Origin of the sequence: Kitasatospora sp. NPDC091207 (genome assembly GCF_044768625.1) — a bacterium.
Lineage (GTDB): Bacteria > Actinomycetota > Actinomycetes > Streptomycetales > Streptomycetaceae > Kitasatospora.
Genome location: NZ_JBIVVS010000020.1, coordinates 1 through 54,540, shown reverse-complemented (window position 1 = coordinate 54,540; position 54,540 = coordinate 1). Strand labels below are relative to the sequence as shown.

The following is a 54,540-nucleotide window of genomic DNA, read 5'->3' as shown; positions in this document are numbered from 1 at the left end:
GGTCGCCTGCCGGGCGCGCCGCGCGCCGCTCATCCGCCCGGCAGCACGTTCGACAGCGGCAGGCCCGCGAAGAAGGCCACCGCCTCCTCCCGCCAGTGCGGGCGCCAGCCGGCGGCCTCGGCCCCGGCTGCCTCGGCGCAGCGACGCATGTCGGAGCGGAGCCTCCCGTCCACGCCCAGCGACCGGGCCAGCTCGCGGACGCGCCCGACCGCCCCGGCGGAGCAGTGCGGATCGCCGAGCACGGACTCGACCTCGGCCCGCTGCGGTTCGCTCGCGGCGGCGAGCAGGGCGCTCACGGCGTAGCTGCGGCGGCCCGCGCGGAGGTCGGCGCCGGTTGATTTGCCGGTGGTGTCCTCGTCGCCGAACAGGTCGAGGTAGTCGTCGCGCAGCTGGCCGCCGATGCCGACCAGGGTCGCGTACCGGCGCAGGCGCGCGTCGTGCGCGGCCACGTCCTCGCCGGCGGCCAGCAGCCCCAGCCGCAGCGGGGCGAGCACGGAGTACCGGGTGGACTTGTACTCGCAGACGGTGTGCAGGAACTCCTCGTCCGGGAGTGCCAGGAAGTCGCGTTCGAGGTCGACGATCTGGCCGGTGACCGTCTCGGCGGCGGCGTCCAGCTGCACCTCCAGCATGGCCTGGCGCAGCTCGGCGGGGACGTCCGCCTCCAGCAGGACCCGCATCGAGAGGAAGGCGGCGAGGTCCCCGGCCAGGACGGCCAGGCCCAGGGCGGTGCGGTCCGCCTGCGGGAACTCGCGGCGGTAGGCGTAGTAGGTGGACGGGCCGCCGCGGCGTACCGGCGCGTCGTCGATGATGTCGTCGTGGACGAGCCCGTGCGTCTGGAGCAGTTCGATGCTCAGCGCGGCCTCCGCCAGGCCGGGTGCCGGGTCGGTGGTCACCAGCCGGGCCGCCTCGTACAGCAGGGCGACCCGCAGCCGTTTGCCGCCGCGCAGTGAGAGGTCCCGCAGCAGCTCCAGGCAGCGCGGGGTGAAGCGGCTGAGCGGCGGCGTGTCGAGGCGCTCCGGCAGGGCGGCGAAGTAGGCCTCGAAGCGGAGGTCGAACCGGCGCCGGTGTCCGGCGGCTCGTTCGCGGGCGGCGGCCATGATCGTCTCGTTCACGGGGCCCACCCTCGCATCCGCGCGGGCGCGCCCGCCGCCGGGGTCGGGTTGGGGGGCGGGGGCGGGGCGGCGTCGGGGTGGGCTGTTCGATCCGCCGGCCGAGCCACTCCAGGAGGATCTCGGCCTCACGGTCCTCCGCCCCCGACCGTTGCGGCGGCGCATCGTCGCGTCGAAGGAGACCTCGCTCGGGCTCGCGCCGGTCCGATGAGCCACGAGCGCCACCGGCGGCCGCCGGTCGGTCTACCATCGCCGGATGGTGACCGTCTTGGTGAACGGACTTCCGGGCGCGGGGAAGACCACCCTCGCCCGTGCTCTGGCAAGGGAGTTGAGACTGCCGCTGTTCAGCAAGGACTCGGTCAAGGAGACCCTGGCTGACGCCCTCGGAGCGGAACCCGCGGTCGGCACCACCGCCCGCGAGTGGAGCAACGCCTTGGGCCGCGCCGCGGCGGAGACGCTGTGGACGCTGCTGACGTACGCGCCCGACGGCGCTGTGCTGGAGAGCCCCTGGCTGGGCCATGCGCGCCAGTTCGTGGTGGCGGGACTCGCCCGGGCAGGTGTGGACGAGGTCCAGGAGGTCTGGTGCGACGTGCCGTTGGAGGTCGTGCGACACCGTTTCGCCGAACGGGCGGCGAGCAGGCACCCCGTGCACCTCGATGACCAGCCGGATTCCGACGAGCGGTGGGAGGTGTGGAGCCGGACGGCCGTACCGCTGGGCCTCGGGCCGGTGCATCACGTCGACACGACCCGTCCGGTGGACATCCCGCTGCTCGCGAAGGAAATCCGGGAGACAAGCCGCGAAGGGCACGTGATCGTCCCGTAGGCGTAGGCGTAGGCGAAGGCGCGGGCACGGCCGCCCTGCGTGATCACTGAGCGTGGAGAACTCCGTGGTCAGGTGGACCCGTGCCCGCACCGCGACCGCCCCGCCTCCCGGAGCCGCGCAAGCCGCCTACTGCCGGTCGATCCAGTCGGCCACGGCCGCGGCGACGTCGGCAGGACTCCGGCCGGTGGTGGTGAACTCCTGGTTCACCAGGCACCGGAGTTCTTCGGCGTCCTTGATCGCGTCCTCGATCCGGTCCGGATCCCACCCGCGGGCGGCAAGGCGGGCACGTCGGTCCGCGTCGCCGCAGTCGAGGCGTGCCCAGCTGACGCGTGGCGGGTCCACGACGTCTCCGGCCGCGTCCGCCCATTCGCTCGGCGTCAAGGGACAGAGGATCACCACGGGTCGGCCGGCCCGGAGCATCATGGTCGCGATCTTTACCCAGAGTCTGTTGTAGGCGGGCCAGACGGGACCCGCCGAGGGAGAGATGATGTCGACACCCAGCAGCCTGCCGTCCAGCTCCGGCAGCTCGTCGAAGTCGGCGCTGCCGAACGGGTACTCTCCCAGGTGCCGCAGGAGCGTGGACTTTCCCGCTCCCGGCGCGCCGGTGATGACGTGAAGCCTGGGCAACCGGCCTTCCTCCCCGAATTCGCCGTGCTCTCCCAACAGACGCTCGTCACCCTACCGTCGCGGGACTTGCCGGTCACAGCCCCTCGTTGACGGCCGCGACGGGAACGGCCGCCTCGTGGCGGACCGAGAGCTCGTCGTGTCTCGTGGCCACCGCGCGGCGGTGTTCGAGGCGGTTGACGCCGCACCCGACCGCGTGCTGGTGGGCCCGCACGATCGTGGTTCGTCCGACAGATCTCCACGTGCCACGACCCGAGATCACCTCACGGTCGAGATCCCACGGTCGGACCATGTCCTGGTGCTCCGACCGACGTTCGCCGGGGCCGGACGAGCGGAAGGCCGGACGGACGCCGCCGGGTAGCGTCACCTTCACCGTTCGAGGAGGGAGGGTCATGGGCACGGCCGAACGTGAGGTTCCGCCGCGTGTGGCAGCCGCGGAGAGGGCCGCCGCCGAAGCCGGGTTCAAGAAGAGCTGCATCCCTCGAGTGGGCAGGCTGCTCAGCCTGGCCGCGGCTGCGAAGCCCGGCGGGATCCTGGATGACTTCACGCCCTCGTCCCACTGGCCGCCCCGCTACGGCGGCGAGGTGGACGAGCTGCGGCTCTTCTACCTCACCCATCCCGCCCTGTGCGGCGCCGAGGTACTCACCACCCCCTTCAGCTCGGCGGTCGTCGCGACACGACGCCCCTAGGCGAGAACCTTCGCGGGGTGGACCGATCAGGAGGCGAGGGCTGGTCCGTCGCCCCGACGGAGGCCTGTCCCGCCGCGGACGCGGGCTCGTTCGCGGCGTTGTGCGGCGAGGACATCGGGCCGGTAGGCGTCGGCACTGTGTCGGCTCGGGCAGGCGTGCGGCGCGCAGGCCGAGGAGCCGGCCGGCACGCCGCGCCACCCGGCTGCCGCCCGCCTCGTCGATGCGCTGACGTCGCGTCCGTGTCGACGGCCGGCCGGCCCCGAGGTGTCCGGCGCCGTCCGTCCACTCCCGTCGCCGGCGGTGGCCGACGGCGTCATGTCCCGTTCTCGGTGGCGGTGATCTCGCGGACCGCCTGGTCGAAGCGGTGGAAGAGCCGGGGCCCGGGGGCTTCGTCGGCCTCCTCGGCCCGCAGCAGCAGCCGCCAGCAGTCGGCGGTCAGGGCCCGCGCCTCGGCGCCCGGCCAGGGCCGGGGCAGTAGTTCGGGCGGCAGCAGCGGGTCGGGCGTGGTCGCGCGGGTGAACGCGGCGGCCAGCTCGACGGTGACCGCGAGGCGCTCGGTCCGGCTCGGCGCGGGGGCGGTGGTGAGCCGGGCCGGCCGGTCGCGGGCGACGGCCGCCAGCCGGTGGTACCCGTCGGCGACCTCGTCGAGCGGCCAGAGCCGGCGGGCCAGCGCGAGCGGGTCCGCCTCGCCGCCGATCCGCAGGTCGGTGCTGGTCAGCAGGGTGACGCAGTCCGCCACGCCGAGCCGGTCGGCCGACTCCTCGACGTACGGCTCCCAGACGTTGGCGCAGGCGTAGACGCCGCCCTGCACGGCCGCGCCGCCGAGCCGGACCAGCGCTTCGCGCAGCGCGTCCCGGGCCGGCCGGGCGGCTTCGGGCACGGCGAAGGCGGCGAGGTGCCAGGTGCCGTCCCAGGGGGCCAGCCCGGCGTCCTGGGCGTACATGTGGCGGACGAAGTCGACCTCGGGCTCGGCGGCCCGCCGGGCCTCGGCGGTCTCCCGCAGGACGGCGCGTCGGCCCCGGCCCTCCTGGACGAGCAGCCCGTCGGCGGCCATCCGCTTGATGCAGAGGCGGACCTGCTGGTCGCTCATCCCCAGTGCGCCCGCCACGTCGTAGAGCTCGCCCGCGTCGACCGTGCCGTCCGCCCGGACCATGCCCTCCACCAAGGTCCGGGTGGCGACCTCGGCGCGTGGTTCCTCCGTCATCGGGGTTCCTCCGTCATCGTGCCCGGTCCCTTCCGGTGGTCCGTCCTCGTCCAGCAGGGATTGTAGTACGCTCGAAACTATCGAAAGTGAAACGATAGTTCTTGATTCGATAGATTGGATGCCCGATGGCGCGACGGACACCCCGCATCCGGCTCAGGTGGCTGCTCGGCTCCCTGCTCGCGGTCGCCCTGCTGGTCGGCGCGGCGGGCGGCTGGGTGCTCTACGGCAACAGCTACGACCTGCGGGAGCAGCGGGTCACCATCACCGGCGGGGTGCAGCCGCTGGACGGCGTGCTGGCCCGGCCCGAGGGGGGCGACGGACCCTACGGCGTGGTGGTCTTCATCCACGGCGACGGGCCGGTCGACGCCACCCACGACACCTTCTACCGCCCGATCTGGGAGTCCCTCGCCAAGGCCGGCTACGCCTCGCTGTCCTGGAACAAGCCCGGCGTCGACGGCGCTCCCGGCGACTGGCTCGACCAGAGCATGGACGACCGGGCCGCCGAGGCCTCCGCCGCCATCGCCTGGGCCAGGGCGCAACCCGGCATCGACCCCGACCGGGTCGGCCTCTGGGGCGCCAGCCAGGCCGGCTGGGTGCTGCCCAAGGTCGCCGACCGGGTGCTCGGCGTCCGGTTCGTGATCGCCGTCTCCCCGGCCGTGAACTGGTCGCAGCAGGGCCGCTACAACCTGCTCGCCGAACTCGCCGACGAGCACGCCCCGCAGAGCCGGATCGACGCCGAACTCGCCCGGCGGGAGCGTGTCAACGACCAGCTGCGCAAGGGGGCGACGTACGAGCAGGCACGGGCCGCCGTCGGCGCCGACCTGGGAGACCTGACGGCCGCGCGCTGGCGGTTCGTCCTCAAGAACCACACCGCCGACGCCACCGCCGACCTGGCCGCGCTCAAGGTGCCGGTCCTGCTGGTGCTCGGCGGCCGGGACCGCAACGTCGACGTCGCCGACTCCGAGGCGGGCTACCGCCGACTCCTTACCGGGCCAGGCCAGTTGACCGTCCGCACGTACCCGTCGGCCACCCACGGGCTGGCCCGGCCGGAGGTCGAGGACGGCTCACTGTACGGACTGCTCGTCGCGGTGGCCGCACCGCGCTCGGTCTTCGCCGACGGCTACCTGGACGACCAGCGCCACTTCGTGGAGGCCGTGGCGCCGGTCGGGGGCCGGCGGTGAGGGTCCTCGCCCTCGGCGGCGCCGGGACCATGGGCGCGGCCGCCGTCCGGGCCGCCGCTGCCCTGCCCGGGGTCGGCGAACTCGTCGTCGCCGACCTGGACTTCGCCGCGGCGCGCCGTCTGGTGGCCGAACTCGGCTCTTCTCGATCGAAGCTGACGGCCCGTCGGATCGACATCACGGACGCGGCCCCGCTCGACGAGCTGCTCGCGGCAGCCGATGTCGTGCTCAACCTGGTGGGCCCCTACTACCGGTTCGGCCCGGCGGTGCTGGCGGCCGCGATCCGCGCCGGCACCCACTATCTGGACCTCTGCGACGACTGGGAGCCGACGCTCCGGATGCTCGAACTCGACGGGGCCGCCCGTCGGTCCGGCGTCACGGCGGTGCTGGGGATGGGCGCGAGCCCCGGCATCTCCAACCTGCTCGCCGGGCTCGCCGCCGGGCGGCTCGACACCGTGCGCGACGTGTACACCGCCTGGCCGGTCGACGTCCCCGACACCGGCGAGGGCATCACCGGGCCGGACGGCGCACCGGGCGCCGCCGCCGTCCACTGGATGGAGCAGATCAGCGGCACCGTCGCCGTCGTCGAGCGCGGGGAGCCGGTCCGCCGGCCACCGCTGCGGCCGGTCGCGCTGACCCTGCCGGGCGGCCGCCGCGGCACCGCGTACACCGTCGGCCACCCCGAGCCGGTCACCCTGCGCCGCAGCCTCGCGCCCGGCGGGAACGCGGCCTGCCTGATGGTGGTCACCCGGGGCACCGTCGCCTTCCTGGACGGCCTGCGGCGCGACCTCGACCGGGGGCGGTTGGTCAACGAGACGGCCGCCGCGCTGCTGGCCGACCCGCCGCTCGGGCGCGCGCTGGCGGCCGGTGCGCGCGCCGTCCGGTTCCGCGGGCCGGGCACGCTGCCGCCGTTCTTCGCCGCCGCCACCGGCCTGCGCGACGGTCGGCCGCTCACCGTCCTGGCCCGCCCCGCCGAGGACCCGCCGGGCCTGCTCGCCGACATGGCCCGGGCCACCGGAATCCCGCTCGCCCTCGGCCTGGCCCAGCTGCTGGACGGTACCGCCCGCCGGCCGGGCGTCCACCCGCCGGAGTCCGTCATCGACGCGCGCCGGTTCTTCCGGGACCTGGCGCCGTACTCGCCGGGGGTGGCGGTGGAGGAGGGTCCGGCGGGGCGCTGATCCCGGGTGGTGTCGTGAACTCCGCTTCCCTCCCGCCCGGCCGACGGCCCTGACCGGCCGGGCAGGCCCTGGCCTCCTGCCGTGCTCGCCCCCTGCTCAAGGCCCGCCTCAGCCCGCTCTGATGCTCATCGGTCACGCCTCGACGCCAGGACCCGGGGCCCGCTTCGGAGATGGCGCCGCGCACGGATCCCGTCAGCGTCACGACGACATCGCCGCGCGGTCGGCCGCGCTGCGGAGAACGCAGAACTCATTGCCCTCGGGGTCCGCGAGGACAGCCCAGCCGGCACCGTCGGGTTCCCGGCGATCGTCGACAAGGGTGGCTCCGAGGGCCAGCAGTCGCTCGACCTCCTCCTCCCGCGTGGTCGTCGGACGCAGGCAGAGGTGAATCCTGTTCTTGATCGTCTTCGGTTCCGGCACCTGGTTGAAGTGCAGCAGCGGGCCCTCCGGCAGCATCACCTCGGTCTCCGGATCACCTGGTCTGTCCTCCCGGTGCAGGGGACGACCGAGCACCTCACTCCAGAAGCGAGCCAGTTCATAGGCATCCGCGCAGTCGATCGCCACATTCTGCATCACTGAGACCATGCACAGGAGCCTGCCCGAAGTACGGCTCGGTGCGCCACCTGATCGCGGCCGGCGCCATCGGGCCGGTGCCCTCCTCGCAGAGCGTCCGCGTCGCCGATGGTCCTCGCGGGTGGGTCCTCGGGGACTTCGCGGTCTTGCGGGTGGCGGAGCGGGAGAAGTGGCGAGGCACTGGCTGGGTGACCCTCGGGCCGCCACGCGATGTCACGTGGCGGCCCGGTACTTGTGCGATGAGTATGCGCCGGGTCGCAGGACGGCCGGCCCCGGTGCTCCAGCCGTAGATCATGATCCCGCAGGTGGGGAGGGGCGTCGGTCGGGGAGGGCCGCTACTCCAGCCACGTGCCGTCGCGCATGATGACCCTGCCGCGCAGTTCCGGTTCGCCGCGCCAGGCGCGCACGGTCTCGGGTGTCACGCGCACGTACAGAAAGGAACCCTCCTCCGTCCGCGGGTCCCACCCGAACTTGGCGGTGAACGTCTCCGCCGCGTCTCCGGGCACGTCCTGGTCCAGGAACCAGGCCGCCTCACCCTGGAGGAGCACCACGTCGACGGTGTCGGGCAGCGCCAGGCGCACGCGTGGGTCCGCACGGACGTTGCGCGCGGTCGCGGACGTGGCGGTGGTGCACATCCACACGGCTCGCCCGTCCCAGAGGAACCACAGCGGCACCTGGTGCGGCCCGTGATCGGGATGTGCGGTCGACACCCACACATCCCGCTCGCTGACGAGCCGTTCCAGTGTGTCGCGCTTGCGCTCCGCCGCCTGACGGCGGACAACTCCCGTGGTCTGCATGAGTGCCGACCCTAACCAGCGGGCTCACAGTACGCATGGGGCGAGGGACCTACTCCCGGCGACCGACGAAGCCCTCAGCCTCCGACCCGGAGACCCCGGGGATCCCGGAGACCCCGGGGATCCCCAGGGTCTCCGGGGTCTCCGGGGACGGCTGACGGGGAGTGTGCGTGGGAAGGCGGCGGGGCCGACTTCCCACGCACAGGGCATCGGTGACGTGGGCTCGGTCGAGGACGGCGACGGCCCCGGTCTCGACCAAGTGCTCGGGGACGTCGAGGGCCGCCACACCGAGCAGGCCGCGAAGGACGGCGCCCGCGTCGTCGTCGCCTCGCGCAGTCAGGAGCGCGTCGACGCGGCCGCGAACACGTTGCCCGGCGACGCCGAGGGCCGCCGGATCGATGTGACGGACGAGTCCTCGATCGCCGCGTTCTTCGCCGACCTCGACCGTCGGGATCTGTCCGAGGCCCTGGGGATGGTCGACAGCCGTAGCGGCAACTTCCTGGTGATCAGCCGGGAGGACGAGCCCGAGGTCTTCATTCAGGCCTTCCGGCATGGGCAGGACGACTGGCAGGTGGAGTACCGCGAGGGCTCCTCCGATCGGCACTTCCGAGCGGAGGAGAACCAATCACGGGATCGGACCGAGAGACTTCTCCGGGAGTGGATGTCCGCCGACCCGGCATGGCGGGAGTCGACTTCCTGGATCAAGCTCGACTTCTCGGACGAGCCCGACGACGAGCCCGACGACGAGCCCGAGGGGGAGCCCGACGACGAGCCCGAGGGAGAGCCCGACGACGAGCCTGAGGGAGAGCCCAACGACGAGCCCGAGGGGGAGCCGGACCGGCCTGCGGACACGCCACGGCTGGTCAGGATCGCTCGTGAAGCAAACAACCGGACCAGCACGATCGGTACCTACCGGGGCGGCCAGGTCTTCGCCGACGTCGTGTCGCGGCCGGAGCCCTAGCGTCGCGGTGTGACGAAGACGTCGTTCACGACGTACCCGTCCAGTCCGTGCAGCTCGCCGTAGGCGATCAGGTCGCTGCTCCGGTTGATGAACCCGCGTCCCGAATAGTTGAGCGAAGTGTTGCAGAGGACGCTGAATCCGGTGAGTTCGCCGAAGGCGGTCAGCAGTGCGCCCATGGCCGGGTTCGCGGTCGGGTCGACGGTCTGGGTGCGGGCCGTTCCGTCGACGTGGGTCACCGCGCGCAGGTCGGCGGATTCGACCCGGCTGAAGTACAGCATGTAGGGGTCGGGGAGGCCACCGCCGAACCAGCGGCCCGCTTCCTGCTCCAGGCAGATCGGGGCGATGGGGCGGTAGCTCTCGCGCTGTTTGATCCTGTTGAGCCTGGCCGTGGTCTCCTCGGTGAAGGGAGCGGCCAGGATCGACCGGTTCCCGAGGGCGCGGGGGCCGATCTCCCAGCGGCCCCGCGCCCAGCCGATGATCTTCCCGTCGCGGAGGTGGCGGGCGACCTCGCCGTGGTCCAGTGGGCGGATCTCGTAGCGCTGCGGGTCGAACTCGATGTCCTCCACGAATTCGCCGCCCGCGTAGACATCCCACTCCAGGTCGGCCGACCCGGTGTAGAAGTGCTGGGCGTCGATGGCGGTGCCGATCGCGGAGCCGCTGTCGTTGGGACACGGCGGAACGAAGACCGCGGGGAAGAGCCCGCACTCGCGCCAGCGCCGGTTCCACTCGCAGTTGAGCCCGCAGCCCCCGGAGATGAGCAGCGGGAGTCCCTCGGTCAGGTACTCCCGGGCGTACGCGTGGAAGCGGTCGAAGATGGCGTCCGAGAGCCGGGCCGCCAGGTTCTTGTAAGCGCTCGATTCCACACCGACGTTGTGGAAGGGGGAATCGGTCATCCGGTCCTTCAGGCTTCCGGTGATGACCTCCTTCTGGCCGAGGACGAAGTCGATCACGTCCTGTTCCGCCCGGGTCGCCGGCCGGTTCTCGGCGAATCCGGCCAGGGCCATCTGCTTCCCCGCGTCCTGGAACCGGACGAACTCCTGGTGCGGACTGAACTTCGGGTCGGCGAGCGCGAAGCCGTAGGAGTACTTGTTGCCGGGGTAGTTGAGCACCTCCTTGAGATGGGTCACCTTCCCGTGCTGGTCGATCCGGTAGAACGAGCCGATGTTCCCCTCCCACACCAGGCTGTAGAAGGGCTGGTCCCGGCGGAGTGCCGACATGCCGTAGGACGTCATGATGTGGGAGCGCTCATGGGTGGACGAGAAGACGCGCACGGCCTTGCCGAAGAACCGGCCGGCCTCGTCCGTGATCGCGGATGCGCCCACACCGAAGTACCCGGCGCGCGAAGCCTGGTCGGTGCACTGGGTGCCCTTGATCCAGCCGCTCACGGCGACGACGTCGGGCTGCCTGTCCAGCCGGTCCGCCGCCGTCGCGAACAGTTCGGCCGTCGGATTGCTGTAGCGGAGGAACGAGTCCTTCTCCGCTTCCAGGGAGAAGAGCAGCCTGCCGTCGTCGACGGCCGCGATCGCCCCGTCATGGCCTTCCTTGAGGGAAAGAATCAGCATGATGGTCCGTTTCTCGGTGGGTTCCGCGTCCGACGGTTCGGGGCGGGCTCAGGGTCCGGGCGGCCCGGGTGCTGCGGGCGGCGCGGAGAGGGCCTTCAGGGCGAGCCGGTGCAACCGAGGGTTGGCGGACAGGGCGCCGGTGCCGTTCCGGGGCGAGGCGCCCAGGAGGTCGGTGCAGAGGCCGCCGGCCTCCTCCACGAGAACCTGTACCGCGGCGATGTCCCAGGGGTTGACGACCGGTTCGGCCGCGATGTCGAGCGTTCCCTCGGCGACCATGCAGTGCTGGAGGAAGTCGCCGAAGGCACGGTCCTCCCAGCAGGCTTCGGCCAGGCGCAGATAGGCCGCACGTGAGTGGAAGACGTCCCAGGTCCGGGTGCTGGTGGTGGAGAGGTATGCCTGGTCGAGGCGGGTGCGGCCGGAGACCCCCAAGCGCACGGGGGTGGTGCCGGCCGGTCCCCGGCGCAGCCAGGCGCCCCGGTCCGCCGCCGCCCACCAGCGGCTGTGCAGGGCGGGGGCGCTGATCACGCCGACGGTGGGGCGATCGTCCTCCAGCAGGGCGATCAACGTGGCCCAGACCGGTACGCCGCGCAGGAAGTTCTTGGTGCCGTCGATGGGGTCGACCAGCCAGGTGCGCCCGGAGGAGACGGAGCCGCCGGTCTCCTCCCCGGCGAACGCGTCATCGGGGCGGGCGGACCGCAGTTCCGCGCGGACGGCCGTCTCGACGGCGGTGTCCGCGTCGGTCACGGGTGTACGGTCCGGCTTCTCCCGGACCCGCAGGTCGAGGGCGTGGAAGCGGCGGACGGTGAGCCCGTCGGCGAGGTCGCCCAGACGGAGGGCCAGTTCGAGGTCGTCCTCCGGTGGCACGGGCGGCGTCACCGGATCACCTCGTTCGCAGTTCGAGCAGGTGGTACTCCATGACGCCCACTTCCTCGATCCGGCGGACCTTGCGCAGCATGTCGATCCGCAGACCGGCCTCACCGGCGAGCACGTCGAGCCGTTCACGGTCTCCGAGGTGGGCGGTGCCCAGCAGCAGCCGGCCGCCGTCGGTCAGGTACTCGTGCGCCCCGGCGAGGTAGCGGGCCTGGCCCCGGTAGCCCGGGTCGAAGACGGCGGTGTGGATGTCGCTGGAGAGGGCGAAGCCGTCCTCCACATAGGTCCAGGGCACGTTCCAGAAGATCGTGTCGAAGCGGCTCAGGGGATCGAGCGCCGTGTACATGTCGCTGTGGAGGGCGCGGACCCGGTCGCCCACACCGTGCCGCTCGGCGTTGGCGACGGTATTGGCCACGGCCTTCTCGTTGATGTCCAGTGCGGTGACGGAGGCACAGCCGCTGAGTGCGGCGGTGACGGCGATGACGCCCGTACCGCAGCCGACCTCCAGGAACGAGCCGTCCCGGGGATAGGGCACCACCGAGGCCATCACCTCGGTGGCCGCGCTCAGCGTGCTGGGCCAGACACCCCGGTGCAGGCTCCACTCCCGTCCCAGCAGGGTGAAGGTGTCCGGCAGGTCGTCACCGGCGAGAGCGTGCTGCAGGGCCCTCGCCACGTCCTCCGGCGACTCCTCGACAGTCATGCCCACTCCCTCCTCGGCGGTGCGGTTTCGGTCATCGGGGCAGCTCGGCGGCGTACCGGACCAGCGCTTCGCGGTGACGGCCGATCTTGCGGAATGCCTCGGCGTACTGGTCGATGAGCACCGTGTCGTCGGGCCAGGCGGTGAAGGTCGGCAAGGAGAGCGCGTGCTGCTCGACGTACTCGGCCTGCGAGTCGGCCCCCGGCGTGGTGGCCTTCTTCGGGACTCCGGGGAAGAGAGGGTTCTCGGTGCGGGCGTAGAGCGGCAGGGTGGACAGCCGGGGGCCGGAGGGGGCGCCGACCTCCATGCCCTCGGCGCGCAGCGCCCGGATGAGCACCGAACGTGGAACGCCACCCAGCGCCTGGGGCCGGTAGAGCGGCTTGTAGCCGTACCAGGCGCCCATGTCGACGTGGTCGGCGACATGGACCTGCTGCAGGTACTCCACGTCGGCGAGCTGCTCGCCGAGGTGCCGCAGGCACCGGTGCCGGGCCTCCTTGCGTGCGGGGAAGGCGGCGAGGGCATGCCGGGCGACGATGGCGTTGAACGGTGACATGCGCAGCTTGAGTCCGAAGCCCGTGACCCAGTGGGCCCGCAGGTCCTCGTCGAGGACGGAGTCCCGGGAGCGGTCCCGGTAGTGCCCGAGGAGGGTGGCGCGGTCCTGGATCCCGGGGTCGCTGGTGACGAGGATGCCGCCTTCTCCGGCGTAGACGGCCTTGTTGGCCTGGAGGGAGAAGACGGCGGCGTCGCCGAAGGTGCCGACCGGCCGGCCCTTGTAGCGGCTGCCGTGGGCGTGGGAGCAGTCCTCCAGGACGCGCAGCCCGTGCCGTTCGGCGATCGACAGGATCGCGTCCATGTCGCAGGGGTGGCCCCACTGGTGGACGACGGTGACGACCTTGGTGCGCTCGGTCAGCGCGGCCTGGAGTGCCTTGGGGTCCAGGCCGCGGGTGTCGGGGTCGATGTCGGCGAGGACCACGTCACCGCGCAGCGCGAAGACGGGGCTCAGCGCGGCGTGGTAGGTGAGCGCCGGTCCCACGACATCCACCCCCTCGCGTACGCCGAGGGCGAAGTAGGCGGCGAGGAGCGCACTGGTGCCGGAGTTGAACGTGACCGCGTAGCGGGCGCCGCCGTTCAGGAAGGCGAGGAAGTCGGCTTCGAGCCGGCCGATGGGGCCGCTGTTGCCCTTGATGGAGATGTCGGTGTTCCGCTGCGCGGCCAGCTCGGACAGCTCCGCCTCGTCCGCGGGGGGCGGCCACACCTCGTGGGGCAGTGGCCGCGAGATGGCGGGTGCGCCCCCGAGAAGGGCGAGCCGTTCGTCGGTACTCATGTGCTCTCTTCCTGTCCTTGCGGGGTGGGTCAGGCGCATCGGTCGGTGAGTCCGCTCGTCCCGCCCGATCGGGCCCGGTAGATTCCGTCGATCGTGCGAACGGTGGCGAGTTGACGCAGGAGGTGGCCCCGGCGGTAGTCGCGGTCCTCCAGGCGGTCCAGATAGTGGATGAACATGGAGCGCGTGATGTCGGTCCTGGATCCTTCCGGGGCGTAGCGTTCCAACTGGGCCCCTCCGACGGCATGCAGGGTGGCCGCCCCGGGGGCGACGGTCAACGCGCCTTCCGAACCGAGCACGCAGAGCTGTTCGGTCTTCGCGAGGCTGTGGCGCGAGATGCGCAGCGAGCCCGCCAGCCCCCTCGACGGGTAGCTGCACAGGAGGGCGACCAGATCCTCCAGTCGGCGATCCCGCGTCTCCTGGTACTGGTGCACGAAGGCCGAGTGCACCCGGGGGGTTTCGGGGAACATCCCGTTGAGCACATCGACAAGGTGGTAGCCCATGTCGAGGAGCACACCACCCCTTGCCTGCTCCCGGGACGCGCGCCAACCCGTGGTCGGACGAGCCAGGTTGAAGTGGTAGTCGTAGGAGAACCAGTAGGGCCTCCCGATCCGCGCGAGGTTGTCCCGGGCGAACCGGAACACCGGGTCGAAGTTCCGTTGCAGCAGTGTGAAGACGCTGCGGTCGGCCTGCTGCGCGAGATGTATCAGCTGGCGCGCTTCAGGTTCGGTGACCGCGAACGGCTTCTCCTTGATGACGTGCCGGCCGTGCGCCAGCAGCCGCGTACAGACCGGGAGATGCTCGCCGTGAGGCACGGTGACCACTGCGGCGTCGAAGTCGACGGCTTTCAGTGCGTCGTCGAGGCTCCCGTAGTACGGGAATCCCCATTCGTCGGCGAGTGGCACGGCGGGCGGGGCGGAGTCGACGCCGCCGACGATATCGGCAATCTCCTGTACGATCGGCAGGTACTCCTTTCCTTGATGCCCGGCAAATCCGATCATCAGCACTCGTGGTCGCGGACGGATGTCCTTCAGCCTGTCGCCGGGCATGCAGAATATTCCCCTCGCAGAACACCGCTCGACGATGACGTGGGAAGTCGGGAAAGGGTTGTTCAGCCCGGATCGGACTTACGTGTCCGCAGACGGTTCAGAGAGCCGTGCGGCTCCCCGAAGGGTCGGCGCGCCAAGCGTGTGCCGCGGTCACGACGTCCTTGATGAAGGTGCTGCCGCTGCGCAGTGTGTTCTCGTCGAGCAGCGTGACGTCCTCGGCGGCCAGCCAGGCGAACTCGGTGTGCTTGTTCCGTTCGAGTGCGGGCGAGGAGAGGTCTCCGTCCACCTCGACGAGGTAGTCCGACTCGATGTGTCGTATGCCGTCCCCCGTCCACTCCGTGTGTGCCACCCGGGCGAGAACGCGGCGCAACCGCCACCCCGTCTCTTCCGATATCTCCCTGCAGAGCGCGTCCAGGAGGGACTCCCCCGGTTCCACGGCTCCACCGACCACGTCCCAGCAACCGGGGAAGAGGGAGCGGTCGGCCGAGCGGCGTTGGACGAAGATCCGGCCGGCCGGATCACGGATCAGTGCGCCCACCACCGGTCGGGGCTGGGCTGCCCCGGTCATGAGGGTCCCCCGTCGCGCTCGGACGGGCACGGGGGTTCGGAATCAGTATTCCCGTACGAACGGTCGAACGGGCGGGGGGTCGAGCGGTCCGAACGGCGGGGTCGGGGCGGGACGAAGCGGTCTGGATTCGAACTGGAGAATGAACGACCTGAAGCTTGCATCTCCACTCCGCGAGGTTAGCCGAATTCCGGAGAACAGGTGCGAGGACGAACTTCTTCAGGGCGCCTTGAGTCCCACTTGACACGGCGAACGGTCGCGTGCTGAGGGATTGCCTCCCGGTGTATGCCGCGGATCCGCCCCGGCGGAATCGCCGGGGCGGGGCCTTGTCCGCGCACGATCCGGTATCGGCCCGGTCCGCCCGCCCCATGGCGACGGGGCTCCGGCAGCGGATTCTTGAGCGATTCTTTCCTGCCACCGCTGACGGATCGTGACGGAACTCTATTGGCCGGATCGGCCGCCCTTCGCGTCCTGGCGATGCCGTCCTCCGGCCCCGCCGACCCGGCCGGCGCCTCCGTTCACCGGCGGCGCGCGACCACGAAGGCGTAGCCGATCTCCGCGAGGGCACCGAACCGGGGAAGGGAACGGGCGAAGTCGAAGAACTCGTAGTGCGGGTCGTCCACGGAGGGGGTGACACTCGCGAAGGCATCGGCGAACGCCTGGTAGGTGCGCCGGACGTGCTCCCCGATGTCCTGGAACTCCAGAACCTCCAGACCGGCGCGGTCGAGGGCCGTGCGGAGCTCCGCCGGCTCGGGGAGCGCAGGAGACCCGAACGCCCGGCAGGTCCGGCGGACCGTCTCCGCGGCCTCACCGGTCACCGGCGACCGGAGCAGCACGTCGGTGACGACCAGCGTGCTGCCGGGCCGCAGGGTCCGGGCGATCTCGGTGAGGGCGGCGGTCCGGTCGGGAATGTGCATCATGGACTCGATCGCCCAGGCACCGTCGAAGGACGCGGACTCGAAAGGCAGTGCGCAGGCGTCCGCGTACCGGAAATCCACCCGGTCGGCGAGCCCGGCGGCATCCGCCCGGGTCCGTGCGAGGGCGATGTCCTCGGCGCTGACCGAGATTCCTGACACCTGGCCACCGGTGGCCCGGGCGATGCGCAGCGCGGGCCGTCCCGTTCCGCAGCCGACATCCAGCAGACTGCGGCCGGGTGCGGCGGCCAGCCGCCCCGCCACGAGGTCGGTGAGCCGGTCGGTGGCCTGGTCGAGCGACCGTCCGTCCGCCGGGCTGTCCCAGTAGCCGACATGAATGTTCCCGTCGACGGCCGCGCCGTCCACGATCTCGGGGTGCTCGTCACGGAGCGGGTCAGGGTCGAGTGAGGACGGGACGCCGTGCTGCGCGGACGGGTTGTCGGTCATCGCGATCTCCCGGGTGCGAGGGGTGAGTCGGCGGGTGACGAGGGCCGGCGGCGTTCGCCGGGAGCGGGCAAAGGTGTTCCCGGACGAAGGCGACGCCGTTCCGCTGTTCCTGAAGGACTTCCCGTGCGACCGGTGGTGGGAACCGCTTCTCGGTGACCGGCTACCGCAGGACGGTGATGGCGGTGGCGAGGTGGCCGTCGTGGACGTGCCAGTGGCCGTCCAGGGTGGGGAGCGGGGAGGGGACGAGGAGGACGGCGGTGAAATCTCTCATCACTTGATCAGATGTGAAGACGGACCCTAGCCGGCCCGGCCGCCGAGCCAGTCCTGGAGGAGGTGCACGGCGACCCGCTCCTCCTCTGCCGACTGACGTGTGTCCTCCTCCCACCTCACGGTTCGGAAGAGTCCGGTCTGCCGCCACTCGTCCAGCGGCTGGTCGAGGTCCAAGCCGTCGGCCTCGTCGAGGTACCGGCTCTCGGCGCTGTAGACCAGGCGGAGCTCGGCGCCCACGACGTGGTACTGGTCGTGCTCCGGAAGGAGCCGCTCCTGCATCGGCAGGGTCCTGTCCAGCTCCACGCCACCGAGATAGCTCGGGACCTCCGCCCGCATCAGCTCGTCGAGGTCCTCGATCTGCTCCGTGGCGAGCCCGGTGACGGTGGACACCGCGATGTTGCGCGAACTGATCAGCGCGGTGAGGCCCGGGACCGTCACGGACTTCCAGAGCGAAGGCGCCCGGGCGAGCAGGTGTGCGGTGATGTCGGCCGCGGTGGCCCCGGCTTCGACAGCTGGACCGACGACCAGGCTCGCGACTGCCACACCGAGGTCGCGACGGTATTCCGGGGCGATCCGCGTCGACTGGGTCAACACGGAGCGGTCGATCTGGCCGGAGATCACCTGGTCTTCGTCGAAGAACAGAGCGACGCCTGTACGACTCATGGCCGTTCCTTCTCGGGGTCGGGGTCGGGGTCGGGGTCGGGGGAGCGGTTGCGCGGTGTGCGTGGAGTGTTCGTTCTGGAAGTCGGCGGTGGTGAGCCCGGCCGGCGGTCGCAGTCTGGCCGTGCCCGTGTGCTTCAGCTGGGACTGGAACGGGGTCTCGGGCTGACCGAAGACGAGCGCGGAGACTCGGACCGTGCCGTCCTCCAGGACCGCTGTCACGACGCCCAGCCCTGAGTAGACCAGCGGGTTCCGAGCGGCGGTGTGGAGGGTGCCCGAGGCCGTGGACGTCGTGAGCCACCGCGGGTCGAAGGTGATGATCACCCGGCGCTCGCCGATGTCGAACAGGAGGTGCGGGTCCTTCGCGAGGACTCCGGTGGGTTCCGTCGGGGGCATCCTCGGCGCGTTGCGGCAGCGCATCCTGCCTTCGAAGGAGACCAGGAGGCCGCGGTACACATCGTCGACCGTGCTGTCGCCGAGCTTCCTGGCCTCCTCCGCGTGCCAGGTCTCGAACAGCGGCCTGACGTTCTGGACGAAGAGTCCGGGGGCCAGCCCCTGGCCGCCGAACGGCTTGGTGCCGTCGAGTCCTGCCTTCGCTGCCGCGCTGAGCACGGCCTTCCCGTCCGCGAGCATCGCGATCCGTGGCAGGTTGACCAGATCGACGCTGGAGAAACGCGCCCGCCAGGTCTGGGACGACTTGCGCAGCCTTTCGGCGACGACCTCATCGTGAAGGCCGGGCTCTCGGACCGCGTTCACCATCACGACGTTCACGTCGCCGTGGATGCTTCCCGCCTGAATGGCCGTTCCGGACACCTGGCCGGAGAGGTCGTTGTGAACGTCCGTCGGAGCCGGATGACCCGTGCTGCCGTCCCCCGTCGGTTCCACGTCTTGACCTCACTCGGGCTCACAACGGTCTGATGAGCCACGAACATTACCCCGGCCCTCGGACGGCGGTCACTCGGCGGGGATGCCGCGGAGGAGGAAGGGGAGGTGGGCGCCGCGGGCGAGGGCGGTGAGGGCCTGGGCGACGCGGCGGTGCTGGTCGGTGGCCATGGTGTCGGCGAGGTCGGCGGGGTGGACCCAGTGCAGGGCGACGATCCGCTCCGGGGGGCGGTGGCGGGTGACGGTGGTTTCCTGGGCGCGGGTGAGGCGGCCGCCCCAGTAGACGAAGTTGACGCCTTCGGGGAGCAGTTGGGCGTCGACGTAGTCGGTGGCGAGGATGCTGCGCAGGGGGAGGACGAGGCCGGTCTCGGTCTCGGTGTGACGGCGGGCGGCGAGGTGGGGGAGTTCGTTGCGTTCGGCGCTGCCGCCGGGGAGGGTGCAGCCGTTCTTGTAGGTGGTCTCGACGAGCAGGACGGCGCCGTCGGTGTTGAGGACGAGGGCCTGGTGGCCGAGACGGCGGCGGGGCGGGTTGGTGAGGATCTCGGGCAGCGGGTACAGCATCGCGGGCTCCTTGGAGGGGAGTTGGGGTGAGTGTCCGGCCCGGCTCGCGGCTGGGGTCGCGAGCCGGGCCGGGCGTCCCGCGTGGCGCACCACACCGGCACGCGGGAGTTCGGGGGTCACCGGCGGGGCGTGGTGGCCGACAGCCGGGTGAAGCAGGCGGGCAGTCCGGCGACGACGCCGGTGGTGAGGATCACTCCGGAGATGAGGAGTTGGGGCCCGAGGGGGCCGTTCCGGATCGGCCAGCAGACGAGCGCGGCGGCGCAGGCGCTGATGGCCGGTACAGAGAGGGCGGCGGTGAGGAGCTTGAAGTCCTGGCTCACGCCGCGTCGTTGGCGCGGGGCGGGCTGGGGTGCTGGACGGCCAGGTAGCGGGGGCTGTCGAGCGGCCGGACGCGGTCGGGGCCGGTGGTCCACTCGCACCCGCCGGCTTCGGGTCTGAGGTAGACCAGTCCGCCGAGGGTGTCCATGTAGACGCCCTCGGCGGGCTGCCCGCTGGGCGAGCGGTGGGCGAGGTCGCGGACGACCTCGCCCACCGTGGGGGTGTAGGCGGGCATGCGGGGGCGACTGGGCATGGGGGCTCCCTTGGTTGCTCTGAGCGTTTGGATCGTTACGACCCGTATCCATGGTGGGGTGATCGGAGCTACGATCGGAAGGGTTCGCACTGGACACTTTGCCCATGTGGGATTCAGGATCCGAAAAGGTGATCGATCATGCGGCGTACCGATCTTGACCCGACGTCATCTCCCGCTGCTGCGTTCGGGGTTCAACTTCGCAGGTCGCGGGAGGCAAAGAGGCTGACGCAGGTGGGGCTGGCGGAGCTCATCGGGTACAGCGACACGCTCGTGTCGAGCATCGAAAGAGCTACACGCAATCCCACTCAGCCGTTCGCCATCCAGGCTGACAATGTGCTTGAGACCGGCGGGACGCTGGAGCTGATGTTCTGGAACCTCAGCAACACCTCGCTCCTCGAAGGATTCCCCGAATACGCAGCTCAGGAGGCCAAAGCGGTCGAGATCCGGCACTTCGAACTCGGCGTCGTCCCCGGGCTGCTGCAAACTCAGGAGTATGCGGCGGCGTTCGCGGCCGCCGCTGTACGACGTGGAAGGATCACGCAAGAGCAGGCGGACGATCGACTCAACTTCCTGCTGACCCGGCAGAAGTTGCTCGACCGCAAGCCGCTGCCATGGCTCCACTTCGTCCTGGACGAAGGCTGTCTACGGCGTCCAGTGGGCGGGCAGAGGGTGATGAGCCGCCAACTCCGGCACCTGGAGGAACTGGCGGCCCGGCCCAACGTCACCGTCCAGATCGCTCCCTACAGTCTCGCCGAGGAGCTTCCGTTCACCATGATGGTCACGTTGCTGACCATGGCTGATCGCTCTCTGCTCGCTTACTCGGAGTGCCAGCTGCGCGGCTTCCTGGTGCGGCAGAGCGAAGCCGCCAGGGAGCTGGAGAGGGACTACCATCAGCTAGCAGTGGAGGCGCTGCCGAAAGCTGCGTCTCTGGAGATGGTCCGCCAGGTGTGAAAGGAACGTCATGAACGGCCTCGTAGACCTGTCCAACGCATTGTGGTTCAAGGCCTCCTACAGCAACAACGGGGGATCTTGTGTGGAGGTGGCAGCCGACTTTCCCGGCTTCGTCCCCGTCCGTGACTCCAAGGACCCCGAGGGTCGCGCGCTCGTCTTCCCGTCCGAGGCCTGGCGGTCGTTCGTCGCCGGTGTCCGGGCCGGCGAGTTCGGCGCCGTCTGATCGGCTGTCGTCTGCGGCCCCCGACCGGTGTGCCGGTCGGGGGCCGCTTCGCGTGGTCGTTCGTGGGGATATCGACGCCTTCGGCGTGGGTAGCCTCAGCTGAGGGGTGCTGATTCCGTTCATGGGGAAGGGGCTTGGTGGGCATGTCCGTAGATCTGACTGACGCCTGGTGGCGCAAGAGCTCGCACAGCAATGGCGGAGGTGGCTGCGTGGAGGTAGCGGACGGGCACGAGGGGGTCATGCCCGTCCGTGACTCCAAGGACCCCGAGGGTCCCGCGCTCGTCTTCCCGTCCGAGGCCTGGCGGTCGTTCGTCGCCGGTGTCCGGGCCGGCGAGTTCGGCGCCGTCTGACTGACGGTCATCTGTGGCCCCGACCGGCAATGCCGGCCGGGGGCCGTTATGCGCGGTCCGCTCGGCCCCACGGCTCGGGCACGCCGACCCTTACGTCCAGGTCCCAGAGAACGCACTCCTCGCCGGGGCGGGCCACGAACTCCCAGGCCACGGCGGTGCGGTGCAGCTGTTCGTGCATCGATCCCGCACGGCTCGCGTTCCCGGGCAGCTCGCCGCCCTGCGGGTGGTGGTGCAGGAACCGCCCGTAGGCCGCGCGGCAGAAGGCCGCGTAGCGCTCGGTGCACAGGATCAGTCCGTGCCACGCCTCGTCGACGGCGAACGAGGGCATGCCGATGATCTGCCCGTCCAGGATCGCCGCTCCGCAGCAGCGCAACCACTGCCGTAGCCCTGTCTCGACCAGCTCGCGCGGCTGGAACGGGCACGTCCGGTAGACGGCCGGCGGGAGTTCGAGCGCGTCGACCGCCGCCTGTACGCGGTCGAGGCGCCGGGTGAACGTTCGCGCAAGCACGCTGGCTCCTCTCCGGCCGGCCGGGCCGGCCCTGTCGACCGCTCAGTCGCCGCCGCCGCACCCTCCGCCACAGCCACCACCTCCGCAGCCGCCCCCGCCGCACCCTCCGCCGGAGTCGCCGCTGCCGCCTCCGTCGCCGCCCCGGTAGCGGGACTTCCTGCGCTTGTCGTCCCGGCCCAGCAGGCTCTGGATTCCGAATCCGACGACTGCCACCACGATGAAGAAGATCAGCCAGCCCATCTCTCCCCAACTCCCCCAGTAGCGCCGGGAGAGGGCCTCTCGGCGCGCCCGCGACCCGCGACCCGGCGGCCTCCTCGGGCCGATCACGACGATCACGACGATCGCGCGAGAGGGCGGGATTCGACGCCTCCGGAGCCGCGCCGCGCGGTGCGCCAAGACGGCCCCTCGCCGGCGGTTATACCTCATTGTTCCAGCAGGGACTGACAGTGAAACGCCGTCAGGCCCCCGGGGCGACGCCTCCGGGCGGGTTGTCGTCAGAATGACGAATAGTCGCTACGCTGGCCCCATGCGAGTCAATCTCACGCGTGCCAGCGTCGCCATGGGCGACGACGTGGACGCACCCCACCGGGGCGTCGCACAGGTCGACGGCTCCACCACGCTCGGCGAGTTCGTGCGCGAGGTCGCGGTCTCGGGCTACTTCCCCCAGATGGCCTGCTGGGTCGTGTACATCGGCCCGCCCCATGGGACGGAGACGGACCCGGTCGCGATGCTGACGGCCCCGTGGGACCGGCCGCGTTTCCTGGACGACGCCGCGCGGAACCGCCCCCTCGACTCGTTCGCCGGCGATGACGGCGATGACGGCCAGGACGGCCAGGACGGCGATCTGAGCCTCTACTTCGACTACCGGACCCGCGTCGCGCCGGAGACCCTGTGGCTACGCCTGCTCGGCGCCGAGCCGACCGCCTGAGCCGGGCTCGCCCTCACCCCGTGCCGAAGGTGCGCCGCAGGCAGGTGGCCAGGCCCTCCGGGGTGGGCGGGTGGAACCGTCCGGCCAGGTGGCCGTCGGGGCGGATCAGGAACGCCTCGCCGGGGCGGGCCGCGTAGGCGGCGCGGAACTCGCCGTCGGAGTCCCGCGCGGTCGGCAGTCGCCACCGCGGTGCGGGCGCGTCCGGGGCGAGCAGCGCGTAGACGTCCAGCAGTCCGTGCGCGGTGGAGAGGGCGGCCACCGCGCAGGTGGTGACCAGGTCGCCGGGGGTGGCGGCGTCGACGTGGAACAGCAGGGTGTGGCGCGGGCCGCGCAGGAGGTCGAACAGCCGGACGGGGTAGCTCGCGAGGTCGCGGGTCAGCCCCCGGCAGTCCGGAGCGCGTCCGCCCGGTTCGGGGCCGCCCGGCCCGCCGTCCGTACCGGGGTCGACCAGTGGGCTGTCCGGGTAGCCGACCAGCAGTTGGGCCTCCCGTCGCAGCACCGTGTCGAGGTCCTCGGCGGAGCCGGGGGAGGCCTGGGCCCCGCTCCGGGCGTTCCGCACCGTCCGACCGACGACTTCCTCGCCCACCGGGTGCCGTTCGGCGTGGTAGCTGTCGAGCAGCCCGTCGGCGCCGACGCCCCGGACGGCGAGTGCGAGCTTCCAGGCCAGGTTGTAGGCGTCCTGGATGCCGGTGTTCATGCCCTGGGCCCCGGTGGGCGGGTGGATGTGGGCGGCGTCGCCGGCCAGGAAGAGCCGCCCGGCCCGGTAGCGGTCCACCAGGCGGTGGCTGATCCGGAAGGTGGAGGACCAGCGCAGTGCCGAGGCGTGCGCCGGTCGGGGCGAGAGCCGGTCGAGTACGGCCTGGATGTGCCGCAGTTCGGGGGCCGCGCCGTCCTCCAGCCCGTGTGCGACGCCGTCCGCCGCGCCCGGGCCGGCCAGTTCGTCGGGCACCATCATCGACATCCGGTAGCGGCCCCGGCCGGGGAGCGGGATGCAGACCAGCAGGTCGTCCACCCGGCCGTCGGCGTCGTGGTGGGTGGCGCGGACGCCGTAGCCGGTGGGGAGGTCCCACTCGACCTCGACGTCGCCCAGCATGTACTGCTCGGGGAAGGCGTCGCCCTCGAACCGCAGGCCGGCGGCCTTGCGGACCAGGCTGTGCGCGCCGTCGCAGCCGATCACGTAGCGGGCCCGGAGCTCCCGCGGTCCGGAGGCGGTGCGGAGCACGGCCCGCACGCTGTCCGGGTCCTGCTCGACGGAGACCAGTTCCGTGCCGCGCTCGACGGGCGTGCCGTACCCGGCGAGGTGCTCGGTGAGCAGCCGCTCCGTCGTGTACTGGGGCAGCGCGGCGAAGCCGTACGGGATGTCGGGCGGCAGCGCGAGTTCGATCCGGGGGCCGGGCCGCCCGTCGACGAAGAGCAGCTGGCCGTGCATCGGGACCGCCTCGTCCAGGGCTGCCCGGACCATGCCCATGGCGTCCCAGACCTCCATGGTGCGCGGCTGGACGCCGACGGCCTTGGCGTAGTGCTGCGGGGTGGCCAGCCGGTCCACGATCCGGCCGCCGACCCCGTGGCGGCGCAGCTCGGCCGCGGCCGTGAGCCCGACCGGACCCGCGCCCACCACCAGTACGTCGATCTCGTCGATGCCCGCTCCCGGGGACGTGCTGACCGCCTCCCTCCAGGCTGCTCCCGACTGGCGCCCGCCCGCCACCGGTACCGCGGGGGCGTCCCGGGAGCGGTTTCGGACGGCGACCATTTCTAAACACTTGGCGACAATCCCGGTCAACTCATGACGGTCCGTCACGTCGCCTTCTACGCTTCGTGCGGCCTCGGTGGCCGGCGGACCCGTCCGCCACCGTGCCGAGCGTTTCCCCGATGCTCTCTGACGAATCTGGAGAAATCCCCCGTGAGAATAAGCCGTTCCCCGAGCCGCGTCTGGACGGCCGTGGTCGCCACCGGGGCGGCCACGGCCGCGCTGTTGGTGCAGCCCGGCGCCGCCTGGGCCGTCGCACCCGCGCCCGTCGTGACGTCCACCGTCGCCGTGGCGCCCTACCCGGCGGGCGTCGCGCTCGCGCCGGACGGCAGCCGGGCGTACGTGACCAGCCAGAGCAGCGGCACCGTCACCGTGCTCGACGCCGCCACCGGCGCGGTCTCCGGCACCTTCACGGCCGGCAGCGGCTCGTACGCGGCCGCCTGGGCCCCCGACGGGCGGCACGCCTATCTGACCCACCACCTCGACGGCACCGTCAGCGTGCTGGACACCGCGAGCGACACCGTGACGGCCACCGTCCCGGTCGGCGCCGAGCCGTTCGGGGTGGCGGTCGCGCCCGACGGGGCCCACGTGTACGTCAGCAGCGCCGGCGCCAACACGGTGAGCGTGCTGGACACCGCGAGCAACACCGTCACCGCGACCGTCCCGGTCGGCGCCGAGCCGCACGGCGTGGCCGTCTCCCCGGACGGCACACACGTGTACGTGGCCGCCTCGGGTGCCCAGGCGGTGGACGTCATCGACACCGCGAGCAACACGGTGAGCGCCGACGTCCCCGTCGGCCACGGCGTCTTCGGCGTGGCCCTGAGCTCCGACGGCGCCCGCCTCTGGACGGCCAACGGGGGCGACGACACCGTCAGCGTGCTGGACACGGCGGGCAACACCGTCGTGGGCACGGTGGCGGTGGGGGCCAACCCGTTCTCGGTCGCGCTGTCGCCCGACGGGAAGTCCGCGTACGCCTCGAACTACACGGACGGCACGCTGAGCGTGATCGCCACCGCGGACCGCACGGTCACCGCGACGGTGCCGGTCGGCACGAACCCGTACGCGCTCGCCGTCACCCCCGACGGGCGGCGCGGCTACCTGGCCGACTTCGCCTCGGGCGCCGTGACGGTGCTCGGCTTCCCGCTGCCGGTACCGGTGGTCACCGCCGTCAGCCCGGCCTCCGGTCCGCAGGCGGGCGGGACGACGGTCACCGTCACCGGGACCGACCTCGCCGGGGCGACCGCGGTGAGCTTCGGCGCCGCCGGGAACGCCGCCACCTTCTCGTGCACCGAGACCAGCTGCACCGCGAACGCGCCCGCCGCCTCCGCCGGCGGGGCGGTCGACGTCCGGGTCACCACGCCCGGCGGCACCAGCGCCGTCGTCCCGGCCGGCCGGTTCACCTACATCGCGCCGACCGCCGACCTCGCGGTGGCGCTCGGCGCCAACCCGGTGGGCGGCCTGCTCTCCGGGCGGGTCGACTACACCCTCACCGTCACCAACCAGGGGCCGGAGACGGTGACCTCGGCGACCGTGACCGCCGACCTGCCGACCGGCCTCACCTCCTCGTCGACCGACTGCACCGTCGCGGCCGGCAAGCTGACCTGCGCGATCACCGGTCCGCTCGCGAAGGGGGCGAGCGTCACCCGGCACCTGACGGTTCACGTGGGCCTGCTCAACCTCGGTCGGACCTTCACCGTCACGGCCACCCGCACCGCGAGCGCGCCCACCGACCCGGTGGTGACCAACGACCGCGCGTCCCGCACCTGCACGGCCACCCTCGCGCTCCTGATCAGCTGCAGCTGAGTCCGCTGCAGCTGGGTCCGCCGCGTTGAGTCCGCTGCCGCCGGCGCCTGCCCCTCGGGGCGGGCGCCGGCGGCACCGTCGCGCGGTGGGTGCCGTACCCGTGCTCAGTCGACGGGAGCGCCGAACCACCTGGCCAGCGGGCCGAGCAGGTCCTGCTGGTCCTCGCCGACCCACGCGACATGGCCGTCCGGCCGCAGCAGCACCGCGGGCACGTCCAGCTCCGCGCTCCTGTCGACGACGTGGTCGACCCGGTCCGCCCGGCCCGCCACCGAGAGCCGGCCGGTGCCGTCCAGCAGGAGCCCGCGGCCGTCGTGCATCAGCTCGTACAACCGGCCCCGCTCCAGCGGCACGTCCCGCAGCCGCCGGCCGAGCAGGTCGGGGCCCTCGCCGAAGTCGTAGCGGACCCCGACCGCGGTGATCATCCCGGTCACGTACCGGTTCACCTCCTCGAAGTCCATCAGCGTCGACAGCAGGCGGCGCAGCGCGGCGGCCCCCGGATCGGTCCCCATCAGGGTGATCTGCGCGCGGGTGTTGTCCAGCACGGCGGCGCCCACCGCGTGCCGTTCGGTGTGGTAGCTGTCCAGCAACCCCTGCGGCGCCCAGCCGTTGACCTCGGCGGCCAGCTTCCAGCCGAGGTTGAACGCGTCCTGGATGCCGAGGTTGAGGCCCTGTCCGCCGGTCGGCGGGTGGATGTGGGCCGCGTCGCCGGCCAGCAGGGCCCGGCCGACCCGGTAGCGCTCGGCCTGCCGGGTGGCGTTGCCGAACCGGGACAGCCAGCGCGGCGAGTGGACGCCGAAGTCGGTGCCCGCGAAGGCCCGCAGCTGCTGCCGGAACTCGTCGAGGGTCGGCGCCGTGCGGTCCTCGGCCACGCCGGCGGCGGGTACGACGATGCGGTACACGCCCTGGTGCCCGTCCACGTCGGGCAACGCGCCGAACCGCAGCTGGGTCTTGCGGACCTCGTCGACGACGGCGGCGATCGCGGCCGGATCCGCGGTCGCCTCCATGTCGCCCAACAGCGTCTCGACGGTGGAGGGTTCCCCGGGGAAGCCGACGCCGAGCAGCTTGCGCACCGCGCTGCGGCCGCCGTCGCACCCGACGAGGTAGCGCGAGCGCAGCCGGGTGCCGTCCGCCAGTCCGACGGTCACCCCGTCCTCGTCCTGGCTCAGCCCGACCACCTCGCAGCCGCGCCGGATCTCGGCGCCGAGCTCGACCGCACGCTCGTCGAGCAGCCGCTCGGTGACCTGCTGCGGGACGGTGAGGCCGTACGGGTGCGCGGTGTCCAGGGAGTCCGGCCACGGTTTGTGGATGCCGCCGAAGAAGCCGCCGACGCGGAACTTGTCACCCGCCGCGAGGAACCGGTCCAGCAGACCGCGCTGGTCCATCATCTCGACGCTGCGCGTGTGCAGGCCCCGGCCGCGTGACCGTTCGCTCGGCTCCGCCGACCTTTCCAGCACGACCACCCGCACGCCGGCCAGCCGCAGTTCCCCGGCCAGCATCAGGCCGGTCGGTCCGCCGCCGACCACGATCACGTCAATCATCAGTACGCCCGTTCAACGAGAGGGGAGGGAGGCCGGTCGCCACGCGGCCCGGCGGCGCGCGTACCCGGGACGCCGGGCCGCGAGCCCGCCGCGAGCCCGCCGTGCCGCGGTGAGCCACGCCGGTGCTGCCGCGCCCTGCGGGACCGCCGGTCCGACAAGCTGTGACATACCTCAGAAATCCGATATTTCCGCAGGTACCGGCCTCGGGCCGACCATTCTGCGCCCCACCCGGGGCCTTGCCGCAAGCCCCCCGCCGGGCTATATCTTGATAGTGGCGGGGAGTGGGTCGACCTCCTTCGCCGAGGCGGGTGGTCCAGGCGACGGCGGGGGCCCGGACGCTGCTGGACGGGCACACCGCCGGGGACCGGACGGGACCGCTGCGACTACCGCTCTTCCTCCCTGGCCCACGTCGGAGCGGCGGCCGGCGACCCCGAGGGTGGACGGTGGGTGAGCGTGCGGTTCAGCGGTTCAGCGGTCCGGGAGGTCCGGGGTGGTGTGAGGAGGCCGGTCCGGCCGTTCCCAGAGGCCGGCCAGATGCGCGTGGAGGACGTCGTGCGCCTCCCGCGAGGTGAGGTGGCCGATGAGGACGTGGGTGGTGAGCCCGTCCGCGAGGGCGAGGAGGGTGCGGGCCTCGCGTTGCGGATCGAGGGGCGCGGTCCGCCCGGTGCCCTCGCCGGCCTCGGCGGCCTCCGCGATGAGGCGGGTGAACGCCTCCTGCAGGGTCGCGTAGTTCGCCTTCAGGGTCCTTGCGAGCACCTCGCTGACAGCTGCCTGCGCGACGAAGGCGAGCCAGACCCTGGCCTCGGCGCGGTGCTCCTCCCGGAGTAGCGCGATCTCGGTGGCCGCGTGCCCCAGGGCGGTGCCGGCCGACTGGGCCGGGCTCCTGACGAGGCGGGCCTGTACGCGCTCCATGATCCGCTCGCTGATGTGCCCGAGAGCGAACACGAGCATCTCTTCCTTGGTGCGGAAGCACCGTTGAACGGCGCCCATCGACACCTGCGCGCGGGCCGAGACGTCGCGAAGGGTCACGCCCTCCAGCCCGCGTTCGTCGGCGAGGCGGCAGACGGCCTCGGCGATGAGGCGGCGTCGGCCCACGTGATCCACCTGTCTGGGCATGCCCGGTCCCTCCTTGTTCCACAGCGCTCCGCTTTCGCCGCAGTTTATGCGATGCGCTCGTATCGGTTCCAGGGGTACGGTTGGTTCCGATGCAAGTGCATCGATACGGGATGGGGAGGGAAGAGCCATGCAGGACGCCCTGTGGAAGATGCCGGCCGCCGCGCAGGCGGAGGCGGTGCGCAGCGCAGAAGTCTCGGCCGTCGAGCTGATCGACAGCCACCTGGATCGGATCGCCGAGGTCAACCCGCAGGTGAACGCGGTCACGCAGCTCCTGGCGGAGCGCGCACGCGAAGCCGCGGCGCAGCTGGACCGCCGGCGGGCCGCCGGTGAAACGCTGGGCCCACTCGCGGGCGTGCCCTTCACGGTGAAGGAGAGCACCGCGATCGAAGGCGTGCCCACCACGTTCGGCACGGAGCGGTTCCGCGATCTGGTGGCGTCGGCCGACGCGCCCCCGGTGGCCCGGCTGCGCGCGGCAGGGGCCATCCCGATCGGGCACAGCAACATGCCCACCCTGATCCTGGCGGGGATGCACACGCGCAGTGAGCTGTTCGGCGACACGGTCAACCCGTGGGACTCCAGCCGCACCCCGGGCGGCACCAGCGGGGGCGACGCGGTGGCCGTGGCCACCGGCATGGCGGCACTCGGGCTCGGCAACGACTCCGGCGGGTCGGTGCGCGTCCCGGCCCAGTTCTGCGGTGTGGCCGGGCTGAAGCCGTCCACGGGCCGGTTCCCCGCCGACCACCGCATCCTCGGCCCGGAGGACCCCGGCCCGGCGTCGCAGATGCTGGTCACCGACGGTCCGCTGGCCCGGAGCGTGGGCGACCTCCGGCTCGCTTACGAAGCGCTGGCCGGCACCGATCCGCGGGACCCCCGCGCCGTGCCGGTGCCCGCATACGGCGAACCGCTCCCCGGACGGCCGAAGGTCGCGGTCGTGGCGGACCCTGGCGGGCACGGCATCCACCCGACGGTGCGCCGGGCCGTCGCGACCGCGGCCGACGCACTGCGTGACGCCGGGTACGACGTGCGCGAGGTGCGGGACGTGCCGCGGCTGGACGAGGCCCTTGCGGCGTACGGCCGGATCACCGTGACCGAGTTCGCCCCGAGGTGGCCGGTGGTGCGTGAGCTGCTCGGCAGCGGCGGGGACCGCTACATCGGGATGGCGATGGAGCGGACCCCGCCCGCGAGCGCGGACGAGTTCATGACGTTGATGGGCAGCTGGATGAACATCCGCCGCTCATGGGCCGAATTCCTCGACGACTACCCGCTGTTGCTCGGCCCGGTCTTCACCGAGCCGCCGGTCGAACCGGGGCTGGAGTCGCGTGACAGGTCGGGCCATGACCGCGTCGGGTCGGGTATGCGGCTGTGCACCGTGACCAGTTTCGTGGGCGTACCCGGTGTGGCCGTGCCGACGGGGCTGGTCGACGGGCTCCCCTGCGGAGTGCAGATCGTCGGGCGCGCGTTCCGGGAGGACCTGTGCCTGGACGCGGCCCAGGCGATCGAGGACCGGCTCGGAGTGCTCACGCCGGTCGACCCGCGCGTCGGAGACCGGGCGCACTGAGCCCTTGGCCCGGGTACGCGCAGCAGGCCGCGCCATCGGCCTGCTGCGCGTAGCCGGATGGTGCGGCCGAGGCCGAGGCCGAGGCCGAACCCGACGCCGGCTCGCCGGCACTCCTGGCTTCTCCCACGCGGCCCGCCAGGCCTTCGGGTGGATCCCGCCGAGCGGTACCGGCGGGATCCACTGCCCCGGGGATACGCACCGGCGCGGCCGGACGGTTCCAGGGCGCGCATCGGGTCGTGATCAATCTCCGGTGAAACGGGGCTTACCTGCACAGGCGCCGTATCAAGGCCGTCATTGCGGAGAAGAAGGACCAGAGCGCCGACCGGAAGAAGAAGGGCAGCAGGGGCGGCTGGCCCGTCAGCCACGGCACCGAACTCCGCAAGGAGCGCAACAACGTCGAGCGCCTGAAGGCATAGCGAGGCATTGCCACCCGGTTCTGCAAGGCCCCGGGCACTCCTCGCCGGCCTACGCCTTTGCACCTCGGTGATCTGGATCAAGGACCTCACCCGGAGAAGCAATTGATCGCAACCCGGTCCGCACCCTGGAAACTAGAGTGCGGGCATGAACTACAGCGAGCTTGAGGCGGAGATACTTCGGCTGGTCGGTGCGGCCGCCGAGGACGGCGTTCGCGCCTTCGGGGAGGAGACGGTCATCCGTCTGGTGCGACCGGAACGGTTCCGGGACGCAGACGAGGGTGAACTCACCGCGGATGCCTGGGCGGCGCTCGCCACCGCCTGCGCGAACGTGCTGACACTCAGCGCCGCCGAGCTGCGCCGCGAGCTCGCGGTGATCGACGACGGTATCCTGGCCGACGGCGATCTGGACACCGAAGTCCTGGCCGTCATCCAGGCGTTGGAGCACTGGCAGGGCTACCTGGAACAGAACGGGCGCGAGGAGATCTACGAGCTCGCTATCCGTTCGATCGAGGACGTCGACCACGAGGTCTCCGCCGTTCTCGACGACTTCCTCGCCACGCCGGATATGGCTACCGAGTACGAGCGCATCCGTCGGCTGCTGGGCCCCCGCGCGGATCAGCGGCACCGGACGCACTCCGCATAGGCCGGGTACCCGGCCTGTGACCTCCCCGACGGCCTGCCGCCGGAGACGGCCGAGTCGGTCAAGCGCCAATCGGCCCAGGTGGGGCCGTTGGTGTGGGCGATGAGGAGGCGTTCTCGGGAGTTCTTCGGGCGGATCGGTGCCTGTCTTCCACTCGGGCGCATACGTGGGCAGCCGCTCCGGGTACGGGCCGTACGCGCCGATCGGCAGGTACGGCCCGATGACCTCCCGCTCCACATCGGTCAGTTGCAATACTCCAGTGCGACTTTGTGATCTTGTACTGAGTGTGACTGGGCGTCGCAGCGGATGAGTGGTCGACTTGGCGTACGAGACGCTCAGGGAGCCGTTCCGGCTAACCTCCCAGCATGGAGCAGGACTACCCCCTCGTTCGCGACGCGTTCCCGGACCTCATCGCTGAGCTGATCACCCTGCTGGAGGACGAAGGGGAGCATGAGTTGGCCGTTCGTGTCCGGGATGTTCGGCTCGTCGCCCGATGCGACTGTGGCGATGACTTCTGCCAGAGCATACGAACAGCCGCCCACCCGAAGGGGCAGCCGTACGGTGAGGGCCATCGATGTGTGCCGCTCCTGCCCTCGAAGGGCATGCTTGTCCTGGACGTCGTGGACGACCGGATCATGTACATCGAGGTACTGGACCGGCCGCCGATGAACGACCAGCACGACCTGCGTCGCTGATGCTCCCGGGGCGACCGCCGGCTACGGCGCTCGGACCTCGCCGGCCCGGGAGCTCGGTCACACCGAGCCCGCGTGAGAGCTGGAACTGCCACCGCGTGATCATCGGAGGTTGTGTGGACTCCTGAGGATCGTGCGGTGGCCGTGGGCCACAGCCTGGACGCAGCCCGCCGGCGGGCGATGTTCGACCAGGCCATGGCCAGGGTCGCGGGCCGATTCCGGCGGGTGGAGCCGCGCGCGACCGCCCGTGCCTTCGTGCTCGGCCTGTTGACCGGGATCGAGCGGAAGAACTGCTGGCGGCTGGCCGAGCAGGCCGGCCACGCCCGCCCCGGGCCGATGCAGCGGCTCCTGCGAAGCGCCCGCTGGGACGCGGACGAGGTCCGCGACACCCTGGCCATGCTCGCGCTGGCCTTCCTGGCCGCTCTCGCCGCCGACACCGCACCGATCAGGTCAGCCCGGCCGAACCGCCCGGCGCGCGGCACCGACCCGATAGACCTGACCGTCCCGGAGATCCGCCACCTGTTCGGGGCCCTGCTGACCCCACCGAACACATCCCCGAGCAGGGTGCTGCACTGGTCAAACTGGCGCAGACGCCACCAGGCCATCGCTCGCCGTTGCCACTACCGGCGGCGACTCGATGCCCCCTTCTCTCCATAGATCACGAAGTCGCACTGGAGTACTAACTGCGCCGGGTCGTGTTGGACGAAACGTCCGGACTGGACGTACAGTCCAGATATGACCGCAGAGACCCCCGATCCGCGCGTCCGCACCTGGGCGCCCGCCTGCCAGGCGGTCGCCCTGCTGCTCGGGCCGTACGCCGAGGTGGTGCTGCACGACGCCGTCCGCGACGAGGTGCTCGCCATCTGGAACCCGATGAGCGGCCGCGCCCCCGGCGACCCTTCCCTGCTCGGCGAGTTGGACGAACTGACCCCCGCCCTGCCCGACGTCTACGGGGCCGACGTCTTCGGGCCCTACGCGAAGCTGCTGCCCGACGGCCGCCGGCTCTCCTCGGTCAGCGCCGTCCTGCGCGACGACGCCGGCCGGCCGGCGGCGGTGCTCTGCGTCAACTTCGACCGCGGACCGCTGGAGCACGCCGCCGCCCTGCTGGCGGGGTTCGCCGCACCCACCGCGCCACGCCCCGGACCGCTCTTCGAACGCGACTGGACGGAGCGGATGAACGACGTCATCGGCGGCTACGTCCGCGCCCACGGCCGCCCGCCGGAGCGGCTCGGCCGCGAGGACCGGCTCGCCGTCCTGCGCGAGCTCGACCGGGCCGGGGTGTTCGCGGTGCGCCGGGCCGTACCGGCCGTCGCGACGGCCCTCAAGGTGTCGCGGTCCACCGTCTACACGCTGCTCGCCGAAGCCAGGGCCGAGACCGAACCTGTCGCGCCGGCCCATGAAGCGCCGCGCCCCACCGCACCGCAGAGGAACCAGCGATGACCACACTCCCCGACTTCCGGCTGGAAACCTACTTCTCCCGCTGGGAGTTCACCGCGCGCCACCACCTCACCGCCTCCGACGCGCAGACCATGACCATGGCCGAACTCCTCGCCCTGGCGGGCCCGGAGGAGCGGCAGGCATGGGACACCCTGGCCCTCGGCTACACCGAGACCTTCGGCGACCCGGCCCTGCGCCGGGCCGTCGCCGACCTGTACGAGCGCGTCGACGCCGACGACGTGATCTGCTTCGGCGGGGCCCAGGAGGCGCTCAACCTCGCCATGCAGGTGCTGCTCGGCCCCGACGACCACGCCGTCGTGCTGACCCCCAACTACCAGTCCGCCGAGACCATTCCGCTCTCGCTCTGCGAGGTCACCGGCGTCGCCCTGGACGCCGCGCGCGACTGGGCGCTGGACCTCGACGAGCTGACCGCCGCGCTGCGCCCCAACACCCGGGTCGTCTCGGTCAACTTCCCCAACAATCCGACCGGCAAGGTCATCGCGGCCGAGGACTTCGCCCGTCTGGTCGAGCTCTGCGACGAGCGCGGCATCCGGCTGTTCAGCGACGAGGTCTACCGCGGCCTGGAGCGTGACCCGGCCCGGACCCTGCCGCAGGCCGCCGACCTGTCCGAGCGGGCCCTGTCGCTCAACGTCACCTCCAAGTCGCTCGGCCTGCCCGGTCTGCGGATCGGCTGGATCGCCTGCCGTGACCGGGAGTTGCGCTCCCGGCTGGAGCGTGCCAAGCACTACACCACCATCTGCAACGCGGCCCCCAGCGAGGTCCTGGCCCGGATCGCCCTGGCCAACCGCGAGCGGATCCTGGCCCGCAACCGCGCGATCATCGACGCCAACCGGCCGCTCTTCGACGCCTTCTTCGCCGAGCACGCCGACCTGTTCGACTGGCGGGCCCCGGACGGCGGCTGCGTCGCCTACCCGCGCTACCTCGGGGCGGACGGCGTCGAGGCGTTCTGCACCGGGCTGGTCGAGGAGGCGGGTGTCCTGCTGCTGCCGGCGAGCATCTACCGCTCCGAGCTGACCCCCACCCCGGCCGACCGCTTCCGGATCGGCATCGGCCGCCGCGACCCGGCCCCGGCCCTGGACGCCCTCGCCGGGTGGCTGAAGGGGCGCCGGTAGACGGTCGCGGCCCTGGCCCGGCCGCCGTCGGCAGCCCGGTGGTCAGACCTGCCGGGCCTCCTTGGCCCGGTACTTGAGGCCGAGGAGCGCGCCGGAGAGCCCGTGCGGCACCAGCCAGGAGACGTCCTCCCGGTCCACCGCGTCGAAGCGGTACTTGTAGGGATCGGTGCCGCGCAGGAAGTCGAAAGTGGTGAGGCCCTGTCCGGCGGCGGCCCGGACGGCCTCGGCGATCACCGCCGTGCCGAGCCGCAGCGGCGCCCAGGCCTGGTCCCAACCGATCTGGTAGTAGGCGAAGGTGTCCCGCCAGCGGAACCCGTAGAGGACTCCGGCCACCTCCCCGTCTCGCTCGGCGACCAGGAAGGCCGGGCCCTCGCCGCGCCCGGTCGCGGCCGAGCGCTCGATCAGCCGCACGTGCAGCGGCGCGCGGGCCGCGTCGAAGGTGGTCGGCCGGCCGACGGCGGCCCGGCGCAGCCGGTGCAGTCGGAGCACGGTGTCCAACAGGGCGAACCGCTCGGCGAGTTCACCGCCCCCGACGGCCGGTGCCACCCAGCGGAAGGTGATCCCCTCGGCGGCGAGCTTGCGGCCGTAGCGGCGCAGGTCGGCGCGGAACTGGCGCGAGCCCAGCGCGTCCGGGCCCGCCGTGAGGTCGACGCGCGGGCACGGGGTGCGGCCGATCTCCACCGCGCCGGGGGGCAGCAGCGGGGTCTGACCGGCGTCGAGGTCGGTGAGCAGCAGTGTCGCCCGCCGGGCGCGGCGCGCCAGCCAGTCGGCGACCTCGGCGCGCCGTCCGGGTGCGGCCGTGACGCCGCAGTGGTCGGCCGCGCCGGGTCCGGAGCCCAGCACCGTCAGGCAGGGGACGGTCAGCGGCGCGCGCGGGTGCAGCCGCCGCCGGGTGCGCAGCAGCGGGACGACGGCGCCCACCCGGCCGTCCGGCTCGCGCCAGACGACGACCTCGCCGCTGCCCTGCCGGGCGCCCAGCGTCTCCCACCAGGCGAGCGTCCACTCCGGTGTGGTGAACCACGAGCCGCCCGGATCGGCCGCGGCCAGCTCCCGCCAGCCGTCCAGGACATCGGCCGGCATCGCGGCCGTCCGGTACCGGACGGGCCCGGCCGCCGGGATGGTGACCCCGACGCCCGCCCTGTCCCGGCCGGCCCTGTCCCGGCCCGCCGGTCGCGCCTCCGTTGCTCGGTTCTCCGTCGTCCGGTTCTCCGTCGTCCCCAAAGTCCCGCCCCCAGGTGTCGTTCAGGCGCCGCCGCGCAGCCGGTGCACGGCCGGATGCAGCCCCGAGAGGATTGTGTCGAACCGGTCGCGGCTGGTGGTGGAGTTCACCCGAAGACGGCTGATCCGCAACGGGCGTCCGGGCAGCAGCCGGTCGTGCCGGTGGTCGAACAGGAAGCCGACCCGGTAGCCGAGCCGGCGCAGCACGGCACCGGCGCGCTGGTCGGTATTGCCGTTGGGGTAGGCGAAGGCGGTGGGTTCCTCGCCGTCGAGCCAGCCGGTCAACGCGTGGTGGGCGCTGGTGATCTCGTCCCGGAGGATGTCGTCCTCGCAGCGGTCCAGGCAGGGGTGGCCGGCGGTGTGGTTGCCGATCGCCACGCCGGAGCGGTGCAGCGTCAGCAGGTCGTGCCGGGTGAGCTGCTCCTGCCGGGGCGCGCGGGCGCGGGCGCTCTCCCGCAGCTCGGCGAGGGCGGCGCGGCGGTCGCGGTCGGGCAGGGTCTTCAGCCGGCGCACCACCGCGTCGGGGGCGCAGCCGGCCAGGCTGCGGGCGGTGCCGTCGCGCGAGGCCAGGAAGGCGGCCTCGGACCACCAGAACGGCCGGTCGCTGTCGATGAGTTCGGTGACCACGAAGGCGGCCGCCGGGATCCGGAGCCGGGTGAGTACGGGCAGGCCCTCGGTGAGCACGGTGCGGTCGCCGTCGTCGAAGGTGACCAGCACGCTGCGGGCCGGCAGCGGACGACCGGAGTGGACGGCCTGTTCGACCCGGGCCAGCGAGACCGGGCGGGCGATCCGGACCAGGCGGGCCATCTGGAGCGCGAAGGTCCGCGGGTCGTCCACGCCGTGGTACGCGAGGACGGCGAGCCGACGGGTGGCGGCGAGCCGGAACAGCGGCTGGAGCGGGGAGTTGCGCAGCACGGCGTCGACGCCGCTCCGGCGCCCGGCGAGCCCGCGGCGCGCCGGGGGAGCGGACTGGGCGCGGGCGCCGCCGGTCGGGCCGGCCGGCCCCGCCGTCGGGCCCGCGGCCTCGGTGGTCGGTGCTGCCGCCCCGGTGGTCGGGCCGTCACCGGCCCCGGTCGAACGCGTGGTTCCCTCGGGCATCGACACGCCCCCCTTCGTCCCCGTGTGCACTGCCGTGAGCGCTGGGGCGCCGGGAGTCGGGCACGGCACGCGGGCAGGGCGCGCCGTTCGGCGCACGCCTGCCGGGTGGGCGGCCCGCCCCGCTCCCCGAATCGCCAAGATAGTGCAAAATCCCATGCTCCGAGGAGGGTTGCACACGGCGGCCGGGTTCCGGGGGGAGGTTGGCGGATTGTTGGCGCGGGCTTGGCCTGAGCGCGGGCTGGGAGCTTCCTGAGTGACCGCTGGTGGTGCCGGGAGAGGGCTCGGCGGGCCGGACGGGTGCGTGCGGTGCGGCGGTACGGCGGGGCGGATGTGCCGTGCCGGAACAGGTCACCGGGGGTGCGCCGTACTGGCGGTGCGTCCGGTCGGGTGCGCGCCGGGCCAGGGGTGCGCGGTGCCGGGGGTGGGCCGTGCCGGGGGTGGGCCGGCCGCCGGTTGCGGACCCGGCGGCCGACCCCGGAGAGGGGCTCGACGGCCCCGGCTCGTGGGATCCCCCGGCCTTCCCCGGTGCTGCCGGTGCAGTTGGTGCAGTTGGTGCAGTTGGTGCAGTTGGTGCTACCAGTACTACCGGTACTCCCGGGGTTCTTCGGTGGATCGGAAGGTGGATCAGAAGGGGCCGGTGCAGGTGGTCACCCGCTGCGAGGCCTCCAGGAGGGGGCCGCCGACCGCGCAGATCATCCGAAGGTCCTCGGTGACCACGCGCGGCGTGACGGCTTTGGCGAAGCCGTTGGTGACGGTGGTCGCGGAGGCGACGGTGACCCACGGGCTGCCCCAGGCCCGCTGCGTCCTGACCTCGACCTGAACGACCGTCAGCTGGGTCGGGGAGGCCGGCGAGACCTGCGCCACCCCGACGACTCCTCCGCCGTCCTTCTCCAGCCAGACGCAGGGGTGGTTGACCACGGTGATACAGGCGGCCTCACCGGCCCCACCCGTCGTCGTCGCCGCCGAGGCCGGTACGGCCATCGACGCCGTGATCCCTGCCACCGCGACCATCAGGGCTGCGATCCGAGCGCGCATGATATGAACCTCCTTGGAAATCAAGGGAATCTCACTCCGTGGGATGAGTCTTGCACATTTCATGGGCATGACATATGTGCGCTGCGTCACACTCAAGGTGACGGTTCAACTACGTACCGCAACCGGCGGCCCGGGCTCCGGTCGTGCGGAGCCGGGCCCGACGCGCGCGGCGGTGCCACCGGCGGCGCGCGCGGTCCGGCTCGGCCGATCCGGACCCGGGCGGCGCGGACCCGCCCGGGGCCCGGCTCGTCGGCTCGCCAAGTCCACGCCGGGGCAGCAGGGTTGACGGCTCGGCGGACGATCCTGGCCGGTCCTGTGCCGCGTTCACTCGTACGGGTGGCGGACCGGCGCGAAGCCGTTCGGACGGCTACGATCGACGCGACCTACGGAGGTGGCCCGGATGGACACGGTCATCGTGCAACTGCCCGAACCCCGCCCGAGAGCCCGGCCCGGTGGGCGGCCCGCACCGATCGGCGCACGGCCCGGCCTGTCCGGCGGCCGCTCCGCGCCGCCCGGCAGGCCCTCGCTGCTGCGTCTGGGCCCCGGGGAGGTCGCGGAGTTCGGGCGCGGCGAGCCCGGCCGGCCGCTCGCCATCCCCCTCGCCGACCAGGGCGTCTCACGCCGCGCCGGCGAGATCACCGCCGCCGAGGACTACTGGCGGCTGTCCAACTTCAGCACCTCCGCGACATACGTGGTGGAGAACCTCGAAGGGGCCGGCGAGCACGTCAAGGTGGCCCCCGGCCGGCTCGGCGCGCCGGTGCCGTTCGAGTTCTCCCGCGTCCTCCTGCCGGCCCTCGGCGAACCGGCGGTGTTCAAGGTCTTCGCCCCCCAACACGCCTATCTGGAGGGCGAACCCGCGACCGACGAGGGTGAGCCGACGGTCAGCCCGTTCGCCCTCGACCCGACCTCCAAGTACTTCCTCGTGCTGCTCGCCCTCTGCGAGCCGCGCCTGCGCTCACCCTCCGCCGCCGCCGTCCCCGGGGTCACCGACGTGCTGGCCCGGCTGCGCGCCCTGCCCTCCTGCCGGGGGCTCACCCGATCCGCCGTCAACTACCACATCGACTACCTGGTGGCCACCAAACTGCGCCTGCGCGCGACACCGGACGAGGCCGTGGACGACGCCGCCCGGGGCGGGGGCAAGCGGGAGGACCTCGTCGCGCTGGCGCTGAGGTTCGACCTCGTCCGGGAGGAGCACCTCGCCCTGCTCCCGCCCCGGCGGAGCGGCTGACCCCGTCGTGGCCCCGCCCGCCCGGCCCGGCGGCCGGCCGCCCGACCGCCCGGGGGAGCCGCCCTGCGACGTGCCGCCCGGCTACGCCCTGGCCGGGTACCGCATCGGCGAGCCGATCGGTGCCGGCGCCTGGGGCAGTGTCTACGCCGCCCACCGGCCGGGCGGGTCGGCGAACCTCGCGGTCAAGTTCCTCTGCCCGGCGCGGCTCAGCCCGGGCCAGCGCCGCACCATGGCGCAGCTCGCGGGCAGCGAGATGCGGTTCGGCCGGCGCGCGAACCATCCGAACCTGATCCGCACCCTCGCCGTCCTCACCGTCGACGACCCCGCGCACCCCCGGCTCGACGGCGCACTGGCCCTGGTGATGGAACGCGCCGCCGGCAGCCTCCAGGACGTCCTCGCCACCGCCCGGCCGCACGCGCCCGTCCCCGAGGCGGAACGGATCCTCGCCGGGGTCTGCGCCGGCCTCGCCCACATGCACGCCGCGGGCTGGGTGCACGGGGACCTCAAGCCCGGCAACATCCTGCTGATGCCGGACGGCACCGCCAGGCTCGCCGACTTCGGCCTCACCGCCGAACTGGAGGGCACCCACGCCTACGCCCCGCCGCTCGGCTCGCCCGACCACGTGCCGCCCGAGTGGTGGTCCCAGCGCACCGGTGCGCGCGGCGTCGCCGTCCGGCCGAGCGCCGACATCTGGGCCTTCGGCGTGCTCGCCCACCAGCTGCTCACCGGCGGACTGCACCCCTTCCTCGGCGCCACCGCCCGCGCCCGCTCGCTCGCCGCGCAGGCCTACGCGCGGGGCGCGGCCCCGCTGCGGCTGGACGACGCGCTGCCCCCGCGCTGGCGGCCGGCCGTCGCGTCCTGTCTGGCGGCCGACCGCGCGGAGCGGGCGCTGGTGGACCTCGCCGCCCTGCGGGCCGCGTTGCTGGCGGCGACAGCAGCAGCGGCGGCGTCGTCGGCGGACGGGCCCGGGGCCGGCCCCGCGCGCTCGCTGCCCGGCCCGGCGAGGACACGCCGTCCGGTGCGCCGCCCCGGGCTGCTCGCGGGGGCCGGCCTGGCGTCGGTGGTCACCGCCGCGCTGCTCCTCTCCGGCGGACCGGAGCCGACCGGAGCGGTGCCGGCCGGACCGGAGTCGGCCGGACCGGTGCCGACCGCCGGCGCTGCCGCCCCGCCCGCGCGGGCGGAGCCGGCCGGGGCGATCCCGGCGGGCGCCGACGTCCCCGAGGCGTTGCGCGGCCCGATCGACGACGCCGCCCGCCGCTGCCCCGAGCCCGAGATCACCCCGGTCCTGCTGGCGGCCATGCTCAAGGCCGAGAGCGGCTTCGATCCGCGGGCCGCCAACCCGGCGACCGGCGAGTACGGGGTCGCGATGTGGACGCCCACCGTCTTCACCGCCTGGGCGCAGGACGGTGACCACGACGGCGTCAAGGACTACCTGGACCCGGCCGACGCGATCGCCTCGATGGGCAACTACGTCTGCTGGCTCGACCAGCAGCTCAAGCGCCGGGGGTACACCGGCGACCTGCCGGCCCTGGTCACCGCCGGCTACCGGACCAGCGACAAGACGGTCGCCGACGCGGGCGGCGTCCCCGACCGGGTGCGGCCGCACGTGGCGAAGGTGCTCGGCTACCTCGCGGAGTACGGGGGCTGAACGCCCCGCCGCAGCCCCGCGGCAGCCCCGTCGAGGCCCGGACGCAGGTCATGCCGCAGCCCGGTCGCAGCCCGGCCTCGGCATGACCTCGGCCACATCCGGGCCGTCCCACCGGCGGCGTCGACCGGCTGACGGGCCCCCGGAATGCGATGCTCGGCCGCATGATCACGAAGCTCCGCGCGGCCACCACGCAGTGGACCGTCGTCGTCCCGGTGGTGTCGTTCGTCGTCCTTGTCCTCACCTGGCACCGCGACCTGCCCGGCTGGGTGGTGGGCCTGATGGCCTGCTTCCTGGCCGGCGCGGTGCTCGCGGCGGTGCACCACGCCGAGGTGGTGGCGCACCGGGTGGGGGAGCCGTTCGGCTCCCTGGTGCTGGCGGTCGCGGTCACCGTCATCGAGGTGGCGCTGATCGTGACCCTGATGGCGGACGGTGGTGACAAGGCCGCCACGCTGGCCCGGGACACCGTGTTCGCCGCCGTGATGATCACCTGCAACGGCATCCTCGGCCTCTCCATCCTGGTGGCCGCGATCAAGTACCGGGTGGCGGTGTTCAACGCCGAGGGCACGGGCGCGGCGCTGGCCACCATCGGTACCCTCGCCACCCTCAGCCTGGTGCTGCCGACCTTCACCACCAGCTCGCCCGGCCCCGTGTTCGCGCCCGCCCAGCTGGCCTTCGCGGCTGCCGCCTCGCTGCTGCTGTACGGGCTGTTCGTGGCCACCCTGGCCTTCCGCCACCGCGACTACTTCCTGCCCGTCACCCCCGAGGGCCGGGTGCTCGACGAGGAGGACCACGCCGAGCCGCCGAGCCTGCGGACGACCCGGGTCAGCCTCGGGCTGCTCGCCGTGGCGCTGATCGCGGTGGTGGGCCTGGCCAAGGGCGTCTCGCCGACCATCGAGTCCGCCGTCTACTCGGCCGGGCTGCCGTCCTCGGTGGTGGGCGTGGTGATCGCGCTGCTGGTCCTGGCGCCGGAGACCATCGCGGCGCTGCGCTCCGCCCTGCGCAACCGGGTGCAGACCAGTCTCAACCTGGCGCTCGGCTCGGCGCTGGCCAGCATCGGCCTGACCATCCCGGCCGTCGCGGTGGCCTCGGCCTGGCTCCCGGGACCGCTGGAACTCGGCCTCGGACCGACCCACCTGGTGCTGCTCGTGCTCACCATCGCGGTCGGCACGCTGACCGTCATCCCGCGCCGCGCGACCCCGCTGCAGGGCGCCGTCCACCTCTCGGTGCTGGCGGCGTACGTGGTGCTCGCGATCAATCCCTGAGCGCACCGGTACGGAGGATCCCGGCGGGCCGGCGACCACGAGGTCGCCGGCCCGCCGTCCGCCGGGGGCCGTCCGCCGGGGGCCGTCGCGGTGCTGTCGCGGTGCCGCCGGGCCGGTGCCCCGGCCCTACCCGCCGGTTCCCGACCCGCCGCCCCGGCATGGCGGACGAGGTGCGAGGATGGCCCCCGACCGCCCCCGACGGCGGACCTCCGCCGACCGGCCACCCCCTCACCCCAGGGTGGCCCGACTGGGCACACGGCGACGAGGTCCGCGCTCCGTACCCCGGCAGCCATTTCCGGCGCGGCGTCTCCCTGCCCGCTTACCCTCACCTGCGAAGAAGACGCATCGCGATGCACCGCACCCGTACGCCCGTACCCGACTCCCCGGCCACCACTTCCCCCACCTCCACCGGCACCCTCCCCGCCCTCCCCGCCGGCCCCCGGACCCGCTCCCGGGCGCCGCTGCGCGCCGCCGCGCTCGGCGCGGGCGGGCTGCTGCTCACCGGCTGCGGCAGCGCCCCCGCCCCGGCGTCCGGCAGCCAGCAGGACCTCCGCGGCCGCCTCCCCAAGGCGGTCAGGGACGCCGGGGTGCTCCGGATCGGCTCCTACCTCAACTACCCGCCGGTCGACTTCAAGGACCCGGCCGGCCAGCCCGCCGGGCTGGACCCGGAGATCGCCAAGGCGGTCGGCTCCTACCTCGGCCTCCGGGTCGAGTTCACCGACATGCCGTTCGACAAGCTGATCCCCGCCGTCCAGGCCAAGCAGCTCGACCTGGCGATGTCGGCCGTCATCGACACCAAGCAGCGCCAGCTCGGCGCCGCCGACGACGGGCACCAGGCCGACGCGGGCGTGGACTTCGTCGACTACTTCGCGACCGGCACCTCGATGGTGGTCAAGGCCGGGAACCAGCTGAACCTCACCACCCTGGACAGCCTCTGCGGCCGCACCGTCGCCGTCCAGCGCGGCACCGTCCAGGACGAACTGGCCGGCCGGCAGACCGCGGCCTGCCTGCGGACCGGCAAGCAGCTGCAGATCCACCGCTTCGACACCGACGAGCAGGCGCTCGCCGAGGTGGCCGCCGGCACCGCGGTCGCCGATCTCAACGACTACCCGGTGGCCCAGTACAACACCACCCAGCCGGGGCGGACCGGGGTGTTCCAGCTGGCCAACACGCACTTCCTGCAGTCCGGCCCGTACGGCGTCACCGTCGCCAAGGACAACACCGCCCTGCGGGACGCCGTCGCGAAGGCGCTGGACCAGGTGATCCGGGGCGGCGAGTACGACAAGATCCTCGACAAGTGGAACGTCCGCTACGGCGCGGTCTCCAGCGCGGTGGTCAACGGCGGCCTCTGACGCGGTGGCGCCGACCCCGCCCCGATGGCCGGTAACGACCGGTGATCGGGGCGGGGCCCGCGTGTCGGGGCGCGGCACGGCGGCCGCTGTCCCTATCGTCTGAGACCGCTGAGTCCGCAGCCGATCAGACCCGTGGGAGTGCGAGATGCCAGGCCCAGAGCAGCAGTTGTCCCCCGACGGTGCCCGCGGTCGTCCGGAGGAGGGGGCCGACGTGATCGTGGTCGGCGCGGGCCCGGCGGGCTCCACCGCCGCCTACCACCTCGCGCGGACCGGGCTCGACGTGCTGCTGCTGGAGAAGTCGGCCTTCCCCCGGGAGAAGGTCTGCGGCGACGGTCTGACACCGCGCGCCACCAAGCAGTTGGTCGACCTCGGCATCGACGTCTCCGAGGAGGCCGGCTGGCTGCACAACCGGGGGCTGCGCCTGGTCACCGGGCGGCGCAGGCTGGAGCTGGACTGGCCGCACCTGTCGGCGTTCCCCTCGTTCGGCCTGGTCCGGCGGCGGGCCGACTTCGACGAGCTGCTCGCCCGCCGGGCCGCCTCGGCGGGCGCCCGGCTGATCGAACGGGCCAATGTGGCGGGCCCGTTGGTCGACGAGCGGTCCGGCCGGATCATCGGCGTGACGGCCCGGCTGGGCGAGGACCGGCGGCCCGTCGACTACCGCGCGCCGCTGGTGGTCGCCGCCGACGGGAACTCCACCCGGCTCTCGCTCGCGATGAAGCGCTACCGCCGCACCGACCGTGCGATGGGTGTCGCCTACCGGACGTACTTCACCACCCCGCGCCACCAGGACCGCTACCTGGAGGCCTGGCTCGACCTGCGCGACCCGATGGACCCGGCGCGGCGCCTGCTGCCCGGCTACGCCTGGGTGTTCGGGATGGGCGACGGCACCGCGAACGTCGGCCTCGGGGTCCTGGACACCGCCGCGGTGGCCGGCGAGTGCGACTGGCGTGACCTCCTGCGGCGCTGGTGCGCCGACCTGCCGCCCGAGTACGGCTTCACTCCGGAGGGCATCACCGAACCCGTCCGCGGCTCCGCCCTCCCGATGGGCCTCAACCGCCAACCCCACTACGCGGACGGCCTGTTGCTGGTCGGCGACGCGGGCGGGACGGTCAGTCCGGCGACCGGCGAGGGCATCGCGTACGCGATGGAGTCCGGCCGGTACGCCGCCGAGACGGTCGTCCAGGCGCTGGCCCGGCGCACCGACCGCGGTCGCGAACTCGCCCTGCGCGGCTACCCGCAGGCGCTGCGCTCCGCCTACGACGGCTACTTCGCGCTCGGCCGGCTGGTCGCCGACGTGCTGGGCCGCCCCAGGCTGCTCGGCGCCGCCGGCGCGCTCGGCCTGGGCCATCCGGCGCTGCTGAAGGTGGCCTTCCGGCTGATGGTCAACCTCACCGAGCCGAACTCCCGGGACGCCCTCGACCGGCTGCTGTACGCGCTCGGCAAGCTGGCGCCCAGCCACCGGTGACGGTGGTCGGGCCGGAGCGGGCCCGGAGGGGGCGTGACCTTCCATCCTGCACGCCCCCAGGGCGTTCCGGGCGCTGGTTGGCCGAATCCGGGGAAACGGGCGGTGTCGCGAGCCGTCCGTGTTGACGGGGGGTCAGGTGATCCGCTTGCCTGGGTGCCGACCTGGACACGGAGGGTGACGGCTCACCCTCCGGTCCGCCCTGATGCCGATACGACGGAGACATCGTGCGCCTTCGCCTTCGCCTTCGCCTGCTCCTCGCGCCGCTCGCCGCGGTCGTGGCCCTGCTCGCCCCGGCCGTCCCGGCGGCCGCCGTCGACGTGGCCGCCGCCACCCCCTCCGACGAGTGCTCGGCGGCCGACTTCCACGGTGACCCCCGACTCGGGCCCGAAGACCTGCCGCGCACCGGCCCGGTCGGCCGGGAGCTGATCGGTTACCGGCGCACCGGCGGCCTCTCCGAGGACAAGTTCCTCGCCACCTACTACAGCCCCACCGCGAACAACGGCGGCCCGGGCTGGATCTACCCGCCGGCCAACGGCTACGTCACCCTGCCGGACGGCACCCCGGTCGAGTTCGAGATCACCCTGTACCCGAACCAGAACATCGACCGCTTCGGCAGCGAGTACGGCTCCTTCCTCGCCCCCGAGGGCCTGCCCTACGCCAACCGCTCGATCCCGCCGCAGAGCCTCGACAGCACCCCGGCGCCGAGCTGCAACTACCACGACTACAAGGTGCTGAAGCCCTTCAACGTGCACGCCGGCCCGATCGCCCCGTGGTTCGGCCAGCCCGGTTACGGCCTGCAGTACCAGCTCGACGCCGCGCTCGTGCCGAACGGGCCGGCCCGGCTGAACGTGCTCTGGCTCGTGGACAACGGATACCTCGCCCGGATCTGACGCGGCTCCGGGGAGGCGGGCCGGGGGTCGGTGCCCCCGGCCCGCACCGGTATCCGACGCCCCGCCGCCGGTCCGGTGCGGCCGGTGCGCAAAGAATCCACTGGTGCGCGAGACGGGAAAGGGATAGGAAGGCCGGATGAACACCGTGGAGACCGATCCCGACCAGCGCGCATTCGCCCCCGTCACCCTCGACCTGGGCGGTCTCTCGCTCCGCCCGTGGGGCCGGGCGACCGAGATCCTGGGCGGAGCGGTCGCCGGCGTGCTCGCGGCCGCCGCCGATCCCGCGATCGCGCGGTGGAACCCGATCCGTGCCACCGACCGGGCCGGGGCCGAGGCCTACCTCGACCGCTGCGAGGCCGGCTGGGCCGGCGGCGCCGCGGCCGCCTTCGCCGTGGTCGACGCCACCGACGGCACCTTGCTGGGCAACTCCGCGCTGCGCTGGGTCGACCGGGCCGACGGCCTCGCGATGATCGGCTACTGGGTGCTCCCGGCCGCCCGCGGCCGCGGGCTCGCGACCCGGGTCACCCGGGCCGTCACCGCCTGGGGCATCGCCACGGCCGGTGCCCGCCGGATCGAGATCGCCCACGCGGTCGGCAACGACGCCTCCTGCCGGGTGGCCGAGCGCTGCGGCTACCCCGCCGAGGGCACCCTGCGGGCCTCCCACCGCTACGGCGACGGCGCCTACCACGACGAGCACCTGCACGCCCGGCTGGCCACCGACCCGGAGCCGCCGGTCCGCTGACCGGGCGGCGCCGTGCCCTGCTCGCCGCCCCCGTCGCTGCCCGGTGCGGGCCGGAGGGGGCGGTGACCGGGCGCGTTGTGGGGGGTGGAGGCCTAGTCTGGAAGAGCGCGTCCGTGTGCGGTGCGGAACGGGGACGGTGGGCCATGACGGTCATCTCGGCAGCACTTTTCGGTATCGACTGGCACGCTGTGTCACCCGGTTCCGAAGAGTTGCTGCACGAATGCGCCGCGCGAGGCTGGACGGTGCTGCTGATCGGTCCCGGACCGGTCGAGGTGCCCGCCCTGACCGTGGCGGCCCCGGGCGACGACCCCGTCCGCTCGGCCCTCGGCCTGGTCGACGGCGCCTCGGACCACGCGGTGTTCGTGGCCGCGAGCGTGCGCGAGGTGCTGCTGGCGTGCCGCGCGCGGGTGTCGTGCGTCGCGGTGGAGAGCGACGGCGGGACGGGCCTCGAACTGCGGGCGGCGGGCGCGGCCGAGGTGCACCACGACGCCGCCGCCCTGTTGCGCGTGTTGGACGACAGCCTGCTGGCCCGACCCAGGGCCTTCGTCGACTGCCGCCCGACGACTCCGGCCGCACCGGCCGGCCGGAGCGGCTGACGCACACCCGGGCCGGGCAACCGCCCGGCCACGAGGACGGCGTCACCGGGATCGTCGGAGGTGACCGAGATGGACGGACCCGCGTTGAGCGGACGGGAGCGGCGGCTCCTGGCCGAGATCGAGAGCGAGCTGCGCCAGGACTCCCGACTGGACCGGCGGTTGAGCACGATGGGGGTCAAACAGCCGGGCCGGGTCCGGCTCGGGCTGCGCCGCTTGGGGCGCCAGGTGCCCCCCGGCGTGGTGATGACGGCGCTGGTCATGTCCGCGATCTGTCTGAGCATCGGCGTGCGCACCCCGACCGCGCCCGTCCTGACCGCGGTGGTGCTGGTCTGGACGCTCAGCGTGGCCGTGGCGGTCGTGGTGGCGGTGCTGCTGCGACGCCGCACGGCCGGGGCGCACCCGGCGGGCCACGTGGACGGCGGCGGCCCCGAGGGTCGTGACCGGGCCGAGGGCCGGGAGCGTCCCGACGGCCGGGAGCGCCGGCCGTGGGACCAGCCGGAGCCGTGAGCGCGATGACCACCGAACTGCGGGAGTACCGCCCGGGCGCCCATCACGTCGCGGACCTGACGCTGGTCGGCTACGAGGTGGAGGGCACCGACGGCCCGCTCGGTCGGGTCGAACGGGACACCGGCGACCACCTGGTGGTCGACGCCGGGGCGTGGGTGCCGGGCGTCCGGGTGCCGGTCCCGGTGGGTCTGGTGGCCCGGATCGACCATCTGGAACTGGTGGTCCACCTGGACTGCCCGCGCGCCCGGGTCCGTGCCGCCCCGCCGCCCGCCGCCGTCGAGGCGCGCGGGGGCCGGCCGGACGGCGGGTGAACGCCGGCGGCACGCGCTCAGGCCGCCCAGGAGCCGTCAGCCGCCCCGGACCGGTCAGTCGCCCCGGAGCCGTCAGTCACCCCGGAGCCGGACGAAGGTGGCCGCCGGTGGCCGGCCGGTGACGGTCACCTCGGCCCGCAGCGGATCGCTCAGCGGCCGCAGGCTCCCGTGGTCCGGGTCGCGCACCGGTGCGTCCAGCAGCCCGTCCACCGCCCGCGCCACCTGTCGGGCCTGCACCGCGGTCAGCTGTGGGGTGGAGAGCAGGACCGGCCCGTCGTCCAGTTCCAGGACCAGCGCCCGGGGTCGGGCCGCCGTCCCGACGACCGCGCGGACGGTCGCGTCGACGGTGTCGCTGCGCCGGTACTTGACCCAGCGGTGCCCGGCGCCGCGTGCCCGGTAGGCCGACCCGGCCGCCTTGCAGACCAGCCCCTCGACCCCGCTGTCGGCCAGCTGTTCCATCCAGGTCATCGCCTCGGCCCGGTCGGTGGTGGCCAGCACCGGCTGGACCGGGGGCGGCACGTCGGCGAGCGCGGCCAGCAGCAGCCGCCGCCGGTCGGTGAGCGGCAGCCCCCGGACGTCGCGCCCGGGCAGCGCCAGCAGGTCGAAGGCGACCAGCCCGAGCGCCACGCCGTCCGAGGCCCGGCCCTGCCGGGTGCGCAGCAGTTCCTCGAAGGCGAACCGGCCGTCCCGCCAGGCGACCAGCTCCGCGTCCAGTACCAGCCCGGCGGGCAGCCGGGCCACGGCGGCGGCGATCGGGGGGAACTCGGCGGACAGGTCCCGCCCGGAGCGGGACTGCAGGTACGGCGGGCGCTCCCCGCGCGCGAAGGCCACACAGCGGAAGCCGTCCAGCTTCAGCTCGTACTGCACACCCGCACCGCCCAGCCCGTCCGGCGGCGGGACGGCCGGGACGGCGGCCGGGCGCATCACCTCGACGGGCGGCTCCAGCACCACCGGGGTGTCCGTGTCGGCGCCCGTGTCCGTGCCGGTGTCCGTGCGGGTGCGGCTTCGCGTGCGGGTGCCTGCGCGGCCGGCGGCGCGCGGACGCGGCGGATCGGGGTGGGTGGCCGCTGCCCGGTCTGGCGACGGCGGCGGGGGCAGCGGCCGGGCCCGCGCCGGGTCCAGGAGCGGTGCGAGCAGATCGCCGAGATCCGCCAGCCGCTGGGGGAGTTCGGCGAGGTCGAAGACCAGGTCCGCCGTCGACCGGGCCGCTTCCAGCTCCGCCCAGGAGAGCGGCGTGGACACGGTCGGCCGCGGCCGGGCCCGGAGGGTGTAGGGCGCGGCGGTGGTCTTCTTGGCGGAGTTCTGCGACCAGTCCACCAGTACCCGTCCGGTGCGGCGCGCCTTGGCCATGGTGTGCACGACCAGGTCGGGGTGGGCGCTCTCCAGTGCGGCCGCGAGGGCCTTGGCGTAGCCGGAGACCTCCGCGCTCGGCGTCGGCTCCAGCGGCACCAGCAGGTGCAGGCCCTTGGAGCCGGAGGTCTTCACCCAGCTGTCGAGGCCGTCCGCCGCCAGCCGTTCGCGCAGCAGCCCGGCCACCGTCCGGCAGGTCAGCACGGACGCGCCCTCGCCCGGGTCGAGGTCCAGCACCAGCCGGTCGGCCAGCCCGGGCGCGGCGGCGTGCCACTGCGGCACGTGCAGCTCCAGGCAGCCCAGGTTGGCCGCCCAGAGCAGCGCCGCACCGTCGTCCAGGACCACCTGCCGCAGCTCGCCGCCGCTGCTCGGCACCTCCACCGTGCGCACCCAGCGGGGTGTCCCGGCGGGCGGGTTCTTGGCGATGAACACCTCGCCCTCGACGCCCTCCGGGCAGCGCAGGAAGGACACCGGACGATCGCGCAGATGCGGCAGCAGCACGGTGTGCACGGCCGCGTAGTAGCGCAGCACGTCCCCCTTGAGCGTGCCGGTGCGCGGGTAGTACACCTTGTCCAGGTGCGAGAGGGCGATCGTGCGCCCGTCCACCACCATCTGCGGCATGGCCGCCTCCGAGCCGCGCCGGGCCCGCGCCTGTTCGCCGGCCCCGCGCAGCCAGTCTGCCCGGCCGTCCGTTACGGCGCGAGCAGGCCCCGGGCCGTTCGGAGCAGTTCCTCGTCGGTGGCCGGTTCGCGTACGCCGGCGAGGCCGGAGCGGAACAGTGAGGCGCCTTCGACCAGCATCAGGAACACCTGGGCGCGGCCCTGGACGACGGCCTCCGGCAGGTCGGGGCGGCGGTCGGCGAGGAAGGCCGCGACCTGGGCGCGGTAGTCGGCGTAGAAGGCCCGGACGGAGCCCGCCACGGCCTCGTCCCGGGCCGCCAGGGCCCAGAGCTCGGCGAACAGCCGCACCAGGCGGGCGTCCTCCTGCTCGGCGAGCAGGGCCCGGATCAGCTGCTCGGCAGCCCGGTCGGGGGCCGGGGCCGCTGTAGCCGCCGTGCGGTCGGCTCCCGCCGCTGTGCCCGCCCGGGCGCCCGCCGGGCCTCTCGCCGGGCCGATCGGGGCGAGCAGCGGCGCCAGCCGCTCCGCCGACCGGCTGAGCACCCGTTCCAGGACGGCCGCCACCAGGGCGGCATGCGTCGGGAAGTAGTACTGCAGATGCCCCAGGCGGACGCCGGCCGCCGCCGCGACCGCTCGCATCGACAGCTCGGTGCCCCCCGCGGTGACCAGCAGCTCCTCGGCGGTGTCCAGCAGCTGTGCGCGGCGCTGCTCGCCCTTGCCGCTCACGCCGCGGCCCCCGCCCGCCGTTCGCTCCGGACGTCGACCGTGACGCCGAGCGCCGCGAGGTCGGCCAGGACCTGCCCGGGCCGGGGCGTCTGCTCGGGGAACGCCACCCCGACCGGGGCCGCCGCGCCGTCCGCCCCGAGTGCCCGGCGCAGGCCCAGCAGGGCGCCGACCGCCGTCAGGTGCGCCTGCCCGGCCCGGTCCTCGACCACCGCGCTCAGCGCCTGCCCGTCGTGCGTGACGTCGATCCGCAGCCGTGCCACGCCGCCCTCGCCCGGCGAGTACAGCAGGGCGCGGCGGGCCGGCTCCCAGCGCTCGCCGCGGCCCCAGCGGAAGAATCCGGCGTGCTTGGCGGCCAGCAGTGCCGCCGTGCCGATCCGGGAGCTGAAGCCGATCCGGGTGGTGGCGGTGGTCGTGCCGAGGGTGAGCGGGAGGGTGAACTGCTCCGGCGTGTCGATCCCGGCGACCCTGGTGGCGGAGTCCCCGATCAGCACCGTGCGCGCGCCGTCGAGCGGGGCCACCGACCGGCGTCGGCCCTCGTGGACCACCTCGTAGTCCAGGCCGAGCCGGTCCATGAACTCCACCGAGTCGGCACCCGCCCGGTCCCCGAGGTCCCACCGGATCGCGATCTCGACCTGCTCGGCCCCGCCGAGCCGCTCCGCCAGGGCGGCCGTGACCAGACCGGTCACCCCGCCCATCCAGGCGGACGAGAGCAGCACCGGGGCGGCCGGGCGCAGCAGGGCGGCGACCGTGGCGGCCCGCTGCAGCCGCGCCGTCCAGCGGGTCACGTCCACGAACGGCACACCCGCCCGGGCGGCGGCCCGCAGCACCCGGTCGTCCGGGTCGTTGACCACGCCGACCACGGCCCGGACGGCGGCGCCGAACGGCTCCGGGTCGGCGAGGTCCCAGCGCCGGGCGGTGACCGGGCGGGCGCCGTCCGCCCGGTGGAGCTCCTCGGCGAGCGCCGCCCCGCGCTGCTCCGAGCGGCCGGTCAGCAGCAGCGGCCAGGCGGAGACCGCCGAGCGCGCCAGCTCGGCGCCGACGGTGCCGTAGCCGCCGACCAGCAGTACGGGGCCGTCGGGGTCGTGGGAAAGGTGGTCGTCGAAGACCTGGGAGAGGTTCATGAGAGAAGAATAGGTCATCCGACCTAAAAATGCTGTCAGCCCGTCACCAGCGCGCACGCGTCACCGACCAGGTCCTCGATCCGGCCCCAGTCGACGGGCGGCGCGTCGAGGCGCACCCCGACCCAGCCGCGGTGGCCGACGTACGGGGGCCGGAAGTACCGCGCCGGGTCCTCGGCGACCAGGAACTCCTGGTGCCCGGGTGCGGCCGGGCACCAGAAGGCCAGGCGGTCGTCGTGGTGGTGGTCGGCGAGCATCACGAACACCCGGGACCGGCGGCCGCTCCCCGCGAACCAGGTCGGCTCGCCGTGGCTGACCCGCTCGGACGCCTCCGGCAGTGCCAGGCAGAGCGCCCGCAGCCGGTCGACCGCGGCCGCCGGCCCGGTGGACCCCGGCGACCCCGCTGTGCGCGGTGACCCCGCCGTGCCGGTCACGGCGGCCTCAGCCGGCCGACGGGCGCGGCGAGCCCGGATAGGTGCCGAAGTACCAGTGATTGCCCTCCGGGTCGGCGGCCGCGAAGTCCCGCGAGCCGTAGTCGGTCTCGAACGGCTCCTTGGTGATCCGGGCCCCGGCGGCGACGGCACGTGCGTGCACCGCGTCCGGCTCCGCCGTCACCACGTAGGCGGTGAAGCCGCCCGGCCGCCCGGGCCAGGGCTCGGCGCCCTCGGCGTCGGGCCGGTCGGAGCCCAGCATCACGCCGCCGCCCTCCGGCCAGGCCAGTTCGGCGTGGGCGACGAACTCGCCCTCGCCGTAGGCGACGACCTCCTCGAAACCGAAGGCGTCCACCAGGAACCGGATCAGGGCGCGGGCGTCACGGGCCCGCAGACTGGGCCAGACCTGCGGGGCGGGAGTCTTGCTGTTCATGGCGGTCTGCCTCCTCGGGGGCGGTCCGGGTCGCTCTCAGGACTCCCACTCTGGCGCCGCCGCCCCCGCCGCGCCTTGGACGTTTCGGAACTTCGCCGCGTCCGGCCCCTGCTCGGCCAGCCACACGCTCGGCGCACACCCGGCCAGCGCACGGAACTCACGGGCCAGGTGCGCCTGGTCGAAGTAGCCGCAGCGCGCCGCCAGCTCCGCGAACCGCGGCGCCGGCCCGGGAGCGGCCAGCAGCCGCCGGGCCCGGTCGAACCGGATCACCCGGGCGGCGGCCTTCGGAGTGAGCCCGGTCTCGTGGCGGAACCGGTCCCGCAGGTGGCGGCCGCTCCACCCGGTGTCCAGCGCGAGCGCCGACACCGACAGCGACCCGCCGCTGCGCCGCAGCTCCCGCCAGGCCCGGACGACCTCCGGCGGCACCCGGCCCGAGGGGCGGGCCGCCCGCAGCAGCGCGCCGTCCAGGGCGGCGAACCGCTGCGGCCAGCCGTCGGCCTGCTGGAGCTCCTCCTGGAGCCGCCCGCTCGCCCGCCCCAGCACGGCGTCCGCCGGTACGTCCAGGCCCGCCAGCTCCCCGGCCGGCAGGCCGAGCAGCGCCCGGGCGGCCAGCGGATGGACGGCGATCTGGACACCCGACTGCCGCCCGTCGTGGGTGATCAGGGCGGGGGAGGTGTGCAGCCCGCCGAGCAGCGTGGCGTAGTCGCCGCCGGCCTGGGCCGGATCCGGGTGCCCGGCGACGGTCAGCGGCTCGTCCAGGGTGAGGATGAAGGTCAGGTAGGGGGAGGGCAGACCCCGGTGCGCGGCGGGTGCCAGGCCGCGTTGGCGGTAGCCGGAGTACCAGGCCACGTACGGCCGCAGCGCCGTCGCGGGCCGGGCCCGCACGGCCTCGTCGACCAGGTCGGGGAGGTCCTGCTGCGTCACGCTCCCAGTATCGGCCCGGGCCGGGCCGGGGACGCCGCCGTCCGGGCTCGCGGGCGGTCGGGGTGTTGCTTATGGTGAGCGCACCGGAACACCCGGTGCTCGGGGGGGAAGACCCGCGAAGGAGTCCCAGTGACCACTGCCCGAGAGATCATGCACACCGGTGCCCAGTGCATCCGCGCCGACCAGACGCTCGCCGAAGCCGCCATGATGATGCGCGACATGAACGTCGGCGCGCTCCCGATCTGCGGCGACGACCAGAAGCTGAAGGGCATCATCACCGACCGCGACATCGTCGTGCGATGTATCGCCGAGGGCCGGGCACCGGCGGACATGACGGCCATGGAGCTGGCCGGGCACCTGCACTGCGTCCGCGCCGACGACGCGATGGAGGCGGTGCTGAAGAAGATGGAGCAGCACCAGATCCGTCGCATCCCGGTGATCGACGGCGAGCGGCTGGTCGGCATGATCAGCGAGGCCGACCTGGCCATGGGCCACCGCGACGGCCACCGCCTGACGGACCAGCAGATCATCGAATTCATGGACAGCGTCTACATGATGCGGTGATCGCGCCGCGCCGGGCACGGCGCAGGCGTTCCCCCGTGGATCGCCCCCGGTGTCCCCGTGCCACGCGGCGCGGGGACACCGGCGCGGCCGGGTGCCGCCGCTGCCGCCCAGGACGGCCTGACGGGGCGTCAGCCGTGGACGTGGCGGCTGCGCGACCGGTCGGGCGCGGTTCCCGGTGGAGGTCGCGCAGGAGCACGATCTCGGCACCGCGGTGCGGCACTTCCTGATAGACCCACCGCGCGATGCCGATGAACGGGGTCTCCGGACCGCTGCCGTACGGGCGCGTTGAATCCCGCCCCGGGGGTATGGCGACGCCGCTGTCCCCGGGTGGGGGTGCAGCGGCGTGGTCGTGGTGGTGCTGGTGCTGGGGGCTGTGGTGGGCTCGTGGGGTGTTACTTGGTGAGGCCGGCCTTGACGGAGCAGACGGGCCAGGCGCCGGGGCCCTGGGCGGCGAGGACCTTTTCGCCGATGGCGATCTGCTGGGCC

At 73.3% G+C, this 54,540-nt stretch carries 57 protein-coding genes and 2 pseudogenes; 28 read left to right on the top strand and 31 right to left on the bottom strand.

Features of this window, described 5'->3' with window-relative positions; all coding sequences use genetic code 11:
* Positions 1 to 29: 29 nt before the first annotated feature.
* A complete protein-coding gene (locus ACIQTO_RS28045; protein WP_402393677.1) occupies positions 30 to 1,097 on the bottom strand; it encodes a polyprenyl synthetase family protein in 1,068 nt (355 codons plus the stop codon).
* Positions 1,098 to 1,365: 268 nt separating this feature from the next.
* Between ACIQTO_RS28045 and ACIQTO_RS28040 the strand changes: the two genes are divergently transcribed.
* Positions 1,366 to 1,932 carry an AAA family ATPase gene (locus ACIQTO_RS28040; RefSeq protein WP_402393486.1) on the top strand — a complete coding sequence of 189 codons (567 nt, stop codon included), beginning with the start codon at positions 1,366 to 1,368 and terminating at the stop codon, positions 1,930 to 1,932.
* A 126-nt stretch (positions 1,933 to 2,058) separates the two neighbouring features.
* On the opposite strand, the gene ACIQTO_RS28035 is transcribed toward ACIQTO_RS28040, so the two are convergent.
* Together ACIQTO_RS28035 and ACIQTO_RS28030 are read right to left on the bottom strand one after the other, a co-directional pair.
* Positions 2,059 to 2,559, bottom strand: a complete 501-nt coding sequence (locus ACIQTO_RS28035; protein WP_402393484.1) for a hypothetical protein — start codon at positions 2,557 to 2,559, stop codon at positions 2,059 to 2,061.
* A gap of 73 nt (positions 2,560 to 2,632) precedes the next feature.
* Positions 2,633 to 2,770 carry a hypothetical protein gene (locus ACIQTO_RS28030; protein ID WP_402393481.1) on the bottom strand — a complete coding sequence of 46 codons (138 nt, stop codon included), beginning with the start codon at positions 2,768 to 2,770 and terminating at the stop codon, positions 2,633 to 2,635.
* A gap of 178 nt (positions 2,771 to 2,948) precedes the next feature.
* On the opposite strand from ACIQTO_RS28030, the gene ACIQTO_RS28025 reads away from it, so the two are divergent.
* Positions 2,949 to 3,245 (top strand): hypothetical protein, encoded by a 297-nt coding sequence (locus ACIQTO_RS28025; RefSeq protein ID WP_402393479.1) that lies wholly within the window; start codon positions 2,949 to 2,951, stop codon positions 3,243 to 3,245.
* Positions 3,246 to 3,558: 313 nt separating this feature from the next.
* Here the strand turns inward: ACIQTO_RS28025 and ACIQTO_RS28020 are convergent, their stop codons facing one another.
* The gene (locus ACIQTO_RS28020) at positions 3,559 to 4,449 is read right to left on the bottom strand and encodes a PaaX family transcriptional regulator C-terminal domain-containing protein (protein WP_402393476.1); all 891 of its coding nucleotides are present in this window, start codon (positions 4,447 to 4,449) and stop codon (positions 3,559 to 3,561) included.
* Positions 4,450 to 4,574: 125 nt separating this feature from the next.
* On the opposite strand from ACIQTO_RS28020, the gene ACIQTO_RS28015 reads away from it, so the two are divergent.
* Together ACIQTO_RS28015 and ACIQTO_RS28010 are read left to right on the top strand one after the other, a co-directional pair.
* Positions 4,575 to 5,630 carry an alpha/beta hydrolase family protein gene (locus tag ACIQTO_RS28015; protein WP_402393474.1) on the top strand — a complete coding sequence of 352 codons (1,056 nt, stop codon included), beginning with the start codon at positions 4,575 to 4,577 and terminating at the stop codon, positions 5,628 to 5,630.
* On the top strand, positions 5,627 to 6,805 hold the full coding sequence (locus ACIQTO_RS28010; protein WP_402393471.1) for a saccharopine dehydrogenase family protein: 1,179 nt from the start codon (positions 5,627 to 5,629) through the stop codon (positions 6,803 to 6,805). Before ACIQTO_RS28015 ends, ACIQTO_RS28010 begins: the two co-directional genes overlap by 4 nt.
* 198 nt (positions 6,806 to 7,003) lie before the next feature.
* On the opposite strand, the gene ACIQTO_RS28005 is transcribed toward ACIQTO_RS28010, so the two are convergent.
* The gene (locus ACIQTO_RS28005; protein ID WP_402393470.1) at positions 7,004 to 7,387 is read right to left on the bottom strand and encodes a VOC family protein; all 384 of its coding nucleotides are present in this window, start codon (positions 7,385 to 7,387) and stop codon (positions 7,004 to 7,006) included.
* A gap of 323 nt (positions 7,388 to 7,710) precedes the next feature.
* On the bottom strand, positions 7,711 to 8,172 hold the full coding sequence (locus ACIQTO_RS28000) for a pyridoxamine 5'-phosphate oxidase family protein (protein ID WP_402393469.1): 462 nt from the start codon (positions 8,170 to 8,172) through the stop codon (positions 7,711 to 7,713).
* A 214-nt stretch (positions 8,173 to 8,386) separates the two neighbouring features.
* Here ACIQTO_RS28000 and ACIQTO_RS27995 point away from each other — a divergent pair, with 214 nt between their 5' ends.
* Positions 8,387 to 9,130 carry a hypothetical protein gene (locus tag ACIQTO_RS27995; RefSeq protein ID WP_402393466.1) on the top strand — a complete coding sequence of 248 codons (744 nt, stop codon included), beginning with the start codon at positions 8,387 to 8,389 and terminating at the stop codon, positions 9,128 to 9,130.
* On the opposite strand, the gene ACIQTO_RS27990 is transcribed toward ACIQTO_RS27995, so the two are convergent.
* The 11 genes from ACIQTO_RS27990 to ACIQTO_RS27940 form a co-directional block, all read right to left on the bottom strand.
* Positions 9,127 to 10,692, bottom strand: coding sequence for a carbamoyltransferase C-terminal domain-containing protein (locus ACIQTO_RS27990; RefSeq protein ID WP_402393463.1), 1,566 nt, complete (start codon positions 10,690 to 10,692; stop codon positions 9,127 to 9,129). The two genes, ACIQTO_RS27995 and ACIQTO_RS27990, sit on opposite strands and share 4 nt — an antisense overlap.
* A 48-nt stretch (positions 10,693 to 10,740) precedes the next feature.
* Positions 10,741 to 11,568, bottom strand: coding sequence for a histidinol-phosphatase (gene hisN, locus ACIQTO_RS27985; protein ID WP_402393461.1), 828 nt, complete (start codon positions 11,566 to 11,568; stop codon positions 10,741 to 10,743).
* A gap of 4 nt (positions 11,569 to 11,572) precedes the next feature.
* Entirely contained in the window at positions 11,573 to 12,262 is a 690-nt protein-coding gene (locus tag ACIQTO_RS27980; RefSeq protein WP_329885493.1) for a methyltransferase, read from the bottom strand.
* A 31-nt stretch (positions 12,263 to 12,293) separates the two neighbouring features.
* A complete protein-coding gene (locus ACIQTO_RS27975) occupies positions 12,294 to 13,583 on the bottom strand; it encodes a DegT/DnrJ/EryC1/StrS family aminotransferase (RefSeq protein WP_402393459.1) in 1,290 nt (429 codons plus the stop codon).
* A 29-nt stretch (positions 13,584 to 13,612) separates the two neighbouring features.
* Positions 13,613 to 14,629, bottom strand: coding sequence for a Gfo/Idh/MocA family protein (locus ACIQTO_RS27970; protein ID WP_402393456.1), 1,017 nt, complete (start codon positions 14,627 to 14,629; stop codon positions 13,613 to 13,615).
* Between the two features lie 97 nt (positions 14,630 to 14,726).
* A complete protein-coding gene (locus ACIQTO_RS27965; protein ID WP_402393453.1) occupies positions 14,727 to 15,197 on the bottom strand; it encodes an NUDIX hydrolase in 471 nt (156 codons plus the stop codon).
* Between the two features lie 515 nt (positions 15,198 to 15,712).
* Positions 15,713 to 16,555 (bottom strand): SAM-dependent methyltransferase, encoded by an 843-nt coding sequence (locus tag ACIQTO_RS27960; RefSeq protein WP_402393450.1) that lies wholly within the window; start codon positions 16,553 to 16,555, stop codon positions 15,713 to 15,715.
* 297 nt (positions 16,556 to 16,852) lie between these two features.
* Entirely contained in the window at positions 16,853 to 18,256 is a 1,404-nt protein-coding gene (locus tag ACIQTO_RS27955) for a hypothetical protein (protein ID WP_402393447.1), read from the bottom strand.
* Positions 18,257 to 18,439: 183 nt separating this feature from the next.
* On the bottom strand, positions 18,440 to 18,928 hold the full coding sequence (locus ACIQTO_RS27950) for an NUDIX domain-containing protein (RefSeq protein WP_402393445.1): 489 nt from the start codon (positions 18,926 to 18,928) through the stop codon (positions 18,440 to 18,442).
* Between the two features lie 116 nt (positions 18,929 to 19,044).
* The gene (locus ACIQTO_RS27945; protein WP_402393442.1) at positions 19,045 to 19,248 is read right to left on the bottom strand and encodes a hypothetical protein; all 204 of its coding nucleotides are present in this window, start codon (positions 19,246 to 19,248) and stop codon (positions 19,045 to 19,047) included.
* Complete coding sequence (locus ACIQTO_RS27940) at positions 19,245 to 19,499, bottom strand: hypothetical protein (RefSeq protein WP_402393439.1); 255 nt, start codon at positions 19,497 to 19,499, stop codon at positions 19,245 to 19,247. The genes ACIQTO_RS27945 and ACIQTO_RS27940 overlap by 4 nt, the downstream gene beginning before the upstream one ends.
* A gap of 138 nt (positions 19,500 to 19,637) precedes the next feature.
* Here ACIQTO_RS27940 and ACIQTO_RS27935 point away from each other — a divergent pair, with 138 nt between their 5' ends.
* From ACIQTO_RS27935 to ACIQTO_RS27925, 3 genes are all read left to right on the top strand, one after another.
* On the top strand, positions 19,638 to 20,450 hold the full coding sequence (locus ACIQTO_RS27935) for a Scr1 family TA system antitoxin-like transcriptional regulator (RefSeq protein ID WP_402393437.1): 813 nt from the start codon (positions 19,638 to 19,640) through the stop codon (positions 20,448 to 20,450).
* 10 nt (positions 20,451 to 20,460) lie between these two features.
* The gene (locus ACIQTO_RS27930) at positions 20,461 to 20,673 is read left to right on the top strand and encodes a DUF397 domain-containing protein (RefSeq protein WP_402393434.1); all 213 of its coding nucleotides are present in this window, start codon (positions 20,461 to 20,463) and stop codon (positions 20,671 to 20,673) included.
* 143 nt (positions 20,674 to 20,816) lie between these two features.
* Positions 20,817 to 21,023 carry a DUF397 domain-containing protein gene (locus ACIQTO_RS27925; RefSeq protein WP_402393431.1) on the top strand — a complete coding sequence of 69 codons (207 nt, stop codon included), beginning with the start codon at positions 20,817 to 20,819 and terminating at the stop codon, positions 21,021 to 21,023.
* 46 nt (positions 21,024 to 21,069) lie between these two features.
* On the opposite strand, the gene ACIQTO_RS27920 is transcribed toward ACIQTO_RS27925, so the two are convergent.
* Positions 21,070 to 21,531 carry a hypothetical protein gene (locus ACIQTO_RS27920; protein ID WP_402393428.1) on the bottom strand — a complete coding sequence of 154 codons (462 nt, stop codon included), beginning with the start codon at positions 21,529 to 21,531 and terminating at the stop codon, positions 21,070 to 21,072.
* 526 nt (positions 21,532 to 22,057) lie between these two features.
* Here ACIQTO_RS27920 and ACIQTO_RS27915 point away from each other — a divergent pair.
* A complete protein-coding gene (locus tag ACIQTO_RS27915) occupies positions 22,058 to 22,459 on the top strand; it encodes a hypothetical protein (RefSeq protein ID WP_402393425.1) in 402 nt (133 codons plus the stop codon).
* 13 nt (positions 22,460 to 22,472) lie between these two features.
* Here the strand turns inward: ACIQTO_RS27915 and ACIQTO_RS27910 are convergent, their stop codons facing one another.
* Positions 22,473 to 24,209 (bottom strand): FAD-dependent monooxygenase, encoded by a 1,737-nt coding sequence (locus tag ACIQTO_RS27910; protein WP_402393422.1) that lies wholly within the window; start codon positions 24,207 to 24,209, stop codon positions 22,473 to 22,475.
* A gap of 150 nt (positions 24,210 to 24,359) precedes the next feature.
* On the opposite strand from ACIQTO_RS27910, the gene ACIQTO_RS27905 reads away from it, so the two are divergent.
* Entirely contained in the window at positions 24,360 to 26,009 is a 1,650-nt protein-coding gene (locus tag ACIQTO_RS27905; RefSeq protein WP_402393419.1) for a beta-propeller fold lactonase family protein, read from the top strand.
* Positions 26,010 to 26,113: 104 nt separating this feature from the next.
* Here ACIQTO_RS27905 and rox read toward each other — a convergent pair whose 3' ends face one another.
* Together rox and ACIQTO_RS27895 are read right to left on the bottom strand one after the other, a co-directional pair.
* Positions 26,114 to 27,547, bottom strand: a complete 1,434-nt coding sequence (gene rox / locus ACIQTO_RS27900) for a rifampin monooxygenase (protein ID WP_402393416.1) — start codon at positions 27,545 to 27,547, stop codon at positions 26,114 to 26,116.
* A 468-nt stretch (positions 27,548 to 28,015) separates the two neighbouring features.
* Complete coding sequence (locus ACIQTO_RS27895) at positions 28,016 to 28,663, bottom strand: TetR/AcrR family transcriptional regulator (protein WP_402393414.1); 648 nt, start codon at positions 28,661 to 28,663, stop codon at positions 28,016 to 28,018.
* A gap of 127 nt (positions 28,664 to 28,790) precedes the next feature.
* Here ACIQTO_RS27895 and ACIQTO_RS27890 point away from each other — a divergent pair, with 127 nt between their 5' ends.
* From ACIQTO_RS27890 to ACIQTO_RS27860, 7 genes and pseudogenes are all read left to right on the top strand, one after another.
* Positions 28,791 to 30,221: an amidase gene (locus ACIQTO_RS27890; protein ID WP_402393411.1), complete on the top strand. Its 1,431-nt coding sequence runs from the start codon at positions 28,791 to 28,793 to the stop codon at positions 30,219 to 30,221.
* Positions 30,222 to 30,475: 254 nt separating this feature from the next.
* Positions 30,476 to 30,743: pseudogene (locus tag ACIQTO_RS27885) on the top strand (hypothetical protein); the annotation flags it as partial.
* Positions 30,744 to 30,782: 39 nt separating this feature from the next.
* Complete coding sequence (locus ACIQTO_RS27880; RefSeq protein WP_402393408.1) at positions 30,783 to 31,280, top strand: hypothetical protein; 498 nt, start codon at positions 30,783 to 30,785, stop codon at positions 31,278 to 31,280.
* Between the two features lie 362 nt (positions 31,281 to 31,642).
* Complete coding sequence (locus tag ACIQTO_RS27875; RefSeq protein WP_402393405.1) at positions 31,643 to 31,972, top strand: hypothetical protein; 330 nt, start codon at positions 31,643 to 31,645, stop codon at positions 31,970 to 31,972.
* Positions 31,973 to 32,107: 135 nt separating this feature from the next.
* Positions 32,108 to 32,626, top strand: coding sequence for a transposase (locus ACIQTO_RS27870; protein ID WP_402393402.1), 519 nt, complete (start codon positions 32,108 to 32,110; stop codon positions 32,624 to 32,626).
* 78 nt (positions 32,627 to 32,704) lie between these two features.
* Entirely contained in the window at positions 32,705 to 33,409 is a 705-nt protein-coding gene (locus ACIQTO_RS27865) for a transcriptional regulator (protein WP_402393400.1), read from the top strand.
* Positions 33,406 to 34,539 (top strand): aminotransferase class I/II-fold pyridoxal phosphate-dependent enzyme, encoded by a 1,134-nt coding sequence (locus ACIQTO_RS27860; protein WP_402393397.1) that lies wholly within the window; start codon positions 33,406 to 33,408, stop codon positions 34,537 to 34,539. Before ACIQTO_RS27865 ends, ACIQTO_RS27860 begins: the two co-directional genes overlap by 4 nt.
* A 42-nt stretch (positions 34,540 to 34,581) precedes the next feature.
* On the opposite strand, the gene ACIQTO_RS27855 is transcribed toward ACIQTO_RS27860, so the two are convergent.
* The 3 genes from ACIQTO_RS27855 to ACIQTO_RS27845 form a co-directional block, all read right to left on the bottom strand.
* Positions 34,582 to 35,619: a GNAT family N-acetyltransferase gene (locus ACIQTO_RS27855; protein ID WP_402393394.1), complete on the bottom strand. Its 1,038-nt coding sequence runs from the start codon at positions 35,617 to 35,619 to the stop codon at positions 34,582 to 34,584.
* Positions 35,620 to 35,781: 162 nt separating this feature from the next.
* Positions 35,782 to 36,855 carry a polysaccharide deacetylase family protein gene (locus ACIQTO_RS27850; protein WP_402393391.1) on the bottom strand — a complete coding sequence of 358 codons (1,074 nt, stop codon included), beginning with the start codon at positions 36,853 to 36,855 and terminating at the stop codon, positions 35,782 to 35,784.
* 624 nt (positions 36,856 to 37,479) lie between these two features.
* Positions 37,480 to 37,890: a hypothetical protein gene (locus ACIQTO_RS27845; RefSeq protein ID WP_402393389.1), complete on the bottom strand. Its 411-nt coding sequence runs from the start codon at positions 37,888 to 37,890 to the stop codon at positions 37,480 to 37,482.
* Between the two features lie 400 nt (positions 37,891 to 38,290).
* Between ACIQTO_RS27845 and ACIQTO_RS27840 the strand changes: the two genes are divergently transcribed.
* The 10 genes from ACIQTO_RS27840 to ACIQTO_RS27795 all read left to right on the top strand — a co-directional run bounded on the left by ACIQTO_RS27840 (position 38,291) and on the right by ACIQTO_RS27795 (position 47,891).
* Positions 38,291 to 39,118, top strand: a complete 828-nt coding sequence (locus ACIQTO_RS27840; RefSeq protein WP_402393387.1) for a serine/threonine protein kinase — start codon at positions 38,291 to 38,293, stop codon at positions 39,116 to 39,118.
* A 70-nt stretch (positions 39,119 to 39,188) separates the two neighbouring features.
* The gene (locus ACIQTO_RS27835) at positions 39,189 to 40,766 is read left to right on the top strand and encodes a protein kinase (protein ID WP_402393385.1); all 1,578 of its coding nucleotides are present in this window, start codon (positions 39,189 to 39,191) and stop codon (positions 40,764 to 40,766) included.
* A 161-nt stretch (positions 40,767 to 40,927) separates the two neighbouring features.
* Positions 40,928 to 42,028: a calcium:proton antiporter gene (locus ACIQTO_RS27830; protein WP_402393382.1), complete on the top strand. Its 1,101-nt coding sequence runs from the start codon at positions 40,928 to 40,930 to the stop codon at positions 42,026 to 42,028.
* A 350-nt stretch (positions 42,029 to 42,378) separates the two neighbouring features.
* Positions 42,379 to 43,380, top strand: coding sequence for an ABC transporter substrate-binding protein (locus tag ACIQTO_RS27825; RefSeq protein ID WP_402393380.1), 1,002 nt, complete (start codon positions 42,379 to 42,381; stop codon positions 43,378 to 43,380).
* Positions 43,381 to 43,525: 145 nt separating this feature from the next.
* Entirely contained in the window at positions 43,526 to 44,845 is a 1,320-nt protein-coding gene (locus ACIQTO_RS27820) for a geranylgeranyl reductase family protein (RefSeq protein WP_402393378.1), read from the top strand.
* Between the two features lie 224 nt (positions 44,846 to 45,069).
* The gene (locus ACIQTO_RS27815; protein WP_402393375.1) at positions 45,070 to 45,735 is read left to right on the top strand and encodes a TNT domain-containing protein; all 666 of its coding nucleotides are present in this window, start codon (positions 45,070 to 45,072) and stop codon (positions 45,733 to 45,735) included.
* Between the two features lie 136 nt (positions 45,736 to 45,871).
* Positions 45,872 to 46,477, top strand: a complete 606-nt coding sequence (locus ACIQTO_RS27810; protein ID WP_402393372.1) for a GNAT family N-acetyltransferase — start codon at positions 45,872 to 45,874, stop codon at positions 46,475 to 46,477.
* 188 nt (positions 46,478 to 46,665) lie between these two features.
* Positions 46,666 to 47,073 (top strand): hypothetical protein, encoded by a 408-nt coding sequence (locus tag ACIQTO_RS27805; RefSeq protein ID WP_402393369.1) that lies wholly within the window; start codon positions 46,666 to 46,668, stop codon positions 47,071 to 47,073.
* A 69-nt stretch (positions 47,074 to 47,142) separates the two neighbouring features.
* Positions 47,143 to 47,580: a hypothetical protein gene (locus tag ACIQTO_RS27800; protein WP_402393367.1), complete on the top strand. Its 438-nt coding sequence runs from the start codon at positions 47,143 to 47,145 to the stop codon at positions 47,578 to 47,580.
* A 5-nt stretch (positions 47,581 to 47,585) separates the two neighbouring features.
* Entirely contained in the window at positions 47,586 to 47,891 is a 306-nt protein-coding gene (locus tag ACIQTO_RS27795) for a PRC-barrel domain containing protein (protein WP_402393365.1), read from the top strand.
* 72 nt (positions 47,892 to 47,963) lie between these two features.
* Here the strand turns inward: ACIQTO_RS27795 and ACIQTO_RS27790 are convergent, their stop codons facing one another.
* The 7 genes and pseudogenes from ACIQTO_RS27790 to ACIQTO_RS27760 form a co-directional block, all read right to left on the bottom strand.
* The gene (locus ACIQTO_RS27790) at positions 47,964 to 48,815 is read right to left on the bottom strand and encodes a DNA ligase (RefSeq protein ID WP_402393674.1); all 852 of its coding nucleotides are present in this window, start codon (positions 48,813 to 48,815) and stop codon (positions 47,964 to 47,966) included.
* Positions 48,816 to 48,983: 168 nt separating this feature from the next.
* Positions 48,984 to 49,862, bottom strand: a pseudogene (gene ligD / locus ACIQTO_RS27785) (non-homologous end-joining DNA ligase); the annotation flags it as partial.
* Positions 49,863 to 49,933: 71 nt separating this feature from the next.
* Complete coding sequence (locus ACIQTO_RS27780; protein WP_402393362.1) at positions 49,934 to 50,584, bottom strand: TetR family transcriptional regulator; 651 nt, start codon at positions 50,582 to 50,584, stop codon at positions 49,934 to 49,936.
* On the bottom strand, positions 50,581 to 51,705 hold the full coding sequence (locus ACIQTO_RS27775; RefSeq protein ID WP_402393359.1) for a saccharopine dehydrogenase: 1,125 nt from the start codon (positions 51,703 to 51,705) through the stop codon (positions 50,581 to 50,583). Before ACIQTO_RS27775 ends, ACIQTO_RS27780 begins: the two co-directional genes overlap by 4 nt.
* Before the next feature lie 35 nt (positions 51,706 to 51,740).
* Complete coding sequence (locus ACIQTO_RS27770; RefSeq protein ID WP_402393356.1) at positions 51,741 to 52,136, bottom strand: MmcQ/YjbR family DNA-binding protein; 396 nt, start codon at positions 52,134 to 52,136, stop codon at positions 51,741 to 51,743.
* Positions 52,137 to 52,143: 7 nt separating this feature from the next.
* Positions 52,144 to 52,566, bottom strand: coding sequence for a VOC family protein (locus ACIQTO_RS27765; protein ID WP_402393354.1), 423 nt, complete (start codon positions 52,564 to 52,566; stop codon positions 52,144 to 52,146).
* A gap of 36 nt (positions 52,567 to 52,602) precedes the next feature.
* The gene (locus ACIQTO_RS27760; RefSeq protein WP_402393352.1) at positions 52,603 to 53,490 is read right to left on the bottom strand and encodes a helix-turn-helix domain-containing protein; all 888 of its coding nucleotides are present in this window, start codon (positions 53,488 to 53,490) and stop codon (positions 52,603 to 52,605) included.
* 129 nt (positions 53,491 to 53,619) lie between these two features.
* On the opposite strand from ACIQTO_RS27760, the gene ACIQTO_RS27755 reads away from it, so the two are divergent.
* Positions 53,620 to 54,054, top strand: a complete 435-nt coding sequence (locus ACIQTO_RS27755) for a CBS domain-containing protein (RefSeq protein ID WP_402393350.1) — start codon at positions 53,620 to 53,622, stop codon at positions 54,052 to 54,054.
* Positions 54,055 to 54,540 lie beyond the last annotated feature (486 nt).

Coding starts and splice junctions, on each gene's coding strand:
- ACIQTO_RS27895 (WP_402393414.1), bottom strand. CDS start 28,663: ATGCCCAGACAGGTGGATCACGTGGGCCGACGCCGCCTCATCGCCGAG.
- ACIQTO_RS28025 (WP_402393479.1), top strand. CDS start 2,949: ATGGGCACGGCCGAACGTGAGGTTCCGCCGCGTGTGGCAGCCGCGGAG.
- rox (WP_402393416.1), bottom strand. CDS start 27,547: ATGATTGACGTGATCGTGGTCGGCGGCGGACCGACCGGCCTGATGCTG.
- ACIQTO_RS27890 (WP_402393411.1), top strand. CDS start 28,791: ATGCAGGACGCCCTGTGGAAGATGCCGGCCGCCGCGCAGGCGGAGGCG.
- ACIQTO_RS27875 (WP_402393405.1), top strand. CDS start 31,643: ATGGAGCAGGACTACCCCCTCGTTCGCGACGCGTTCCCGGACCTCATC.
- ACIQTO_RS27935 (WP_402393437.1), top strand. CDS start 19,638: ATGCGGCGTACCGATCTTGACCCGACGTCATCTCCCGCTGCTGCGTTC.
- ACIQTO_RS28020 (WP_402393476.1), bottom strand. CDS start 4,449: ATGACGGAGGAACCACGCGCCGAGGTCGCCACCCGGACCTTGGTGGAG.
- ACIQTO_RS27925 (WP_402393431.1), top strand. CDS start 20,817: ATGTCCGTAGATCTGACTGACGCCTGGTGGCGCAAGAGCTCGCACAGC.
- ACIQTO_RS27810 (WP_402393372.1), top strand. CDS start 45,872: ATGAACACCGTGGAGACCGATCCCGACCAGCGCGCATTCGCCCCCGTC.
- ACIQTO_RS27915 (WP_402393425.1), top strand. CDS start 22,058: ATGCGAGTCAATCTCACGCGTGCCAGCGTCGCCATGGGCGACGACGTG.
- ACIQTO_RS27965 (WP_402393453.1), bottom strand. CDS start 15,197: ATGACCGGGGCAGCCCAGCCCCGACCGGTGGTGGGCGCACTGATCCGT.
- ACIQTO_RS27975 (WP_402393459.1), bottom strand. CDS start 13,583: ATGAGTACCGACGAACGGCTCGCCCTTCTCGGGGGCGCACCCGCCATC.
- ACIQTO_RS27830 (WP_402393382.1), top strand. CDS start 40,928: ATGATCACGAAGCTCCGCGCGGCCACCACGCAGTGGACCGTCGTCGTC.
- ACIQTO_RS27860 (WP_402393397.1), top strand. CDS start 33,406: ATGACCACACTCCCCGACTTCCGGCTGGAAACCTACTTCTCCCGCTGG.
- ACIQTO_RS27940 (WP_402393439.1), bottom strand. CDS start 19,499: ATGCCCAGTCGCCCCCGCATGCCCGCCTACACCCCCACGGTGGGCGAG.
- ACIQTO_RS27855 (WP_402393394.1), bottom strand. CDS start 35,619: ATGCCGGCCGATGTCCTGGACGGCTGGCGGGAGCTGGCCGCGGCCGAT.
- ACIQTO_RS27840 (WP_402393387.1), top strand. CDS start 38,291: ATGGACACGGTCATCGTGCAACTGCCCGAACCCCGCCCGAGAGCCCGG.
- ACIQTO_RS28045 (WP_402393677.1), bottom strand. CDS start 1,097: ATGGCCGCCGCCCGCGAACGAGCCGCCGGACACCGGCGCCGGTTCGAC.
- ACIQTO_RS27910 (WP_402393422.1), bottom strand. CDS start 24,209: ATGGTCGCCGTCCGAAACCGCTCCCGGGACGCCCCCGCGGTACCGGTG.
- ACIQTO_RS27845 (WP_402393389.1), bottom strand. CDS start 37,890: ATGCGCGCTCGGATCGCAGCCCTGATGGTCGCGGTGGCAGGGATCACG.
- ACIQTO_RS27775 (WP_402393359.1), bottom strand. CDS start 51,705: ATGAACCTCTCCCAGGTCTTCGACGACCACCTTTCCCACGACCCCGAC.
- ACIQTO_RS27880 (WP_402393408.1), top strand. CDS start 30,783: ATGAACTACAGCGAGCTTGAGGCGGAGATACTTCGGCTGGTCGGTGCG.
- ACIQTO_RS27795 (WP_402393365.1), top strand. CDS start 47,586: ATGACCACCGAACTGCGGGAGTACCGCCCGGGCGCCCATCACGTCGCG.
- ACIQTO_RS28005 (WP_402393470.1), bottom strand. CDS start 7,387: ATGGTCTCAGTGATGCAGAATGTGGCGATCGACTGCGCGGATGCCTAT.
- ACIQTO_RS27960 (WP_402393450.1), bottom strand. CDS start 16,555: ATGACCGACAACCCGTCCGCGCAGCACGGCGTCCCGTCCTCACTCGAC.
- ACIQTO_RS28015 (WP_402393474.1), top strand. CDS start 4,575: ATGGCGCGACGGACACCCCGCATCCGGCTCAGGTGGCTGCTCGGCTCC.
- ACIQTO_RS27950 (WP_402393445.1), bottom strand. CDS start 18,928: ATGCTGTACCCGCTGCCCGAGATCCTCACCAACCCGCCCCGCCGCCGT.
- ACIQTO_RS27765 (WP_402393354.1), bottom strand. CDS start 52,566: ATGAACAGCAAGACTCCCGCCCCGCAGGTCTGGCCCAGTCTGCGGGCC.
- ACIQTO_RS27930 (WP_402393434.1), top strand. CDS start 20,461: ATGAACGGCCTCGTAGACCTGTCCAACGCATTGTGGTTCAAGGCCTCC.
- ACIQTO_RS28040 (WP_402393486.1), top strand. CDS start 1,366: ATGGTGACCGTCTTGGTGAACGGACTTCCGGGCGCGGGGAAGACCACC.
- ACIQTO_RS27970 (WP_402393456.1), bottom strand. CDS start 14,629: ATGCCCGGCGACAGGCTGAAGGACATCCGTCCGCGACCACGAGTGCTG.
- ACIQTO_RS27790 (WP_402393674.1), bottom strand. CDS start 48,815: ATGCGCCCGGCCGCCGTCCCGGCCGTCCCGCCGCCGGACGGGCTGGGC.
- ACIQTO_RS28000 (WP_402393469.1), bottom strand. CDS start 8,172: ATGCAGACCACGGGAGTTGTCCGCCGTCAGGCGGCGGAGCGCAAGCGC.
- ACIQTO_RS27825 (WP_402393380.1), top strand. CDS start 42,379: ATGCACCGCACCCGTACGCCCGTACCCGACTCCCCGGCCACCACTTCC.
- ACIQTO_RS27980 (WP_329885493.1), bottom strand. CDS start 12,262: ATGACTGTCGAGGAGTCGCCGGAGGACGTGGCGAGGGCCCTGCAGCAC.
- ACIQTO_RS27850 (WP_402393391.1), bottom strand. CDS start 36,855: ATGCCCGAGGGAACCACGCGTTCGACCGGGGCCGGTGACGGCCCGACC.
- ACIQTO_RS27820 (WP_402393378.1), top strand. CDS start 43,526: ATGCCAGGCCCAGAGCAGCAGTTGTCCCCCGACGGTGCCCGCGGTCGT.
- ACIQTO_RS27800 (WP_402393367.1), top strand. CDS start 47,143: ATGGACGGACCCGCGTTGAGCGGACGGGAGCGGCGGCTCCTGGCCGAG.
- ACIQTO_RS27990 (WP_402393463.1), bottom strand. CDS start 10,692: ATGCTGATTCTTTCCCTCAAGGAAGGCCATGACGGGGCGATCGCGGCC.
- ACIQTO_RS27865 (WP_402393400.1), top strand. CDS start 32,705: ATGACCGCAGAGACCCCCGATCCGCGCGTCCGCACCTGGGCGCCCGCC.